At 70.4% G+C, this 45017-nt stretch carries 40 protein-coding genes and 1 pseudogene (1 of these 41 running past the window's edge); 19 read left to right on the top strand and 22 right to left on the bottom strand.

Features of this window, described 5'->3' with window-relative positions:
- Nucleotides 1-180: pseudogene (locus AKJ13_RS19615) on the top strand (AraC family transcriptional regulator); the annotation flags it as partial.
- A 59-nt stretch (nucleotides 181-239) separates the two neighbouring features.
- Here AKJ13_RS19615 and AKJ13_RS19610 read toward each other — a convergent pair.
- A complete protein-coding gene (locus tag AKJ13_RS19610) occupies nucleotides 240-776 on the bottom strand; it encodes a DUF2059 domain-containing protein (RefSeq protein ID WP_050734866.1) in 537 nt (178 codons plus the stop codon).
- 327 nt (nucleotides 777-1103) lie between these two features.
- Here AKJ13_RS19610 and AKJ13_RS19605 point away from each other — a divergent pair, with 327 nt between their 5' ends.
- Nucleotides 1104-1862: an SDR family oxidoreductase gene (locus AKJ13_RS19605; RefSeq protein ID WP_050734865.1), complete on the top strand. Its 759-nt coding sequence runs from the start codon at nucleotides 1104-1106 to the stop codon at nucleotides 1860-1862.
- Nucleotides 1863-2033: 171 nt separating this feature from the next.
- On the opposite strand, the gene AKJ13_RS19600 is transcribed toward AKJ13_RS19605, so the two are convergent.
- From AKJ13_RS19600 to AKJ13_RS19560, 9 genes are all read right to left on the bottom strand, one after another.
- Entirely contained in the window at nucleotides 2034-2933 is a 900-nt protein-coding gene (locus AKJ13_RS19600) for a sigma-70 family RNA polymerase sigma factor (protein ID WP_050734864.1), read from the bottom strand.
- On the bottom strand, nucleotides 2917-3294 hold the full coding sequence (locus tag AKJ13_RS19595) for a hypothetical protein (RefSeq protein WP_244471661.1): 378 nt from the start codon (nucleotides 3292-3294) through the stop codon (nucleotides 2917-2919). Before AKJ13_RS19595 ends, AKJ13_RS19600 begins: the two co-directional genes overlap by 17 nt.
- A gap of 144 nt (nucleotides 3295-3438) precedes the next feature.
- Complete coding sequence (locus AKJ13_RS19590) at nucleotides 3439-4542, bottom strand: microcin C ABC transporter permease YejB (protein WP_050734862.1); 1104 nt, start codon at nucleotides 4540-4542, stop codon at nucleotides 3439-3441.
- A 4-nt stretch (nucleotides 4543-4546) separates the two neighbouring features.
- Complete coding sequence (locus AKJ13_RS19585; protein ID WP_050734861.1) at nucleotides 4547-6400, bottom strand: extracellular solute-binding protein; 1854 nt, start codon at nucleotides 6398-6400, stop codon at nucleotides 4547-4549.
- Nucleotides 6397-8265, bottom strand: a complete 1869-nt coding sequence (locus tag AKJ13_RS19580) for an extracellular solute-binding protein (RefSeq protein WP_244471662.1) — start codon at nucleotides 8263-8265, stop codon at nucleotides 6397-6399. Before AKJ13_RS19580 ends, AKJ13_RS19585 begins: the two co-directional genes overlap by 4 nt.
- 247 nt (nucleotides 8266-8512) lie before the next feature.
- On the bottom strand, nucleotides 8513-10597 hold the full coding sequence (locus AKJ13_RS19575) for a hypothetical protein (protein WP_050734859.1): 2085 nt from the start codon (nucleotides 10595-10597) through the stop codon (nucleotides 8513-8515).
- Nucleotides 10598-10808: 211 nt separating this feature from the next.
- Nucleotides 10809-13628 (bottom strand): DUF4159 domain-containing protein, encoded by a 2820-nt coding sequence (locus AKJ13_RS19570; RefSeq protein WP_050734858.1) that lies wholly within the window; start codon nucleotides 13626-13628, stop codon nucleotides 10809-10811.
- Between the two features lie 7 nt (nucleotides 13629-13635).
- The gene (locus AKJ13_RS19565; protein ID WP_050734857.1) at nucleotides 13636-14547 is read right to left on the bottom strand and encodes a DUF58 domain-containing protein; all 912 of its coding nucleotides are present in this window, start codon (nucleotides 14545-14547) and stop codon (nucleotides 13636-13638) included.
- Nucleotides 14548-14549: 2 nt separating this feature from the next.
- Complete coding sequence (locus AKJ13_RS19560) at nucleotides 14550-15554, bottom strand: MoxR family ATPase (RefSeq protein WP_050734877.1); 1005 nt, start codon at nucleotides 15552-15554, stop codon at nucleotides 14550-14552.
- Between the two features lie 290 nt (nucleotides 15555-15844).
- On the opposite strand from AKJ13_RS19560, the gene AKJ13_RS19555 reads away from it, so the two are divergent.
- Together AKJ13_RS19555 and AKJ13_RS19550 are read left to right on the top strand one after the other, a co-directional pair.
- Nucleotides 15845-18952, top strand: coding sequence for a rhamnan synthesis F family protein (locus AKJ13_RS19555; protein ID WP_050734856.1), 3108 nt, complete (start codon nucleotides 15845-15847; stop codon nucleotides 18950-18952).
- A 17-nt stretch (nucleotides 18953-18969) separates the two neighbouring features.
- Complete coding sequence (locus AKJ13_RS19550) at nucleotides 18970-20496, top strand: glycosyltransferase (RefSeq protein ID WP_050734855.1); 1527 nt, start codon at nucleotides 18970-18972, stop codon at nucleotides 20494-20496.
- A gap of 1 nt (nucleotide 20497) precedes the next feature.
- Here the strand turns inward: AKJ13_RS19550 and AKJ13_RS19545 are convergent, their stop codons facing one another.
- Nucleotides 20498-21769, bottom strand: a complete 1272-nt coding sequence (locus AKJ13_RS19545) for an FAD-dependent monooxygenase (RefSeq protein WP_050734854.1) — start codon at nucleotides 21767-21769, stop codon at nucleotides 20498-20500.
- 95 nt (nucleotides 21770-21864) lie between these two features.
- On the opposite strand from AKJ13_RS19545, the gene tesB reads away from it, so the two are divergent.
- The 3 genes from tesB (at nucleotide 21865) to AKJ13_RS19530 (ending at nucleotide 25231) form a co-directional block, all read left to right on the top strand.
- Nucleotides 21865-22764, top strand: coding sequence for an acyl-CoA thioesterase II (tesB, locus tag AKJ13_RS19540; RefSeq protein WP_082317027.1), 900 nt, complete (start codon nucleotides 21865-21867; stop codon nucleotides 22762-22764).
- 550 nt (nucleotides 22765-23314) lie between these two features.
- A complete protein-coding gene (locus AKJ13_RS19535; RefSeq protein ID WP_007559495.1) occupies nucleotides 23315-23653 on the top strand; it encodes a P-II family nitrogen regulator in 339 nt (112 codons plus the stop codon).
- Nucleotides 23654-23719: 66 nt separating this feature from the next.
- Nucleotides 23720-25231: an ammonium transporter gene (locus AKJ13_RS19530; protein WP_050734853.1), complete on the top strand. Its 1512-nt coding sequence runs from the start codon at nucleotides 23720-23722 to the stop codon at nucleotides 25229-25231.
- Between the two features lie 322 nt (nucleotides 25232-25553).
- Here the strand turns inward: AKJ13_RS19530 and AKJ13_RS19525 are convergent, their stop codons facing one another.
- Entirely contained in the window at nucleotides 25554-26720 is a 1167-nt protein-coding gene (locus tag AKJ13_RS19525; RefSeq protein WP_050734875.1) for a phosphoserine transaminase, read from the bottom strand.
- A 212-nt stretch (nucleotides 26721-26932) separates the two neighbouring features.
- Here AKJ13_RS19525 and AKJ13_RS19520 point away from each other — a divergent pair, with 212 nt between their 5' ends.
- Nucleotides 26933-27112 carry a hypothetical protein gene (locus tag AKJ13_RS19520; protein ID WP_007559489.1) on the top strand — a complete coding sequence of 60 codons (180 nt, stop codon included), beginning with the start codon at nucleotides 26933-26935 and terminating at the stop codon, nucleotides 27110-27112.
- Here the strand turns inward: AKJ13_RS19520 and trmD are convergent.
- Nucleotides 27070-27798 carry a tRNA (guanosine(37)-N1)-methyltransferase TrmD gene (trmD, locus tag AKJ13_RS19515; protein WP_050734852.1) on the bottom strand — a complete coding sequence of 243 codons (729 nt, stop codon included), beginning with the start codon at nucleotides 27796-27798 and terminating at the stop codon, nucleotides 27070-27072. The two genes, AKJ13_RS19520 and trmD, sit on opposite strands and share 43 nt — an antisense overlap.
- Before the next feature lie 75 nt (nucleotides 27799-27873).
- On the opposite strand from trmD, the gene AKJ13_RS19510 reads away from it, so the two are divergent.
- A complete protein-coding gene (locus AKJ13_RS19510) occupies nucleotides 27874-28593 on the top strand; it encodes a methyltransferase domain-containing protein (RefSeq protein WP_050734874.1) in 720 nt (239 codons plus the stop codon).
- Between the two features lie 14 nt (nucleotides 28594-28607).
- Here the strand turns inward: AKJ13_RS19510 and AKJ13_RS19505 are convergent, their stop codons facing one another.
- A complete protein-coding gene (locus AKJ13_RS19505) occupies nucleotides 28608-29414 on the bottom strand; it encodes an NAD(P)H-dependent oxidoreductase (RefSeq protein WP_050734851.1) in 807 nt (268 codons plus the stop codon).
- 90 nt (nucleotides 29415-29504) lie between these two features.
- On the opposite strand from AKJ13_RS19505, the gene AKJ13_RS19500 reads away from it, so the two are divergent.
- Nucleotides 29505-30425: a LysR family transcriptional regulator gene (locus AKJ13_RS19500; RefSeq protein ID WP_050734850.1), complete on the top strand. Its 921-nt coding sequence runs from the start codon at nucleotides 29505-29507 to the stop codon at nucleotides 30423-30425.
- 34 nt (nucleotides 30426-30459) lie between these two features.
- Here the strand turns inward: AKJ13_RS19500 and rimM are convergent, their stop codons facing one another.
- From rimM to AKJ13_RS19475, 5 genes are read right to left on the bottom strand one after another with little or no spacing between them, the layout of a single operon-like run.
- Nucleotides 30460-31155, bottom strand: coding sequence for a ribosome maturation factor RimM (gene rimM, locus AKJ13_RS19495; RefSeq protein ID WP_050734849.1), 696 nt, complete (start codon nucleotides 31153-31155; stop codon nucleotides 30460-30462).
- A gap of 12 nt (nucleotides 31156-31167) precedes the next feature.
- Entirely contained in the window at nucleotides 31168-31530 is a 363-nt protein-coding gene (gene rpsP / locus AKJ13_RS19490; RefSeq protein WP_007559476.1) for a 30S ribosomal protein S16, read from the bottom strand.
- A 4-nt stretch (nucleotides 31531-31534) separates the two neighbouring features.
- Nucleotides 31535-31870, bottom strand: coding sequence for a chorismate mutase (locus AKJ13_RS19485; protein WP_007559474.1), 336 nt, complete (start codon nucleotides 31868-31870; stop codon nucleotides 31535-31537).
- A complete protein-coding gene (ffh, locus tag AKJ13_RS19480) occupies nucleotides 31867-33447 on the bottom strand; it encodes a signal recognition particle protein (RefSeq protein ID WP_050734848.1) in 1581 nt (526 codons plus the stop codon). Before ffh ends, AKJ13_RS19485 begins: the two co-directional genes overlap by 4 nt.
- Nucleotides 33448-33465: 18 nt before the next feature.
- Entirely contained in the window at nucleotides 33466-33693 is a 228-nt protein-coding gene (locus tag AKJ13_RS19475; RefSeq protein ID WP_007568778.1) for a hypothetical protein, read from the bottom strand.
- 295 nt (nucleotides 33694-33988) lie between these two features.
- Here AKJ13_RS19475 and AKJ13_RS19470 point away from each other — a divergent pair, with 295 nt between their 5' ends.
- The 8 genes from AKJ13_RS19470 (at nucleotide 33989) to AKJ13_RS19435 (ending at nucleotide 40865) form a co-directional block, all read left to right on the top strand.
- Nucleotides 33989-34618, top strand: coding sequence for a hypothetical protein (locus AKJ13_RS19470; protein ID WP_050734847.1), 630 nt, complete (start codon nucleotides 33989-33991; stop codon nucleotides 34616-34618).
- A 307-nt stretch (nucleotides 34619-34925) separates the two neighbouring features.
- Nucleotides 34926-36047: an aromatic ring-hydroxylating dioxygenase subunit alpha gene (locus AKJ13_RS19465; RefSeq protein WP_082317026.1), complete on the top strand. Its 1122-nt coding sequence runs from the start codon at nucleotides 34926-34928 to the stop codon at nucleotides 36045-36047.
- Between the two features lie 106 nt (nucleotides 36048-36153).
- Entirely contained in the window at nucleotides 36154-36390 is a 237-nt protein-coding gene (locus tag AKJ13_RS19460) for a hypothetical protein (RefSeq protein WP_007568781.1), read from the top strand.
- A 76-nt stretch (nucleotides 36391-36466) separates the two neighbouring features.
- The gene (locus tag AKJ13_RS19455; RefSeq protein ID WP_050734846.1) at nucleotides 36467-37528 is read left to right on the top strand and encodes an MBL fold metallo-hydrolase; all 1062 of its coding nucleotides are present in this window, start codon (nucleotides 36467-36469) and stop codon (nucleotides 37526-37528) included.
- 130 nt (nucleotides 37529-37658) lie between these two features.
- Nucleotides 37659-39278 (top strand): ABC transporter substrate-binding protein, encoded by a 1620-nt coding sequence (locus AKJ13_RS19450; protein ID WP_050734845.1) that lies wholly within the window; start codon nucleotides 37659-37661, stop codon nucleotides 39276-39278.
- Nucleotides 39279-39378: 100 nt separating this feature from the next.
- The gene (locus tag AKJ13_RS19445) at nucleotides 39379-39630 is read left to right on the top strand and encodes a hypothetical protein (protein ID WP_050734844.1); all 252 of its coding nucleotides are present in this window, start codon (nucleotides 39379-39381) and stop codon (nucleotides 39628-39630) included.
- A 178-nt stretch (nucleotides 39631-39808) separates the two neighbouring features.
- The gene (locus AKJ13_RS19440; RefSeq protein WP_050734843.1) at nucleotides 39809-40222 is read left to right on the top strand and encodes an EF-hand domain-containing protein; all 414 of its coding nucleotides are present in this window, start codon (nucleotides 39809-39811) and stop codon (nucleotides 40220-40222) included.
- 301 nt (nucleotides 40223-40523) lie between these two features.
- On the top strand, nucleotides 40524-40865 hold the full coding sequence (locus AKJ13_RS19435; RefSeq protein ID WP_064774646.1) for a hypothetical protein: 342 nt from the start codon (nucleotides 40524-40526) through the stop codon (nucleotides 40863-40865).
- 116 nt (nucleotides 40866-40981) lie between these two features.
- On the opposite strand, the gene pcaD is transcribed toward AKJ13_RS19435, so the two are convergent.
- Both pcaD and AKJ13_RS19425 read right to left on the bottom strand, forming a co-directional pair.
- Nucleotides 40982-41782, bottom strand: coding sequence for a 3-oxoadipate enol-lactonase (gene pcaD / locus AKJ13_RS19430; protein ID WP_050734841.1), 801 nt, complete (start codon nucleotides 41780-41782; stop codon nucleotides 40982-40984).
- Between the two features lie 61 nt (nucleotides 41783-41843).
- Entirely contained in the window at nucleotides 41844-42218 is a 375-nt protein-coding gene (locus tag AKJ13_RS19425; protein ID WP_050734840.1) for a hypothetical protein, read from the bottom strand.
- Nucleotides 42219-42308: 90 nt separating this feature from the next.
- Between AKJ13_RS19425 and AKJ13_RS19420 the strand changes: the two genes are divergently transcribed.
- Nucleotides 42309-42737: a DUF1810 domain-containing protein gene (locus tag AKJ13_RS19420; protein ID WP_050734839.1), complete on the top strand. Its 429-nt coding sequence runs from the start codon at nucleotides 42309-42311 to the stop codon at nucleotides 42735-42737.
- Nucleotides 42738-42741: 4 nt separating this feature from the next.
- Here the strand turns inward: AKJ13_RS19420 and AKJ13_RS19415 are convergent, their stop codons facing one another.
- Nucleotides 42742-45017: the 3' portion of a PBP1A family penicillin-binding protein gene (locus AKJ13_RS19415; protein ID WP_050734838.1), read on the bottom strand. Its footprint extends 172 nt past the window's final position; the window shows 2276 of its 2448 coding nt (coding positions 173-2448); its start codon lies beyond the right edge, outside the window; it ends in the stop codon at nucleotides 42742-42744.

Here is a 45017-nt window from a genome sequence, read left to right as displayed (position 1 = left end):
CGCACAGAGACCGGGCTCAGCTTCGGCGATTGGCGGGCGCGGGCCCGGGTGATCCGGGCGCTCGCGCTCGCCGCCGAGGGCCGCCCGCCCGGCGCCGTGGCGGTGGCGGTGGGCTACCGGAGCGCGCAGGCTTTGCGCAGCACGGTCGCGCGGGTGCTGGGCGGCGGGGGAACGGTTTAGGCCGCCCGCACAGACGGTGAAGGCCGCGGGGCGGCCGTCACCTGAACCGGATCAGCCGGTCACTTCGGCTTGGCTTGGCCGCCCGGGCCCCAGCCGTGGTCCTGGACCGCCTTGACGATCTTGGCCTGCATCTCGGGCGCCACGGCCTGCATCCATTGCTGCATGCCGGCCAGCTGGATCTGGGCGAGCTGCGGCTGGGCGGCTGCAAGGCGCTTGCCGGTGGGCGTGGCGTAGAACGCCGCGATCGCCTGCAGGTCGTCCTTGCCGAGGATCGTGGCGAAGCCGCGGGCCTGGATGTCAAGGAGCTCGTCGTAATGCGCGGACAGGGTCGGCATCACGACCTCCTGGACGAGCACCTGCGCCTTGTCGGGCTCTTTGATGCCGATCTGCTGCATCATGCCGACCATCGGGGCCGCCATGGAGCCGAGCGTGGCGGCGCGATCCCCTTGCATCTGCGCGACCGTCTCCCGGGCGACCTTCAGCAAGGCCGGATCCGGCGCTGCGGCCGGGGCGGGTTTCTGCGCCGTCTGCGCCAGCACCGCGCCGGGCAGCCCGGTTCCGAGACAGAGGCCGACAAGAAAGGTCGAGAGGCGCATGGGTGCTCCGGTGACGATCGCCGCACGATTTAGCGTTGCACGGCCCGGGCAGTGCTACCGTAATCGTGATCCGGATCAATGACGGTGGGGGACGAGCCGTGACAAATGACGGTGCGAGGCGTGCTTAGCGGGGCCGAGACGCACCAGATGACCGCCCACACTCGCATCCATCTTCGGTGAAAATCGGAGGCAACCGGTGCGTAGCCCTGCACCTCCCGCTCCCGTCCCACGCGGCGGTTTTTCCCGCACCGATGTCACACCGGGCGGGACGCGCCTCGTCCTGCCCGTGACCGTCCCGACGGGACCGGACATGAGATGGAGTGGCACATGAAGATCGTGGTCATCGGCGGCACCGGGCTGGTCGGCTCGCAGGTCGTCACGGCTCTGCGAGGCTCCGGCCACGCGGTTCTCGCGGCCTCTCCGAATACGGGTGTGAACGCCGTCACGGGGGAGGGTCTCGCGGACGCGCTGTCGGGTGCCAGCGTGGTGGTCGACGTCGCCAATTCGCCGTCCTTCGCCGACGCCGCCGCGATGGATTTCTTCGTCCGCGCCGGACGGAACCTGGCCCAGGCCGAGAAGGCCGCCGGCGTCTCGCATCACGTCGCGCTCTCGGTGGTCGGAACCGAGCTCCTGCTCGACAGCGGCTACTTTCGCGCCAGGCTCGCCCAGGAAGAACTGATCGCCTCGGCCGGCGTACCCTGGACCCTTGTCCGCGCCACGCAGTTCTTCGAGTTCGTCGGCACGATTGCCGGGGCCGCGATCGTCGACGGCGTCGCCCGTGTCACCTCCGCGTCGATCCAGCCGATCGCCTCGGCCGATGTGGCTGCAAAGGTCGCCACGGTCGCGCTGGCGGCCCCGCGAAACGGCATGATCGAGATCGCCGGCCCCGAGCGGCTGCCGATGGCCGAGCTGGTGAGGCGCCACTTCGACGGCATCGGCGACCCGCGCGCGGTGATCACGGACGACACGGCCCCGTATTTCGGGGTGGTCCTCGAAGACCGCTGGCTGACGCCCTCCGGAGACGCATGGCTCTCCGAGCACCGCTTCGGCGATTGGCTGAGCGGCCAGCCCAGGCACGCGACATGAATCGCCTGGCCTAGGGATGGAGCCTCCATCTCGACCCTTACGGGTGGTGGCCGTCGGCGCGATGGCCGCCCCTGCGACCCGTATGGCCGAGGCATACGATATCCGGGAGCGCGACGCGGCGCGTTCCCGATGGTCCGGTGCGGGAAACGGGCGATCGCCCGCCGTTGAGGTTCAGGGCGCCGGCGGCGCTCCCGTCGTCCCTCCGAACCGCTGTGCCATCCGGTGGAGCTTGTCGGGGTTTCGCGTGAAGTAGATGCCGACGATCAGCCCGCCTTCGATATCGAGGGCGACGGTCTGCAAGGTCCCACCCGGCTCCAGACTGAAATAGCCCGGCAGGCCGTCGATCCAGAGGTCCTGCAGCTTCCGAGCCTGCTGGATCCACGATTTGCGCGCGGCCCCCTCGAACATGCGTGTGACCTTGTCGATGCCGATGATCGGCCGCGGGAACGCATGCGCCTTACCACCGCCATCGGACCGCACGACGACGGCGTCGGCGAGCATGCTGCGCAGCGCCGCGACATCGCCTGTCGCCGACGCCTCGAAGAAGGCCTTCGCGATGCGTATCCCCTCTTCCCGCGCGACAGGGAAGCGCGGGCGCGCGGCCTGCACATGCTTCCTGGCCCTCGCGGCGAGCTGACGGACCGCCGGCGGCTCACGCCGGAGGGTTGTCGCGACCTCATCGAGCGGGACCGCGAAGACGTCGTGCAGGATGAACGCCGCCCGCTCCAGGGGCGAGAGCCGTTCCAGCGCGAGCATCAGCGTCAGCGTCAGGTCGTCGCCGGGGGCGTCGTCCGGAGCCATGGCAACGGGTTCGGGCAGCCAGGTTCCGACATAGGTCTCGCGCCGTGCCCGGGCGGACTTCATCACGTCCAGGCAAAGCCGGGTCACCGTGCGCGACAAGAAGGCACCGGCCGACGCCACGCCGGCATGGTCGACCTGCCGCCAGCGGAGCCAAGCGTCCTGGACGACATCCTCGGCCTCGCCCAGGGAACCGAGCATCCGGTAGGCGAGCCGGACGAGCCGGCTTCGCTCCTGCTCGAAGATGAGGGTGGGATCATCGATGGTCGGCATGGCGGAACGACCAGACGCTGAGGGCAACCGCCATAAGCGCAGGCAATGTCACCGCGGGGAAGTCGCGCGTCAGAGCCTCCGGCCCGCAGATGCCGGCCGCGACCTCCCAGACATGGAACAGCGCATGGCCGGCCAGCCAGATCGCACCCATGCTCCACAGCAGCGCGCGCCAGCCGGGTTTCACGGCCCCGAACGCGAACCCCGCCCCGATCAGCACGAAGATGAGGCCGATATCGCGCAGTAGATGCTGGTTGAACGGGCCTGTCGTGGTCACGCCCGGCACAGCGAAGTACCAGGCCTCGGGTGCGGCCAGCATGAAGAGACCGTTCCCGGTCAGCCCCGCGCCGAGCAGGCCGGCCACGATTAGAACAGCGTTGGTCATCGCACATGCGCCCCGTGATCGCTTCACGAGGGTGACGAGGCGGCGTGGTCCGATGTGACACGAGATCCGAATTTGCTCGTGTCCCACCGCTTGGCGCGGGCTTTCAGACTTCTGCCTGGCGCCTCACGTCGCCCGCGCGGAAAAGTCGATCCGCGGGTCGATCCAGACGTAGATCAGGTCCGAGAGCAGGTTCACTGCCAGCCCGAGCAGGGAGAAGATGTAGAGGGTCGCGAACACCACCGGGTAGTCGCGGCCGACGATCGCCCGGAACGACAACTCGCCGAGGCCGTCGAGGGAGAAGATCGTCTCGATCAGCAGCGAGCCGGTGAAGAAGGCCGAGATGAACGCGCCCGGGAAGCCGGCGATCACGATCAGCATGGCGTTGCGGAAGACGTGGCCGTAGAGCACGCGGCGCTCGGACAGGCCCTTCATCCGGGCGGTCAGCACGTATTGCTTGCGGATCTCGTCGAGGAACGAGTTCTTGGTGAGCAGGGTCGAGGTCGCGAAGGCGCCGATCACCAGGGCGGTGAGCGGCAGCGCCAGGTGCCAGGCGTAGTCGGTGAGCTTGTGCCAGGTGGAGAAGGTCTCCCAGCCCTCGCTGGTCAGGCCGCGCAGCGGGAACCACTGGTAGAACGAGCCGCCTGCGAACAGGATGATCAGCATCAGCCCGAACATGAAGCCCGGGATCGCGTAGCCGATGATCACCACGAAGGAGGTCCAGCGGTCGAAGCGCTCGCCGTCCTTGACGGCCTTGCGGATGCCGAGGGGGATCGAGATCGCGTAGGACAGGAGCGTCATCCACAGGCCGAGCGAGATCGAGACCGGCAGGCGCTCCTTGATCAGCTGGATGACCGTGACATCGCGGAAATAGCTCCGGCCGAAATCGAACCGCACGTAGTCCCAGAGCATCTTGGCGAAGCGCTCCGGGGCCGGCTTGTCGAAGCCGAACTGCTTCTCCAGCTTGGCGATGAAGTCGGGGCTGAGGCCCTGCGCGCCGCGGTAGCGGGAATTGCCCTCGCCGCCGCTTGCCGGCCGGCCGCCGCCGCCCAGGTCGCCGCCCCCGCCGGTGACCCGCGACAGGGTGCCGTCGCCCTGGCCCTTCATCTGCGACAACACCCGCTCCACCGGGCCGCCCGGGGCGAATTGCACGATGGTGAAGGTGATCAGCATGATGCCGAACAGGGTCGGGATCATCAGGCCGATGCGGCGCAGGATGTAGCCGAGCATCGTCTCAGTCCCGCCCGATCCGCCTGGCCTTGTCGGCCTCGTACCACCAGGTCCCGGGGGCGCCGAGGTCGTATTTCGGCGGGTTGGCGGGGCGACCGTAGATGTCCCACAGGGCGAGGCGGTGGGCGCCGGAATACCACATCGGCACCCAGAGGCGCCGGGCCCGCAGCACCCGGTCGAGGGCCTTGCACGCGGTGGTCAGCGCGGCGCGGGACTGGGCATCCGCGATGGCGGTGAGCAGGGCGTCGATGGCCGGGTCGGCCATGCCCGAGAGGTTGTTGGAGCCCTTGGTGGCGGCCGCCTTGGAGCCGTAGAGCTCGCGCAGCTCCGTGCCCGGGGTGACGCCGCCGGAGAAGCGGCGGGACGTGACGTCGAAGTCGAAATCGTTGACCCGGGCCTGGTACTGCGACGGGTCGACGGTGCGGTGGCTCGCCTTGATCCCGAGCAGGCCAAGATTGCGGATGAACGGCTGGGTCACCGCCTGGAAGACCGGGTCGTCGTCCAAGAACTCGATGGAAAGGGGCTTGCCCTCCGGCAGCAGGAGGCCGCCGCCCTGGCGGATGCAGCCGGCCTCGCGCAGCAGCGCGTCCGCACGCTTGAGCAGCGCCCGGTCCTGGCCGGAGCCGTCCGAGACCGGGGGCATCCAGGCCTCGCCGAACACCTCCGGCGGCAGGTCTTTGAACGGCTCCAGCAGAGCCAGCTCCTCGACCGAGGGCTTGCCGGTGGCCTTGAGGTCGGAATTCTCGAAGAACGAGGCGGTGCGCGTATAGGCGCCGTACATCAGGTTGCGGTTCGACCATTCGAAGTCGAAGCACAGGCCGATCGCCTCGCGGATGCGGGGGTCGCGGAACGGCTCGCGCCGGGTGTTGATCCACCAGCCCTGGGTGCCGCTCGGCCGCGCATCCGGCACGGTCTGGCGGATGACGCGCCCCTCGGTGGCGGCGGGGAAGTCGTAGCCGGTGGCCCAGACCCGGGCGGTGAATTCCTCGCGGAACGTGAAGGCGCCGCTCTTGAACGCCTCGAAGGCCACGGTGCGGTCGCGAAAGTATTCGTAGCGGATGGCGTCGAAATTGTTCTGCCCGACCGTCACGGCGAGGTCGGCCGCCCAGTAATCCGGCACCCGGTCGAGCCCGATCGAGCGGCCGGGATCGACCGCGCCGACCTGGTAGGGCCCGGAGCCAAGCGGCGCCTCGAGGCTCGCGGCCTCGAAGTCGCGGCTGCCGTAATAGGTCGCGGAGAAGATCGGCAGCTGGGCCACGAACAGCGGCAGGTCGCGGGCGCGGCCCTCCGCGAAGGTGACGACCAGGGTATCGTCGCCCTCGGCGCGGGCGTCGGTCATCGGCCGGATCACCTCGGAGATCGAGGGATGGCCCTTGTCGCGCAGGATCTTGAGGCTGAAGGCGGCGTCCCGGGCGGTCAGCCGCGAGCCGTCATGGAACCGGGCCTGCGGGCGCAGCGCGAAGGTGTAGGTCAGGCCGTCGGGGCTCACCGTCACGGCGCGCGCCACCAGCCCGTAGACCGAATCCGGCTCGTCCAGCGCCCGGACCATCAGGCTGTCGAAGGTCAGGTCCAGCCCGGCCGCGCCGTCCCCGCGCAGCACGTAGATGTTGAGGGTGTTGAAGGTGTTGAGCGCCTGGTTGCCGGTCGTGCTGGCGAGCTGGGTCGAGAACCGGCCGCCCTTCGGGGCGATCGGGTTCACGTAGTTGAAATGCTCGAAGCCAGGGCCGTATTTCAGCTCGCCGAAGCTTGATAGGCCGTGGCGCTCCTCGCCGGCGGCCCAGGCGGGACGGGTCGCCGCGAGGGCGCCGGCGCCGAGGACGAGGCCGCGCCGGCTCGGCCACCAGGGCCGGCCGGTCACCGCGGGGCTCCGGTCTTGGCGGCGCGCGTCGCGTCGTACCACCAGGTCGTCGGGAATCCGGAGCCGGCGTAGCGCGGCAGCACGGCGGGGTGGCCGAACCGGTTCCAGCGCAGGGTCCGCTGCTCGCTCGCGGACCATTGCGGAACGACGTATTCGTGGGCGAGCAGCACCCGGTCGAGGGCCTTCGTCGCGGCGATCACGCCGGCCCGGTCATGGGCATAGATGACCTTGTCGATCAGGGCGTCGATGCCGGGATCCTTGATCCCAATCAGGTTGCGCGAGCCCGGCTTGTCGGCCGCCGCCGAGCCCCAGAACTCCCGCTGCTCGTTGCCCGGCGACAGCGATTCGCCCCAGCCGTTGGTGGTGATGTCGAAGTCGAAGTCGCGGATCCGGTTCTGGTACTGCGCGGCGTCGATCACCCGCATCGAGGCGTCGATGCCGATGAGCTTGAGCTGCGCCGCGAAGGGCAGGATTACCCGTTCGAAGGCGTTCTGGAATTCCAGGAACTCGACGGTCAGCGGCTCACCTGTCGCCTTGTTGACCATCTTGCCGCCGCGCAGCTCGTAGCCGGCCTCGCGCAGCAGCCCTACGGCCTCGCGCAGGTTCTTCCGCACGGCGTCCGGGGTGTCGTTGACCGGGTTGGCGTAGGGCGTGGTGAAGACCGAGGCCGGGATCTTGTCTTTGACGCTCTCCAGGATCGCCTTCTCCTGGCCCTCCGGAAGGCCCGAGGAGGCCAGTTCCGAGCCGAAGAAGTAGGAGTCGATTCGCTTGTAGAGGCCGTAGAACAGGTTCTTGTTCATCTCCTCGAAGTTGAGCGCCAGGTTGAAGGCCCGGCGCACCCGCGGATCCTTGAACTTGTCCCGGCGGGTGTTGAACGCGAAGGCCTGCATGATGCCCATGCCGCGCTCAGGGAACGCCTCCTTGATCAGGCGCCCCTCCTTCACGGCCGGGAAGTCGTCGTAGGCGGTCGCCCAGTTGCGGGCGATGTTCTCGGACCGGAAGTCGTAGAGGTCGCCCTTCAGGGCCTCGACCAGCACGGTGCCATCGCGGAAGTACTCGTGGCGCTCGGTGTCGAAGTTGTAGCGCCCGACATTCGCCGGCAGGTCCTTGCCCCAATAGTCCGGCACGCGGGTGTAGGTGACGCTGCGGCCGGGCTCGAACTTGGCCAGCCGATAGGGGCCGGAGCCGAGCGGCGGCTCCAGGGTGGTCTCGGTCGGGTTGCGCGGCTTGCCGCTGGCGTCCTTGCCCTCCCACCAGTGCTTGGGCAGCACCCGCAGCTGGCCGATCACCTGCGGCAGCTCGCGGTTGCCCTTCTCGCTGAACGTGAAGGTCACCTCGTGCGGCCCGGTCGCCTCGGCCTTGGCGACGGTCTGGTAATAGGCGGCGTAGAACGGGCTGTTGGCCTTCAGCACGTCGTAGGACCAGACCACGTCCTCGGGGGTGATCGGCTGGCCGTCGTGCCAGCGGGCGTTGTCGCGCAGGCGGTACGACACCGAGCCGAGATCGGCGGCGACCCGCACCGCCTCGGCCAGCAGGCCGTAGGAGGTGAACGGCTCGTCCGAGGATTCGGTCATGAGCGTATCGTAGAGCTGCAGCACGCCGCCCTCGAGATCGCCCTTCAGGCCGGAGACGATCATGTTGAAGTTGTCGAACCCGCCCTGCATGCCCAGCCGGACAAGCCCGCCCTTCGGCGCGGCCGGGTCGGCATAGTCGAAATGCTTGAAGCCGGGGCCGTATTTCGGCTCGCCCATCAACGTGATGGCGTGGGTCCACTGGCCGGTGGCAGCCGGGATCGTCACCTCCGTGGCGGCCGCGCTCGCGGCCGGTTCCTGCGCGCGGGCGGGGGCGAACTGAAGGCAGGCGATGCAGAGCGTGGCGGCGAGGAGGCGTCCGGTCACAGGCAGGCTATCTCCATGTCATCGCACCCCAGGGGGCGGGGCGTTCGGGATTCAACGCGGTCGGTCTTAGGCCGGGAGCGCCCCGGGCGTCGAGGTTCGCTGTTCGCAGGCCGGCCCGTTGTTCGAAGGCGCGACGGTAGTCGGCCGGAGCGCGGGGCTGGTCGGGATACCAAGTGAGCCCGAGCCGCCGCGTTGCCCCCGACACGGAACACGATCACACCGCACGCCCGCGGCGTCCCTCGACCAGCCACATGGCGAGCACGGCCGCCGCGAGGGCCGCCAGGGCGGCGAGGCCCAGCGCCAGCGGGTAGACCTCGACGCCGCGGATGTTGGCGCTGTCGCTCGGGCGGAAGCCGATCCAGTCGCCGCCAGCCAGGCGGCCGCTGCGCACGGTGGCGAGCCGCGGCACCTGAGTGGTGCCGCCGGCATCCGCGACTCGGCGGATCGAGCCGCCGGAGCCTTCGGCCACCGCCCTCAGGCGCTCGGTGTCGCTGAACACGTCGGCGAGCTCGCGCGGATTTGCCGGGCCGACGCTGACGAAGGCCACGAGGTTGCCCGAGCGCAGGGTGTGGAGCCCGAGGGTGTCCGCGTCGAAGGTGGCGGTGAACAGGCCGGGCTCGCCGGGCTTGAGGGTGAGCGTCGTCACCTTGCCGGTCGGGCCGGTGACGGTGACTGGCTCGACCTGCTCGGCCATGGTCTGGCGTTCGACCCGGACCTCCCGGCCGCGGCCGGTGGTCTGCGCCCGCAGGGCCTCCTCCTCAAGGGCTGGCTCCTTCATCAGCCAGTGCGCGAGGCGGCGCAGCAGGTCGAGATAGGGGCCGCCCTCCTGGTAGCCCCGGGCCCAGAGCCAGGCATGGTCGGACAGGAGCAGCGCGACGCGGCCCTTGTCCTCCCGGGACAGGGCGAGGAGCGGCAGCCCCTCGGCGCCGGACAGGATCGGCTGGATGCCGGGGCGGGTGTGGGCCTGGACGATGCGCAGCCAGTCGCCCCAGGCGGGCGGGTTGGCGTCCGAGCCCGGCAGGTCGCGGGTCACGGGGTGGCGCTGACCGACCTGGGTCGGCGTCGCCTTGTACGGCCGCTCGACCACGCGCCCGTCCGGGTCGCCCGGCAGGATGCCAGCCAGCCGCGTGCGGGCGAGGCTTGCCGGCCCGGCATATTCGGGGCCGGCGGCGACGAGCAGCGCCCCGCCCTCGCGGACGTAGCGGACGATGTTGTCGAAATAGGCCTGCGGCAGCACGCTCTGGTTGGCGTAGCGGTCGAAGATGATCAGATCGAAATCCTTGATCTTCTGGACGAACAGCTCGCGGGTCGGAAACGCGATCAGCGACAATTCGGAGATCGGCGTGCCGTCCTGCTTCTCGGGCGGGCGCAGGATGGTGAAATGCACGAGGTCGACGTTGGCGTCGGACTTCAGGAGGTTGCGCCAGGTCCGCTCGCCCTGGTGCGGCTCGCCGGAGACCAGCAGCACCCGCAGCTTCTCGCGGATGCCCTCGATCGGCAGCACCGCGCGGTTGTTGACCGTGGTGAGCTCGCCCGGCAGCGGCTCGACCTCGATCTCGACGACGTTCGGGCCGCCATGCTCGATCCGGGTGGTCAGCGCGAACGGCTTGTCGGTGGCCACGTCGCGCCGGCCGATCTCCTCGCCGTCGCGGCGGATGGTGACGACCGCGTGGCCGGTGCCGCCGCGCTCCATCACCTCGGCACGGATCGTGAGATCCTTGCCGACGATGCCGAAGCGAGGCGCCTCCAAGAGCTTGATCTGCCGGTCGCGCTCGTCCGGATGGCCGGTGACCAGGACGTGGAGCGGCGCCTTGATGCCGAGCTGGGCCATCGCGGCCGGAATGTCATGGACCACGCCGTCGGTGAGCATCACGATGCCGGCGAGCCGCTCGGGTGGCACGTCGGCCAGCGCCTGGCCCAGCGCCGTGAACAGCTTGGTGCCGTCGTCGCCATCCTTGGCGTCGGGCACATCGATGAAGCGCGGCTCGATATTGGTGAGCGCGCCGAAGCGGCGCTGCAGCTCGGCTCGCACCGCGTCGGTCATCTGCGGCCGGTCGCCCAGCGCCTGCGAGCCGGAGCGATCGACCACGATCGCCGCGATGTCCTTCACCGGCTCGCGATCCTCCCGCACAAGAGCGGGGTTGGCGAGCGCGGCCAGAACCAGGGCGAGCACCAGCGCACGCAGCAGCGCCGTCCGGCCCCGGGCTACAAAGGCGAGCACGGCCAGGACGACGACGATGAGCCCGAGGGCGGCCAGGACCGGCCAGGGGAGGAGGGGGGTGAAGCTGAGGCTCAGCATGGCGTGCAAGCCTCCAAGATGCGTGTGAGGGTGGCCGTCAGCCCATCAAACCTCCTCATCCTGAGGTGCCGCGTCAGCGGCCTCGAAGGAGGGCTCCAGGGATCGCGCGGCCAGCTGGAGGACTCCTTCGAGGCGCCCGCTGCGCGGCCGCACCTCAGGATGAGGGGATCTGATGGGAGCAACCGTTGCCCGGGAAACGTGTCGATGCCTGTCACTGCCCCAGCCGCTCCAGCAGTGCGGGCACGTGGACTTGGTCCGCCTTGTAGTTTCCGGTCAGCGTGTAGATCACGATGTTCACGCCGCCCCGGAAGGCCATCTCGCGTTGGCGCTGGTCGCCGCCGACCACCGGGTAGAGCGGCTCGCCGCGGCGGCCCACCGCCCAGGCGGCGGCGAGGTCGTTGCCGGTGATGATGATCGGGCTGACGCCGTCGCCGGCCCGGGCCGGGCGGCGCTCAGTGCCCTCTGCGGCGGGGGGCAGGGCCTCGACCCAGGTCTGGCCCGTGGCATAGCGGCCGGGGAAGCTGTCGACCAAGTAGAACGCTTTGGTCAGGACGTGGTCGAGGGGCACCGGCTCCAGCTCCGGCACTTCGAGGGTCGCCAGCATCTTGCGCAGGTAGGCCGCCTCGGGGGAGGGCGGGCCGCCCGGGCGGGCGGTGAGCGCATCGCGGGTGTCGAACAGGACCGTGCCGCCGTTGCGCATGAACGCGTCGATCTTGCGGATCGCCGTCTCCGAGGGCTGCGGCCGGGACGGCGCGATCGGCCAGTAGATCAGCGGATAGAAGGCGAGTTCGTCCTTGGCCGGGTCGATCCCGGCGGGCTCGCCCGGTTCGAGGGCGGTGCGCGAGGCGAGCATTTGCGTCAGGCCGGTCAGCCCGGTCCGACTGGCCTCGTCGACGGCGGCGTCGCCGGTGATCACGTAGGCGAGCCGCGTGACCAGGGCCGATTCGATGCCGTTCGGCCGGTTGGGCGCGGGCTCCTCGGCGCGCAGGGGCTGCGCCGGCAGGGCGGCGAACAGCAGGAGGCCCGCGACGGCCAGCGCCGCCGGACGTCCGCGCAGGCGGCTCGCCCAGGCGGAGCGGCGCAGGAAGCCGCCGAGCCACAGGCCCGCCAGGGTGTCGAGGGCGAGCAGCAGCAGCGCCAGGGTGAACAGGGTCGGGCGTAAATCCAGGGTCTCGGCTCCGGCGAGGCTTCCGATCCGGGCGCTCTCGAGCGCCGCGGTGTCGAGGGGTTTCAGGCGGTCGTCGGGCTTAAGGGCGTTGACGCTGATGCCGCCATCGGCCGGCCCGTAGAAGCCCGGCGGGTGCTCGGCGTTTCCCCGGTCGGCATAATCGGCCGCCACCGCGGTGGCAGAGGCGGGGGGCGAGCCGAGGGCGCCGAACCCGTCCAGCGTCGCCCGCGGGGCGAGCACCACGGCAGACGCGCGGCCGGCTTCGCCCGCGGGAGGCGCCGAAGTGCCGGCGAGCCCGACGACGCGCCGGAGCATGTCGATGAACAGGCCCGAGAGCGGCAGGTTCGACCAGGTCGTGTCGGCGGTGACGTGGAACAGCACCAGCGTGCCCTGGCCGCGCTTCTGCGCGGTGACGATCGGCGTGCCGTCCTGGAGGGAGGCCCAGGTCCGGTTCGGCAGGTCGCCGTCCGGCTCGGCCAGGATCTGGCGACGCACGCCGATATCGGCCGGCGGGGTCAGGCCGGCGAAGGGACTCTCGGGCGGGAACGGCGCCAGGGTCTTGGGGCTGTCCCAGGACAGGGTGCCGCCCAGCGTCCGGTTGCCCCGGCGTAGGCGGACCGGAACCAGCGGGTCGTTGCCGGCGGCGAGCCGCGGCCCGGCGAAGCGCAGCAGCATGCCGCCGGCCTGCACAAAGCTCTCGACCCGGGCGGTGGTCCGCTCGTCGAGGGCGCCGACATCGGCCAGCACCAGCACCGAGACCTGGTTGTCGAGGAGTTGGTTGATCGACTCCGCCGTCCCCTTGGCGCCGCGCGCCTCCTGCACGTCCGCGAAGGGCTGGAGCGCCCGGGCGAGGTAGTAGGTCGGCGCCAGCAGGGGCTGGGCCTGGTCGAGGGTGCCGCCGAAGACGATGCCGACCCGGCGGCGCTTGCCGCGCTCGTCTTGGAGCACCACGGCCCCGGCCGAGCGCTCGCCTGCGATCTCCAGGCGGCTGATGCTGTTGCGCAGCTCCACGGGCATCTCGAAGGCGGCCGTGGCCTCGGTGGCGTCGCCCGCGAAGGCGAAGTCCCGCTCGGCCAGCGGCAGGCCCTTCTGGTCGAGGGCCCGGATCACGCCGGTGTCGCGCCCGTTCGGCGCCGCCCGCTGCGCCCGGGCCGTGAGGGTGCCGCCGGTCTCGGTGGCGGTGAGCGCCAGGGCCGGCGGCCTGTCCGCGCGCAGAACGGTCAGGGCGGCGCCGCTGCCGCCGACGAGATCGGCCAGGCCCTTGGCGAAGCGCTCGTCGCTAGCGCCGGCGACGCCATCGCTGATCCAGACGAGGCCGGCGCCGCGGTTCTTCTCCAGGAACGCGCCGATGCTGGCCAGATGCGCGTCGCGGCTCGGCAGGATCGGGCGCGGCGCCAGGGCGCGCAGGCGCTCCAGGGCGGAGGCCGGGGTCTTGGCCTCGAAAGCCGCGGCCGGCTCGGCGAGGCCGATCACCGCCACGGGCCGTCCGTCCCGGGCCGCGCCCTCGATCGCGTCGGTAGCAACCCGCAGCCGGTCGCGCCAATCGTGGGCAGCCGTAAAGCCGTTGTCGAGGAGGACGAGGAGCGCGCTGCGCCCGCCGCCGGCCCCGACGCCGCCGGGGTTCCAGACCGGGCCGGCCACCGCCAGGATCAGGGCGGCGGCGATCAGCAGGCGCAGGAACAGCAGCCAGGGCGGGGTACGTGCCGGCGTCTGCCGCTGCGGGATCAGGTCGGCGACGAGCTTGAGCGGTGGGAATTCGATCCGGCGCGGGCGCGGCGGGGTCACCCGCAGCAGGAACCACAGGGCCGGCAGGCCGATCAGGGCGGCGAGCGCCAGGGGCGCCGCGAAGGTCAGACCGAGCATGGCGGCCTCACTCCGGGCCGCGCGCGGCGATCAGCGTGGCGAGCCGCAGGGCCGCCTCGCTCGCCGGGCGGTCGGTGCGGTGGATGGTGAGCGTCCAGCCCTGCTGGCGGGCGATCGCCTGCAAGGCGGCGCGGTGCTCGGCGATGCGGGCGCGGTAGCGGTCGCCCCAGGCGCCGGCGTCGCCGATGTCGAGGCTGAGTTCGCCTTCGAGGTCGTGCAGCACCGCCTGACCGGTGAACGGGAAGGTCTCCTCGATCGGATCGACGACCATCAGCAGATGGCCGCGGCTGCCACGGCCGGCGAGGCTTTGCACGGCGGTCGCGATCCGGTCGGGATCGGTAAGGAAGTCGCCGATCAGCACCACCTCGTCGAACCGAGCCGGGCTCGCCCGCGGCGGCAGGTCCTGCGCCAACCCGGCCCTGTCGGCGACCAGCGCCTGGATCATCCGCTCGACGATGCCCCGCGAGGCGGTGGCGCGGGTGAGCCCGAGGAGCCCGACTCGCTCGCCGCCTTCGACGAACGCGTCAGCCAGGGCCAGCCCGAGGACCAGGGCCCGCTCGACCTTGGAGGCCGAGGCCAGGTCCGACGCAAACCCCATCGAGGCGGAGCGGTCGATCCAGAGCCAGATGTTGTGGGCCGCCTCCCATTCGCGCTCGCGCACGTAGAGCCGGTCGTCCCGGGCGGAGCGGCGCCAATCGACCCGCGCGGCGGCCTCGCCGGTGACGAAGGGGCGGAACTGCCAGAAACTCTCGCCCGGCCCGGCCCGGCGACGGCCGTGCAGGCCGTGGGCCAGCAGGCTCGACACCCGCCGCGCCTCCAGGACGAGGCGGGGCATTTTTTCGGATAGGGCGGTCGCGCCCTCGCTCTCGCGCCTGCCGGGGGTGCGCCGTTCGGAGCCGAGGGCGTGTGTCCCGACCAAGGTTAAAGCTTCTCGGCGAGCTTGCCGATCAGGCCCTCGATGGTCTCGCCGTCGGCGCGGGCGGTGTAGCTGAGCGCCATCCGGTGCTTGAGCACCGGCTCGGCCAGGGCCTTCACGTCGACCACGGAGGGGGCGACCCGGCCCTCGATCAGCGCCCGGGCGCGGGCGGCGAGCGTCAGCGCCTGGCTGGCGCGGGGGCCGGGACCCCAGAGCAGCTTGTCCTTGACCAGCGGATCGCCGCCGTCGGGCCGGGCGGCGCGCACCAGATCGAGGATCGCCTCGACCACGGCCTCGCCGACGGGCAGCCGGCGCACCAGGCGCTGGGCGGTGAGCAGCTGTTCGGTGGACATCACCGCGTGCGGGCGCACCTCGTCGACGCCGGTGGTCTCGATCAGGATCCGGCGCTCGGCGGCGCGGTCGGGATAGCCGACGTCGATCTCGAGCAGGAACCGGTCGAGCTGGGCCTCGGGCAGGGGATAGGTGCCCTCCTGCTCGATCGGGTTCTGAGTGGCGAGCACGTGGAACGGCCGCGGCAGGTCGTGGCGCGCGCCGGCCACCGAGACGTGGCCCTCCTGCATGGCCTGGAGCAGGGCCGATTGCGTGCGCGGGCTCGCCCGGTTGATCTCGTCGGCCATCAGCAGCTGGGTGAAGACCGGCCCCTGCACGAAGCGGAACGCCCGGCGGCGCTCGGCATCCTCCTCGAGGATCTCGGTGCCAAGGATGTCAGAGGGCATCAGGTCCGGGGTGAACTGCACGCGCCGCGCGTCGAGGCCGAGCACCGTGCCCAGGGTTTCCACGAGCTTAGTCTTGGCGAGCCCCGGCAGGCCGACGAGCAGGCCGTGGCCGCCCGCCAGGATCGTCACCAGGGCGAGGTCGACGACCTTCTCCTGCCCGAAGATCACCCCATGGATCGCGTCGCGCGCCTGACCCACCGCGGCGAGGCAGGTCTCCGCAGTCGCCACGATGCCGTCGTCGAGGCTGGTGGCCGGGCTGATCGCCTGCGTCATGCGGTTGTCCGTCTCCTGTCCGGGGCTCCGGAGAACCCCGTCGGTCATTCGGCCAATGTGGGGCCGTTCGCACCGGGCTGGCAAGGTCGGGATCGCCGCACGCGGTTTTGACGCCCGGAACCCGGTGTTTCACGCCGCCGCGCAGCGGCCCCGCGACACGGCCCTTGGCGCGGGCCGGCCGGACCATTAGGAAGGCGCGCGAGCCGGGGCGGCCGGCTGAACCTCCTGATGTCTCTCGCGGATTGCGGCGTAGGCAGCACAGCGGGCCTCCCGCGTATCCGGTACACACCATGCGCCTTCGAGATGTGTTCGTCGCCGGGCCCGCGCGGTCCCTCACGCGCCCGCTGGCCCGGCGCCTGAAGCGGCGGCGGACGAACGAGCCCCGCCAGGCGGATCTGGTGGCGGCCGTGAAGGCCTCGGGCCTGTTCGATCCGGCCTGGTACGCGCGGCGCTATCCCGACGTGGTCGGGGAGGGGATCGACCCGCTCGTCCACTACGCGGTCCATGGCGGGCGCGAGGGTCGCTGGCCGTCGCCCTTGTTCCACGGCGACCGCTATCTCGACGCTGTCCCGGGCCTGCGCGCCGAGGGCGTGAACCCGCTGATCCACTATGTCGAGCGCGGCGCCGATGCCGGCATCACCCCCAACCCGCTGTTCGATCCGGACTGGTACGCGGAGCGCTATCTCGGCGGCGCCGACGCCCGCGCCCGGGCGTTCTTCCACTTCATCAAGAGCTCCGACACCGACCCTTCGCCGCTGTTCGATTCCGCCTGGTACCGGTCGCGCTACCCGGATGCCCGGGAGGCCGGCGGCATCGCGCTGGCGCATTACTACGAGACCGGCCGGAAGCAGGGCTACCTGCGCAATCCGGAAGAGTTCGCCGGGCTATCGCGGCATGTCGATCTGATCCGCGGCTCTGGGATCTTCGACGCCGAGTTCTATCGCGGGCGCTGCCCTGAGGCCGAGACCAGCGGGCTTGAGCCTCTGGAGCATTACGTGATGGCCGGCGGCTATCGCCGCTACGCCCCGCATCCCCTGTTCGATCCCGATTGGTACGCCGCGCAATCCGCGGCGGTGCGCACCGACAGCCTCAACCCGCTGGTGCATTTTCTGGAGCACGGCGCCCGGGACGGGCTCGATCCCGGCCCCTGGTTTGACACGCGCTGGTACACGAAGACCTATCTCGCCGACGACGAGACGGAGGCGAACCCGCTCGCGCATTTCCTGGCCGACAATGGCCGGCGTACGAGCCCGTCGCCGCGCTTCGACGCGCCCTGGTACCTCGCCCGCTACCCGAAGGTTGCCGCGCTCGGCCTCAATCCCCTGGTCGACTACGTCACCACCGGGCTGGAGGCGGGCCGCCTGACCCGCCGGGTCGCCGGCGCCGCGGTGCCCGAGGCCGCCGACGCCCGCTTGTCCTGCCTGAAGCGGGAGCCGCGCCGGCACGGCCGCACGGCCCTGTTCATCACCCATGCGCCGGAGGGGCGCATCCGCGGCCATGTCGAGCCCTACCTGCGGGCGTTTGCCGAGAACGGCATCGACATCGTGCTGATCATCGCGGCCGACCAGCACAAGACCGCGGTGCCGGAAGCGATCCTGAACCTGTGCGCCTCGGCCTACCTGCGCGAGAACACCGGCTTCGACTTCGCCGCCTGGGCGCATGTCCTCCTGGAGGACGACGACCTGCTTGATTCCGCGACCCTGTATCTCGCCAACGACAGCCTGGTGGGGCCCCTCGACAGCGGCGACTTCGCCGGGCTGCTGACGAAGATCGATAGCTATCCGGAGGCGGTGATCGGGCTCGCCGACAACTTCTATTACAGTCACCACCTGCAGAGCTTCTTCCTGGCCCTGAAGAAGCGCTGCCTATCCTCCTACGCGTTCAACCACTTCATCCAGTCGGTGGCGAACTGGCCGGACAAGAACAGCGTCATCACCGAGTACGAGCTGACCTTCTCCGGGCGGATGCGGGCCGCCGGGCTCGGGATGCGCAGCCTGTTCTCGGCTCAGAACAAGCACATGACGCTGGTCAACGACCCGCGCAACAACCGCACCCTGTTCGACTGGGAGAACATGCTCAGCCAGGGCTTCCCGTTCGTGAAGCGCTCGCTCTTGGGCGAGCACGCCGCGATCGGCGGCGCGGCGGTGCGCGAGGCGATCGGCGCGCGCGGCTTCGACCTCGACCGGCTCGACCAGACCTTCACCTATCCCGGGCCCAAGATCTGGGCCGACCTGCGCAGGCCCCAGGCGCCGCAGCGGCCGCTGCGGGTCTCCTACGTCTCGCCGATGAACTACGCCAATGGGCTCGGCGTCGCGGCGCGCAGCTACGTGCGGGCGCTGCACCGGGCGTCCTTCGCCCTGAACGTCCATCCGATGGAGCGGTCGTTCCACGTCCATGCCCGGGTCGGGCCGGGCTGGCAGGCCCGGACCTTCTCGGGGGCGCCGGATGTCGCCCTGGTGCATTTCAACGGTGACAGCTGGCACTCCCTGATGAGCGCGCGGCAGCTCGACATTGCGGCGAGCGCCCGGCTCAAGATCGGGCTGTTCGTCTGGGAGACGTCGCACGTGCCCGGGGGCTGGCTGCCCACCGTGGACGGTCTCGACGCGATCTGGGCGCCCACCGAGTTCTGCGCCGCGATCTTCCGTCAGATCACCGACATCCCGGTCGATGTCGTGCCCTACGTCGTCGAGAACGAGCCCGGCGAGCCGGCGAGCGCCGCCGCCAAGGCCAACCTGCGCAAGGCGTTCTCCATCGACCCGGCCAAGAAGATCATTCTCTACGCCTTCGACGGGTCGAGCTACCTCGCCCGGAAGAACCCGCACGCGCTGATCCGCGCGTTCCGGGCCGCGGGGTTGGCGCAATCCGGCTGGCAGCTCGTGCTCAAGACCAAGCACGTGTTCGACCTGCCCGACGAGGGCAAGAAGCTGCTCGACCTCGTCGGCACGACCGGCGACGTGGTGGTGATCGACCAGCCGCTCTCCCAGAACGAGCTCGGCGCCCTGTTCGAGCTCTGCGCGGTCTACGCCTCGTCGCATTCCTCCGAAGGCTTCGGCCTGACGATCGCCGAGGCGATGGAGATGGGCAAGGTCGTGGTCGCCACCGATTACGGCGGCAGCCGCGACTTCCTCGACGCGACCTGCGGCTTCCCGGTGAAGGCCGAGATCGCCGCCCTGGAGCAGACCTACGGGCCGTATCTGCGCGGCGCCGAATGGGGCCAGGTGGACGAGGCAGACCTCGCCCGCGCGCTCACCGACGCCGCCCGGGCGGTAACCAGCGGCGACGCCGCGCGGATCGGCACCGCCGCCCGCGCCCGGATCCGCGAGCGCCTGTCGATCGGCGCGGTGGCCGCCGCCATGGAGGCGAGCCTGTCCCGCCTTCTCGCAGCCGAACGTAGCTGACGCCCGGGAGACGCTCCGTGCTGAACAAAAAACCGGTTCCGGCCCCGTCGGCCTCTTGGAGCGCGCGCGCCTGGCCGGACGCGCTCCTGTCGCTGCCCCTCGACGAGCGCTTCCACCCGATCGACGAGCGCAAGCTCGGTCAGGTCGCCGCCGGCGCGCTTCCCGCTTGCCGCGCGGTGTTCGTGGCCCCGGCGGCGTCCGAACTGCATCCGGATCTGTTCGAACCGATCCTCGCCGCCATGGCTGAGCGGCCGGATATCGGCATCTTCTACGGCGACGACGCCGTGGTGGACGGCGCGGGCCAGGTCCGCAGCATCCATTGCAAGCCGGCCTTCAACCCGGCGCTGCTCATGGCCGACGATTACATCGGCTTCCCGCTGGTGATCCGCGCCTCGGCCCTGGCGAGCCTCACCCCGGATTTCGGCCGGCGCACCGGCAACGCCGCCTGGTTCCGGCTGCTGCTCGACGCGATCGCGGCGGGCATCGGCATCGACCGGATCCCGCAGACGCTGATCGCCTCGCCGCTGGCGCGCCCGAAGGCGAAGCGGGCCGCCCGAGCCGACATGCTCGACCGCTGGTTCCAGAGCTCGGGCTCACCCCTGCGCACCGCCCCCGGCCTGACCCCGGACACGCTGGAGATCCGCCGCAGCCTCGATGCGCGCCCGCCCGTGACCCTGGTAGTACCCACCGCCCAGACCCGGCCCCGGGACGCGGACGGAAACCCGATCGCGGACGCCAAGCCCCACGTCATCAACCTGCTCGATAGCCTCGGCCGCAGCACCTACCCGGCCGACCGGATCCGGGTGCTGATCGGCGACGACAAGGCGGACGACGCGATCTACCGAGGCCGCTCCGACCGCTTCGCCGTGACCCGCCTGCTCACCACGCGGCCCGAGGGTACGCCGTTCAACTACGCGGCCAAGATGAACACCCTCTGGCGCGCCGCCGAAACCGACCTCGTCATCCTGATGAACGACGACCTCGTCGTGCGCCGCCCCGGCTGGATCGAGGCGCTCCTGACCTTCGCGCTCGACCGCGGCGTCGGCGGCGTCGGCGGGCGACTGCTGTTCCCGAGCGGCAAGATCCAGCATGCCGGCATGTTCGGCGGCATCTTCGATGTCTGCGCTCATCCCTGGTACAACCGTGACGCGGCCGAGCCGACCTACGGCGACTGGGCGCTGGCGCAGCGCGACTGCTCGTCGGTGACCGGCGCGCTGTTCGCCACCCGCAAGGCGGTGCTGGAGGCGGTGAACGGCTTCGACGAGAGCTTCGCCCTCGACTTCAACGACGTCGACCTGTGCTTCAAGCTGCGGATGCTCGGCTACCGCATCGTCTACACGCCGTTCGCCGAGATGGCGCACCACGAGAGCGCCTCCCGGCACACCAGCTTCGCCCCCGGCTCGCAGATCTCGCGCTTCCTGCGCCGCTGGCACGACGTGCTCACCGACGACCCCGCCTACAGCCCGCAGCTGCGCACCGACACCGATGTGGTCGCCCCTCGGGCCGATGCCGCCCGCTGGGTGACCGAGCGGCGGCCCGCCTGAGTCACAGCGCCTCGCCGCGCATCAGCCGGGGCCGGGTGCCCCGGGAGGCCGCGGCCTCTCCGATGAAGAAGCGCTTCAGGCTCGGCAGGCGGTCGACGATCCCGAGGCCGAGATCGCGGGCGAGCCGCAGTGGCAGGGCGTCGTTGGAGAACAGCCGGTTCAGCCCGTCGGTGGCCGCTGCCATGGCGAAGCTGTCGAACCGGCGGGCGCGCTCGTAGGCGCGCAGCACGTCCGGGCTGCCGGGATCGAGCCCGAGACGCAGGGCCCCGGTCACCGCCTCGGCCAGCGCCGCGGCGTCGGCCAAGCCGAGATTGAGGCCCTGCCCGGCAATCGGGTGGATGACGTGCGCCGAATCCCCCAGCAGCGCCAGCCGCTCCGCCCGGAACGCCCGTGCGATGCCGAAGGCCAGCGGATGCCGGCTCGGGCCGTGCTCCAGGGCAAGGTTGCCGAGATCCAGGGTGAACCGGCGCTCGATCTCGGCCAGCACCTCGTCGGGCTCGCCCGAGAGCAGCGCGTCGGCCTCGTCGGCCCGCTCGGTCCAGACGATCGAGGAGCGGTGGCCAAGCGACCCGCCGTCCCGCAGGGGCAGGATCGCGAAGGGGCCGGCGGGCAGGAAGTGCTCGAAGGCACGGCCCTGGTGCGGGCGGGCATGCCCGACCGTGGCGACGATCCCGACCTGCGGATAGGACCAGCCGACCCAGCCGATCCGCGCCGCCTCGCGCAGCCGCGAGCGCGCCCCGTCGGCGGCCACCAGCAGGTCGGCCTTGCGGGTCGCGCCCGTGGTCAGCTCCGCCCGGATCGCCGCGCCCTCCGGCACCGCCCGCACCACGCCCCCGGTGACGATCTCGACCCCTGCGTTCCGGCAGGCCTCGGACAGCGTCCGCGCCAGGGGCTCGGCCTCGACCATGTGGGCGAAGGGCTCGCCCACCGCCCGGTCGGGCTGGTCCTCCTCTTCCCGCCCGAAGGTCAGGAAGACCGGCCGCACCGGGTCGGCGATTCGGCTGTCGCTGATGACCATCTCGGCGATCGGCTCGGCGGCGGCCGCGATCCCGTCCCACAGCCCGAGCTGCGTCAGCATCCGCCGTCCGCCCGCCGCCAGCGCATAGGCGCGCCCGCGATGCCGGGCGGGATCGGCGCCGTGGGGATCGATCACGGTCACGGCGAGCGCCGGCCCGTGGGCCTGCTTGAGCGCGAAGGCCAGGGCGAGGCTGGCAAGGCCGCCGCCGGCGATCAGGAGGCTGCGGCTGCCGGGGCGGGGCGTCTGGGCCGTCATCGTCACGGATCTCCGATCTGGGGGCCGAGCGCGTGGATCGCTCCGCCCGAAAGGCCTATGTCGCGTTTGGACGACGAACGGAAACCCCGCGACTCATGACTGACGCCACCACCGACGCGATGACCGACGCGGTCGCCGAGCTCATCGCCATCCTCGACCTCGAACGCCTCGAGGTCGACCTGTTCCGCGGCCAGAACCCCAAGACCGGCTGGCGCCGGGTTTTCGGCGGCCAGGTGGTGGCCCAGGCCCTGGTGGCCGCCACCCGCACGGTGCCGGACGACCGGCCGGCCCATTCGCTCCACGCCTATTTCATGCTCCCGGGCGATCCCCGCGCGCCGATCGTCTACGAAGTCGAGCGCATCCGCGACGGCCGCAGCTTCACCACGCGGCGGGTCAAGGCGATCCAGCACGGCCGGGCGATCTTCGCCACCACGATCTCCTACCAGGTTTCCGAGGGCGGGTTCGAGCACCAGCCCGGCATGCCGGCCGTGGCCGGGCCGGACGGCCTCCTCGACGGCAAGGCGCTGGCGGCCTCCGGCGTTACCGGCATGCCCGAGGCGGTCGCCGCCTATTTCGGCCGCGAACGCCCGATCGAGCTGCGCCCGGTCGACCTCGACCGCTACATCGCCCGCCGCAAGGACGGGGCGCCGCCGGAGCCGATGTTCAATGTTTGGCTGCGGGCGGCCTCGGCCCTGCCGGACGATCCGGCCCTGCACCGCGCGGTACTGGCCTACGCGTCCGACATGACCCTGCTCGACGTATCGCTCATCCCGCATGCCAGCTCGGTCTTCGATCCGAACATCCAAGCGGCCAGCCTTGACCACGCCCTCTGGTTCCACCGCCCGGTCCGGGTCGACGACTGGCTGCTCTACGCCCAGGACAGCCCGGCCGCCGGCGGTGCCCGCGGCTTCGCCCGCGGCCAGATCTTCGACCGCGCCGGCAACCTCGTCGCCTCGGTGGCACAGGAGGGCCTGATTCGGCCGCACGGGGCCTGAAGTCACGGCGCTAAACGGCTCCTCCTCCGATCCGCGCGGCGCTGGCGGCAGGCTGACTCGCACCGTCATCCCGGGGCGCTGAAGGCGAGCCCTGGATCCAGAGCCGCCGACGATGCCGAGGCAAGCACCACCTGCGGTTCTGGATTCCGGGCTCCACTTCGCGGCCCCGCAATGACGGGGTGGGAACAGAATGCGATAGAATTCCCTCAGACTCCGCGGTCGACGATTTCCCAATCACACGCGGATTAGATTGCCTTCTCCGACGTGTGTTGCAGAATTGCACCGATGCGGAATGCCCATTTTCCAGACGTTTGCGCGCTTTCTGGGCGCCTACTCCGCGCGGCTTGCCCAAGGCTTCGCCCGATCCGGCTATTTCCTGGGCATAACGGGCCCTGCGCAAAAAGTTCCCGGTTCCGAAGGGGTGGCATAGTCCTTGAATAGCCCCGCTCAACCGCGGGCCAGCCCGGCTCGGCGCACGGCCCGGATGGGACCGCTGCGCGGACCAGGCGACGGCATCGGTTCCCAGGGACTCGGTAAGGGGGCGCCGCCCATGAAGATCGTGATGGCCATCATCAAGCCGTTCAAGCTGGAGGAGGTGCGCGACGCGCTCACCGGCATCGGCGTCCACGGGCTGACGGTGACGGAAGTGAAGGGCTATGGCCGCCAGAAGGGCCACACCGAGATCTACCGGGGCGCGGAATACGCGGTGAGCTTCCTGCCCAAGCTCAAGATCGAGGTCGCGGTCGCCTCCGACCTGACCGCCAGCGTCATCGACGCCATCGCGGGTGCGGCGCGCACCGGCCAGATCGGCGACGGCAAGATCTTCGTGCTGCCCCTCGAGAAGGCGGTGCGCATCCGGACCGGCGAGACTGACGCCGACGCCCTCTGAGCCGGCCCGCCGACAGCTTCAACCTTTACGCAACGCGCAACGAATCGTGACCGGAGCCACCTGTCCATGAAAGTCCGTAATGCCCTGATGCTCGGCTTGGGAGGCGCGGCGCTCGCCGCCCTCCTGATCGAGCCGTCCCTAGCGCAGACCCCGGCGCCGGAAGCCGCCTCTGCGGCGCCGGCCGCCACGGCCGTGCCGCTGCCCAACAAGGGCGATACCGCCTGGATGCTGATCTCCTCGGCGCTGGTGCTGATGATGAGCGTGCCGGGCCTAGCCCTGTTCTACGGCGGCCTCGTGCGCACCAAAAACATGCTCTCGGTCCTGACCCAGGTCTTCGCGATCGTCTCGATCGTCGGCCTGCTCTGGGTGTTCTACGGCTACAGCCTCGCCTTCACCAATGGCGGCGGCCTCAACGACTTCGTGGGCGGCTTCTCGAAGGCCTTCCTGAAGGGCATCGACGCCAACTCCACCGTGGCGACTTTTTCCAACGGCGTCGTGATCCCCGAATACGTCTATCTGTGCTTCCAGATGACCTTCGCGATGATCACCCCGGCCCTGATCGTCGGTGCCTTCGCCGAGCGGATGAAGTTCTCGGCGCTCGTGGTGTTCACGATCCTCTGGGTCACGCTGATCTATTTCCCGATGGCCCACATGGTCTGGTACTGGGGCGGCCCGGATGCGGTCGGCAACGCCGCCAAGGCGCTGGCTGCTGCCACCGACGACGCCTCGAAGGCGACCGCCCAGGCGGCCCTGGACGCCGTCAACAAGGATGCGGGCTTCCTCTTCCAGAAGGGCGCCCTCGACTTCGCCGGCGGCACCGTGGTGCACATCAACGCGGGCATCGCCGGCTTCGTCGGCTGCCTGATCATGGGCAAGCGCATCGGCTACGGCCGCGACCTGCTCGCCCCGCACTCGCTGACCATGACCATGATCGGCGCCTCGCTGCTGTGGGTCGGCTGGTTCGGCTTCAACGCCGGCTCGAACCTCGAGGCCAACGGCACCGCCGCGCTGGCGATGCTCAACACCTTCGTGGCGACCTGCGCCGCCGCGGTGGCCTGGCTGTTCGCCGAGTGGGCGCTTAAGGGCAAGCCGTCGCTGCTCGGCATGCTCTCCGGCGCGGTGGCCGGCCTCGTGGCCGTCACCCCGGCCTCCGGCTTCGCCGGCCCGATGGGCTCGATCGTGCTCGGCCTGGTGGCCGGCGTGGTCTGCTTCGTGATGTGCTCCTCCGTGAAGAATGCGCTCGGCTACGACGACTCGCTCGACGTGTTCGGCGTGCACTGCGTCGGCGGCATCCTGGGCGCCCTGGCGACCGGCATACTGGTCGACCCGAATCTCGGCGGCGTCGGCATCCCCGACTACACCTCCAAGCCGGGCGAGCTGGCCGTGGGCGCCTACGACATGATGAGCCAGCTCATCGTCCAGGCGGAAGCGGTCGGCCTGACCCTGCTGTGGTCGGGCATCGGCTCGGCAATCCTCTACAAGCTCGTCGACCTGACGATCGGTCTGCGGGTGACGCAGGAAGAGGAGCGCGAGGGCCTCGACATCGCCGATCACGGCGAACGCGCCTACAACTACTGAGAGCGACCGGCGCGGCCCCACGGGGCCGCGTCGCGGACATGGAAAACCCCGGCTCCGTGCGGGCCGGGGTTTTTTGTTTTTCCGTCACACCGTCATTGCGAGCGGAGCGGAGCAACCCAGGGACACGCCACATCCGGGGATCGTGCGCAGCACTGGGTTGCTTCGCTGCGCTCGCAACGACGGGAGCGCTGCGTTTATCCCGAGGGATCTTTCGATCGCTCCCGCTCATCCTGAAGCGATACAGCGCGGGCCTCGAAGAAGACCTCCTTCGAAGCGCGCCTGCGCCTCCACCTCAAAGTGCGGCGGTGGGGGCCGTGAAGCGCTACGCCGCCCGGACCAGCGCTGCCTTCTCCTCCGCGAACGCCCAGTCCAGCCACGGTGTCAGCGCCTCGAGATCGGCGGTCTCGACGGTGGCGCCGCACCAGATCCGCAGGCCCGCCGGGGCGTCGCGGTAGGCGCCGATGTCGAGGGCGACGCCCTCACGGTCGAGGCGCGCGACGATGCCCGAGGCCAGGTCCGCCACCGCCGCGTCGCCGCGGGCCAGCACGTCCGGGTCGGCAATCACGAGGCACACGCCGGTGTTCGAGTAGGTCGCGGGGTCGACCGCCAGCGGCGCGATCCACGGGGTCCGGGCGACCCAGTCGTAGATCACGCGGGCGTTAGCGTCGGCCCGGGCGTGGAGCGCCGGCAGGCCGCCGATCCGCACCGCCCAGTCCAGGGTGTCGAGGTAATCCTCCACGGCGAGCATCGAGGGCGTGTTGATCGTGTCGCCTTTGAAGATGCCCTCGATCAGCTTGCCGTCCTTGGTGAGCCGGAACACCTTCGGTAGCGGCCAGGCCGGGAGGTGGCTCTCCAGCCGCTCGACCGCCCGGGGCGAGAGCACCAGCATCCCGTGCGCCGCCTCGCCGCCCATTACCTTCTGCCAGGAGAAGGTGACGACATCGAGCTTGTCCCAGGGCAGCGGCTGCGCGAAGGCCGCCGAGGTGGCGTCGCAGATCGTCAGGCCGGCGCGGTCGGCGGCGATCCAGTCGCCGTCGGGCACCTTCACCCCGGCGGCGGTGCCGTTCCAGGTGAAGACCACGTCGCTGTTCCGGGTGTCGACCGCCGCGAGGTCCGGCAGCACGCCGTAGGGCGTCTGGTGGATCCTGGGCGCGATCTTGAGCTGCTTGAGCGCGTCGGTGACCCATTCCTTGCCGAACGCCTCCCAGGCGGCGACCTCCACGGGCCGCGGCCCGAGCAGGGTCCACATCGCCATCTCGACGGCGCCGGTGTCGGAGGCCGGCACGATGCCGATCCGGTACGCGTCGGGCACCTGCAGCACGGACCGCGTCAGGTCGATCGCCCGGCCGAGCTTGGCCTTGCCGATCGCGGAGCGGTGCGACCGGCCGAGCGCGGCGTCGGCCAGGGCCGACGGCGTCCAGCCCGGACGCTTGGCGCAGGGGCCGGACGAGAAATGGGGAACGCGCGGGCGCCTGTCGGGTCGGCTCATCGTCGGATCCATCCTTGCAGATGGGCGCTCCTCGACGGGGAGGAGTGTCCCGGGCCGGGGATGCGCCGAAACCCGCTGGCTGGCAAGACAATGCGAAGAGCCTGTGACGGGCCGCGCCCGGGGCGGGACAGATCCGCCGAAAGGACGGAACAGTCGATTAAGCCTACGCGGCTAGTTTCGACGGCGTGCCGAGTTGCGTTCGAGGTACGCCGATGTCTGTCGACAGCGCCGCATTCGTGGCGATCTGGTTCCTGTTGCTTGCCGTGATCCTGGCCGCGGCCTCCCGCACCCGCTTTCCCGGACGCCTCGACCGTCCGATCCCGCAGCCGCTGCGGCTCGATCCGGTGGATTACGATGTCGACGGGCCGGTGATCGACCTGGAGCCGGCCTGAAGGTCGGGCCGCCGCTCGGCGGTGATGCGCTCGGCCTCCGCCCGCCGCCACCGGGCGATCGCCCCGTGATTGCCGCCCGACAGCACCTCCGGGATCGCCCGCCCCTCCCAGTCCCGCGGCCTGGTGTAGTGCGGATATTCGAGGAGCCCGCCTTCGAAACTCTCCTCGATTCCCGATTCCGCCTTGCCCATCACCCCGGGCAGGAGCCGGATGCAGGCATCGAGCACCACCAGGGCGGCGATCTCGCCGCCGGAGAGCACGTAATCGCCGATCGAGACCTCTTCCAGGCCGCGGCCGGCGATGACCCGCTCGTCCACCCCCTCGAACCGGCCGCAGACGATCAGCGCCCCCGGCCCGGCGGCGAGTTCCCGCACCCGCGCCTGGCTCAGCGGCTTTCCGCGCGGCGACATCACCAGCCGCGGACGCGGGTCGTCCGGCCCGGCGGCGGCGTCGATGGCGGCGGCGAGCACGTCGCAGCGCAGCACCATCCCGGCCCCGCCGCCGGCCGGCGTGTCGTCCACCGCCCGGTGGCGGCCGAGCCCATGCTCGCGGATGTTGCGGGCCTGCAGGCTCCAGTCGCCCCGGGCGAGGGCGTCGCCCGACAGGGACACGCCGAGCGGCCCCGGGAACATCTCCGGGTAGAGGGTGAGAATCGTGGCCCGCCAGGGCGTTTCCGCGCGCGTCATGGCGCTTGATCGCGCGCGGGGTGCGGCACGGTCAACGGCCTGGGCACCGTTCGGCCCCGCGGCGGGTTGTCGGCGATGATCCGGCACATCCTCCTCCTCACCGCCCTGCTGGCGGGACCGGCCCTCGCGGCGGGGCCGCTGGCGCCTCCGGGCGCGCCCGCAAGCGCATTCCCGAAGCCCGACCGACCGGTGGCCGAGATCGTGGCGCCGCAATGGTCCTCGGAGGCCGAGCGGGACAAGGCCGGCGAGTTCGACGCGGTCGCCCGCGGGATGGGCATCGCTCCGGGCGAGACCGTGGCCGATATCGGCGCCGGCAGCGGCTACTACGTGACCCGTCTGAGCCCGCGGGTCGGGCCCGGCGGCAAGGTGCTGGCCGAGGACGTCACCCCTGCCTACTTGGCGAGCCTGGAGCGGCGGGTGAAGGGGCTCGACAACGTCACCGTGGTGCGCGGCGAGGCCCACGACCCGCGCCTGCCCGCGGCCTCCGTCGATGCCGCCATCCTCGTGCACATGTATCACGAGATCGCCCAGCCCTTCGGCCTGTTGCACAACCTCGCCCCGGCGATGCGGCCCGGCGGTCGGGTCGGCATCGTCGATGCCGACGACATCCCGTCGCGGCACGGCACCCCGCCGGCGCTCCTGCGCTGCGAGCTTGCCGCCGCGGGTTACCGCGAGACCGGCTTCCATCCGCTGAAGGGCGGTGCCTATCTGGCGGTGTTCGCGGCCCCCGCCCCGGAGGACCGCCCGCGCCCTGAGGCGATCCGCCCCTGCCGGGATACCGCGACGGCCCGCTGAACGGTTCGGCGCGCTCAGGGCGCGCCGCCGGTGCTCGGCTGCACCGTGTCCAGATGGGCCGCGAAACCGGTAAGGTGTGGAGCGAGATCCGGGCGCAACGCCATGGACGGGATCGCGTAATCGCCGCCGTTCTGCCGCCGGAACGGGATGGGGGCCGTGCTGAACAGGGTGCGCATCCGCGCCCGCAGGCCCTCCGCCGTGGCCGCGAATCCGCTCTCGGTCAGGCCGTCGGCCCGGTAGACGACAAACGGCGGCAGCACGGCGTAGCCCGGGTAGAACAGCACCCCGTGGTGGATCGGAAAGAGCAGGTCGTCGATCGGCCCGTTGATCCCCCGGGGGCCGTAATGCGTCTCCCAGCCGCCGGCCGTCACCACCAGCATCGCGCGCTTGCCGGCGAGCGTGCCCTCGCCGTAGCGGTCGCCCCAGCGGGTCTCGTTATGCGCGCCGACGCCGTAGGCGAACCCGTAGGCGTAGACCCGGTCGACCCAGCCTTTCAGGATCGCGGGCATGGAGAACCACCACAGGGGGAACGCCAGGATCAGCGCGTCCGCCCAGAGCAGCTTGGCCTGTTCGGCGGTGACGTCGTCGGTCAGGGTCCCGGTGGTGAAGGCCGCGCTGGACGCAGCCGGGACGCGCAGGCGCGCCGCTTCCGGCAGGTCCGGGAAATCGGTCCGATCGACGGCACTCTTCCAGCCTGCGGCGTAGAGGTCGGTGACGCGGATCTCGTGTCCGTCCGCTGCCAATTGCTCCACCGCCACGCCGCGCAACGCGTTCGTCAGCGAGGCCGGATCGGGATGGGCTGAGACGACAAGGATCTTCATGGTGCGGGCTCACGGGGGAGGGAGCCGCGAAGCTAGGCGACCGCCGATCCATCCGGTAGACGGCAGGGCGGGATAGGATTGTTCCGCGGTATGGATAGATTGGACGTCACGCTGGAGCGGATGCGCAGCTTCGTTCGCGTGGTCGAGCGCGGCAGCCTGTCCGCGGTGGCGCGGGAGGAGGGCGTCGGGCAATCGACCGTCAGCCGGCACGTGGCCGAACTCGAGGCCGCCCTCGGGGCGAGCCTGCTGAACCGGACCACGCGGCGCCTCACCCTGACCGACGAAGGACGGCGCTTCCACGCAGAGGCGCGCACCATCCTACGGCTGGTGGACGAGGCGACGGACGGAATCCGGAACGCCGGTGGTGGTCTCACCGGTACCGTGCGCGTGTCCTGCACGGCCGCGTTGGGCGTGCGCCATGTCTGCCGGGCGCTGTTCGCGTTCCAGGATCGCTATCCGGGGATCAGCATCGATCTCAGCCTGACCGATGAGCGGATCGACCTCGTGCGCGAGGCGACGGATGTCGCGATCCGATTGGGGCCGTTGGCGGAGAGCAGCCTGCAGCGCAAGGCCATCGGTCGCTCCCGCCGGATCCTCGTGGCGTCGCGGGGCTATCTCGCGGATCACGGCCGGCCGCAGCATCCGGCCGACCTGTCGCGGCATCGGGCGATCCGCATGAGCAACGTCGCCGGCAGCGATACGCTGTGCCTGCACGGGCCGGACGGCACCACGGCTCGCATTCCCGTAGGCGGCCGCCTGCTGGTCGATCACGGCCTGGCCGCGCGCGAAGCCCTGGCGGAGGGGCGCGGGATCGCGGCCGCCCATGTCTGGCTGGTCGACGATCTCTTGGCGGCGGGCGCGATCGAACAGGTCCTGGCGGACTACGCGCCCGAGCCCGTCCCGCTCTCGATCCTGGTCGTGCCCGGCCGCATCCGCATCAAGCGCGTCCGCCTGGTGGTCGACGCCCTGGCGGCCGCTTTGGCCGAGCTACCCGGCCTCGACAGACCGTGAGCCCGCGGGTCACGCCCGGATCGGAACGCGGATGTCAGTCCGGCTCGTCGGCGGGCTTCTCGCCCACCGGCGCGAAGAAGTCGTCCGGCAGCACCACGGTCACCCGCCGCTGCGGCAGATCCAGCACCGGCACGAACGCCTTGGTGAACGGCAGGAGCGCGGTGGCGCCACCCGCGGCGGGACGGAGTTCGAGCAGGTCGCCGCCGCCGTAATTCGGAACCGCGACGATTGTGCCGACGACGGTCCCGGCCTCGTCCAAAGCAGTGGCGCCGACCAAGTCGGCGGCGTAGACCTCGTCGTCATCCTCGGGCTCCGCCAAGCGGTCACGGGGGATGAACAGGGCGACCCGGTTGAGTGCCTCGGCGGCGTTGCGCCCGGTGATATCCGTCACCCGGGCGATCAGCATGTCGGGGGACGAGCCGGGGGCGGTGCGTACCCCGGACAAGGTCAGCGTACGCCCGTCCGAGGTTAGAAGCGGACCGTAGCCGGCGATCGCCAACGGATCCCCGGTGTAGGATTTGAGTCGAATCTCACCGTTAAGCCCGTGCGCGCGCCCGAATTCGCCCAGGAGGACGAGATTCGGGTCGGGTGGCACGGGCGGAGCCGCCGGCTTGGGAGCCGGCGCCTTGGGCGAGGTCGCGGCCTCGGGCGCGATGGCACCGACGGCCGTGCCGGCGCGGCCGCGGCGACCGCCGTCGCGGGAGAATGAACCTGCGGGGCGGCGCGCCATGGCCGAGCCGCCTTACGCGGCGGCGTCCTCGGCGGGCGCTGCGGCCTTCTCGGCGCGCTTGGTGGCGCGCTCCTTGGCCTTCTCGCCCGGCTCGGCCTTCTGCGGGTTGTTGCGCGTCGGGCGCTTGGCCAGGCCGGCCTGATCGAGGAAGCGCAGGACGCGGTCGGTCGGCTGCGCGCCCTTGGCGAGCCAGCCCTGGATCTTCTCGGCATCGAGCTGGATCCGGGCCGGATCGTCCTTGGCCTTCATCGGATCGTAGGCGCCGACCTTGTCGATGAAGCGGCCATCGCGGGGGGCGCGGGCGTCGGCGACGACGATGCGGTAGTACGGACGCTTCTTGGCGCCACCGCGCGTGAGACGGATCTTCAGGGCCATTGTCTTAGGACTTTCTCTCGTTGTCGATCGCCGACTCGTGCGTCGCCGCGATCGTCTGGTGGTGCCGGATGACTTCCTTGACCACGAAGGCCAGGAACTTCTCGGCGAAATCGGGGTCGAGCTTGGCCTCGACCGCGAGCTTGCGGAGCCGGGCGACCTGGCGGGCCTCCCGGTCCGGATCGGAAGGGGGAATCCCCTTTCGGGCCTTGAGCTCGCCGACCCGCTGCGTGCAGCGGAAGCGCTCGGCGAGCAGGTGGATCAGCGCCGCATCGAAATTGTCGATGCTGTCGCGCAGGCGGGCGAGTTCGGGATCGACCGCTTGGGCCGCCAGCACGCTCATTTCTTCTTCCCCGGCATGAAGCCACCGAGACCGGGCAGCTTCGGGCCGCCGAGGCCAGGAAGCCCCGGCATCTTCGGCATCCCGCCCAGTCCGCCCCCGCCGAGGCCCGGCGGCATCGGCGGCAGCTTGCCGCCGAACTGCTTCTCGATCTGCGCGATCTGCTCAGGTGTCGGCTCGGGCATGCCGGGCGGAAGGCCGGGCATGCCGCCGCCCATTCCACCACCCATGCCGCCGCCGAGCCCGAACATCGAGCCGAGCGCCTGGCCGATGCCGCGCTTGCCGGAGCCCATCGCCTTCATCATGTCGGCCATGGTCCGGTGCATCTTCAGGAGCTTGTTGATCTCCGAGACGTCGACCCCCGAGCCCGCCGCGATGCGCTTTTTGCGGGAATTCTTTAGCAGGTCCGGGTTCTTGCGCTCCTGCGGGGTCATCGACGAGATGATCGCCCGCTGACGCTTGAACATCTTCTCGTCGAGGTTGGCGCCCTCGACCTGCTTCTTGATGGCGCCCATGCCGGGCAGCATGCCCATCAGGCCGCCGATGCCGCCCATCTTCTCCATCTGGGCGAGCTGCATGGACAAGTCCTCCAGATCGAACTTGCCCTTGCGCATCTTCTCCGCGGTGCGGAGCGCCTGCTCATGGTCGATGGTCTCGGCGGCCTTCTCGACCAAGGAGACGATGTCGCCCATGCCGAGGATGCGGTTGGCGACGCGGGCCGGGTGGAACTCCTCCAGCGCGTCGACCTTCTCGCCAGTGCCGACGAGCTTGATCGGCTTGCCGGTGACGGCACGCATCGAGAGCGCCGCACCGCCACGGGAATCGCCGTCCATGCGGGTGAGCACGATGCCGGAGACGCCGAGCCGCTCGTCGAAGGCGCGGGCGGTGTTGACGGCGTCCTGGCCGGTCAACGCGTCGGCGACCAGCAGCACCTCGTGGGGCCGGGTCGCGGCCTTCACCTCGGCCGCCTCGACCATCAGCGCCTCGTCGACCGTGGTGCGGCCGGCGGTGTCGAGCATCACCACGTCGAAGCCGCCGAGCCGGGCCGCCTCCATGGCGCGCTTGGCGATCTGCACCGCCGACTGGCCGGCCACGATCGGCAGGCTTTCGACGCCGACCTGCTTAGCCAGCACCGCGAGCTGCTCCATGGCGGCCGGGCGGCGGGTGTCGAGCGAGGCGAGCAGCACCTTCCGCCTCTCACGCTCCGACAGACGCCGGGCGATCTTAGCGGTGGTGGTAGTCTTGCCCGAGCCCTGGAGGCCGACCATCAGGATCGGCACCGGGGCGGGCGCATTGAGGTCGATCACCTCGGCATCCGTGCCGAGCATCGCCACCAACTCGTCGTTGACGATCTTGACGACCATCTGGCCGGGGGTGACCGACTTGAGCACGACGGCGCCGACCGCCTTCTCCTTCACCCGGTCGGTGAAGCCGCGCACGACCTCCAGGGCGACGTCGGCTTCCAGCAGGGCGCGGCGGACCTCGCGCATCGCCGCAGTGACGTCGGCTTCCGTCAGGGCGCCCCGGCGGGTGAGCCCCGAGAGGATACCGGAGAGACGGTCGGACAGGCCTTCGAACATGGTTTTGCGGACCCGCGCTTACTGCTCGAGGCCGGCGCGCTCGACGCGGCGCGCCTGGAGGGCGGCCTCGAAGCTGCGCACGGCGCTCGCGAATTTGTCCCGGCATTCCGGATTGCAGAAGCCGACGACGGCGCCGTTATAGAGCGTCAGCGAGTCGGCCGATATCGGCTTGCCCGACCAGGGGCAGGTCTCGTTGATCGCGTCCGCAATGTTCAATGCGGCTGGAGTCACGGCGTCTTGGGGCATGCGGAAGCCTCGACCGGCGGATTCCGGCGAAGCGGATCGACCCAACACAGATCGCGCCCGAGGGCGCGGACGCGCTGTCGGGCGTTGACCTCCGGCCTCGAGGACCGGTCGGCTTCGTGTCGTCGCGATCTGCTACGGATCGGAAGCGCGGGGGGTAGCGGCAGCGGCCGAAAAAGTCAATTTTCGGTGTCCTCGTCCGCGAACCACCCCAGGGTTGAGGCCGCCCATTAAGTTTTACGGATCGTTAAGCATGTTTGGTCTCTGATCCGGCAGCACCCGTTCAGGACGACCGCCGATGTCGGAACCCGCCCGCACCCTTCCGCCGCACGAGGCCGGCAGCCGCGCCGCCCCCGGTCCGCTGCGGGACTGGCTCGCGACGATGAAGACCCATAGCCCGGCCGAGCCGCGCGGCGACGAGCGGCCGCAGGAGGCCCAGCCCGATGCCAGGACGCCCCGGAGTGCCGAGGCGACCTGGTCACCCCGGCTCGTCTCCCCGCCGGACGGTCCCCGAGCGGCCTCGGAGGACGCGGATGTGTCCGAGCTGATGGCCGAGAACCTCATGCTCAAGGCCAAGCTGCGCCTGGAGGCCGACCGCCAGGACGAGCTGCAGGCGATCCTGGCGGAGGAGATCCGGACCCTGCGCGAGCATATCCGCGAGGAGATCGGCTCGATCGAGGATCTGCGCGCCGAGCAGGAGGAGGTCCGCGCCGAGCGCGAGGAGTTCCGGAGCGAGCGCGAGCGGTTCCGCCAGGAGCGCGAGCATATGCGGATCGAGCGCGACCGGGCCGTCGCCGAGCGCGACGCGCTGCGGGCCGAGCGCCACGCCATCGCGGCCGAGCGCGATGCCCTGCGCGAGGAGCGCGATTTGTGGCGCGCGCGGACCGAAGCGCTGGCGCAGCCGCTGTTCCAGTCGCCGAAGCGCTAATAATTCGGGTCCCGAAAAGCCGAAGGGCCACCCGTGAGGGTGGCCCTTCCATTGCCGAACCGTCATGTCCGGCGGAACTGTCCCGAAATCGGGGCTCTGACGCGTCTTAGAGCGACGCGCCGGAGGCGACGGTCCAGGTCCGGTAAGCCGAGACTGACGGCTGATGACAATGAGACACTGGATCACCTCCTTTCGTTCGTTGCGGGTGAAGCGAAGGTAGGTGGCTCACGGCCGCTTGTGAAGCCCCGCGGCTGCGCCCGTTTGTCCTCCCCGGGAAGGCGGCTTCCGCCTCTGGGCTGCCGGGCGTATGACGGGCGCACCGAGGCCAGCCCGAAAACCCTTGACCGCTCCCGTCACGTCCCTGCCGCGTCCCGCCGAGGATGCCGCCCTCGATCCCGAGGCCATGCGCCAGCCACTCGGCAACGCGTGGTACTGCGTCGGCCAGTCCCGCAGCCTCGGGCGCACGGGGCTTCGGGCCGTCGAGCTGAACGGCGAGCAGATCGTGCTGGGCCGCGCTCCCGACGGAACGCCGTTCGCCCTGCGCGACCGCTGTCCCCATCGCGGCATGGCTTTGTCCAAGGGCCGGTTCGACGGCGATACGCTGATGTGCCCGTTCCATGGCTGGCGCTTCGGCACGGATGGGCGCTGCCGCGACGTTCCGACCCTCTCCGAGCACGACGCCGCCGATTTCTCCCGCATCCAGGTGCAGCGCTTCCCGGTCCGCGAGAGCGCGGGGTTCCTCTGGGTGAACCCGCATCTCGGCCCCGCTTCCGGCGCGGTGCCCGCGGTGCCGGAGCTGGATTTCGAACCGGCGGGGTCGCTCGTCGTCGAGCTCGTGGTCGAGGCCTCCTACGACCTCACGACGTTGAGCCTGGTCGATCCCGGCCACGTCGCCTTCGTGCATGACAGCTGGTGGTTCCGCCCCTCGAAGCAGCTGCGCGAGAAGGTGAAGACCTTCCAGCCGGTGCCGCACGGCTTCGTCATGACGAGCCACGCCACCACGACCAGCTCGCCGGTCTACCGCCTGCTCGGCGGCGTGCCGGAGGTCGAGATCGAGTTCCGCCTGCCCGGCGTGCGGCTGGAGCGCATCCGCGCCGGCGCGAAGCGCGTGGCCAATTACACCTTCGCGACCCCGCTCACGCCGGATCGCACCCTGCTGACCAATGCCCTCTACTGGAGCATGCCGGCGCTGAACCTGCTCAAGCCCGTCGCCCGGCCGCTGATGCGGCAGTTCCTCACCCAGGACCAGCAGGTGCTCCAGCACGCCCAGGACGGCCTCGACCGCAAGCCGACCATGGTGCTGTTCGGCCAGGGCGATCTGCCCTCGCAATGGTATTTCCGGCTCAAGCGCGAGGCCCTGGAATCGGCCCGCGCCGGACGCCCGTTCGTGAACCCGCTGGAACAGCGTGAACTGCGCTGGCGCTCGTGATCTGTAGAGCAGATATAGATAACTATTCGTAGCGGTTAACGCATCATTAACTATAATTTGCGTACGGATATCGGCGAATTAGTATTCCTCGAGACGCCGCGCGCCGATGCCCCGCTACTTCATCGACCTCCATGACGGTTCCCAGCCAGTCCGCGACGAGGTCGGTTTCGACCTGCCGGATCTGCCGGCCGCACGCGCCAAGGTCACCCGGATCATGTCGGCGATCGCCCGCGACATGCTGCCCGACGTGGAGCGCCAGGACTACGTCGCCTGCGTGCGCGACACGGTCGGCAAGGTGGTGTTTCGTGCGCGCCTGTCGCTCGCGGCGGAAGCCGTCGAGTGACGCCGAGACGACCCTGAGGCTCCCCGTCGCGGCCGGGAGAGCTTGACCACGGCGCCGGGCCGGCCATCTCCCCTCTATGAAAAGGCGCAGCCTGCTCACGGTCGCGAGTGCGGCCACGGTGATGACGCTCGGCGGCGTCGGCTATGCCGCCCACCGCCGGGGCAAGAACCCGTATTATCGCGGTCCGAAATCCGACCATTTCGACGGGCTGCGGTTCTTCCTGCCGGACCAAGCCACCGACAAGTCCCTGCCGGACGTGCTGCGCTGGCAGGCCAAGCGTCAGCGCGAGCCCTGGCCCAAGAGCTACCCGAGCCCGTTCCCCGCCGACCGGCCGCCCGAGCGCAGCGGATCGCTGCGCGTCGTGCTGATCGGCCACGCGAGCTATCTCGTTCAGGTCGCCGGCCGCAACATCCTGATTGATCCGGTCTTCGCCAAGCGGGCCAGCCCGGTCCGCTTCGCCGGCCCGAAGCGGGTCAATCCGCCGGGGATCGCGTTCGGCGACCTGCCGCCGATCGATGCGGTCCTGATCACCCACAACCACTACGACCATCTCGACGGGCCGAGCCTCGCCCGGATCTGGCAGGCCCACCAGCCGCTGATTGTCGCGCCGCTCGGCAACGACACGATCCTGCGCAACTACGACGACACGATGCATGTCGAGACCCGCGATTGGGGCGAGTCGGTGGATCTCGGCGACGGCCTGGCCGTCCACCTGACCCCTGCCAATCACTGGTCCGCCCGCGGCGTGCAGGATCGGCGCATGGCTCTGTGGTGCGCTTTCGTGCTCACTGCGGCCCAAGGCGTCCATTACCATGTTGGCGATACCGGCTTCGGCGATGGTGGCCTCTTCCGTGACATTCGCGCCCGGTTCGGGGCGCCCCGGCTCGCGACCCTGCCGATCGGCGCCTACGAGCCGCGCTGGTTCATGCAGGCGCAGCACGTGAACCCGGCCGAGGCGGTCGAGGCCTTCGCGCTGCTCGGGGCCGATCAGGCGCTCGGCCACCATTGGGGCACGTTCCAGCTCACCGACGAGGGCATCGAGCGACCCGTAGAGGCGCTGACGGTGGCGCTGGAGGCGCAAGGCATCGCTCCCGAGCGGTTCCTGGCTCTGAGGCCCGGACAGGTCTGGGCGGGCTGAAGTCGGAATACCGGCGGCCGCGGCGTTGGGCACGATGCATGCAAGATGCCGTATGCAGCCTACGCGCGGTGCCTCTCGACGAAGGGGGCGGCGCTGACCGGCAGCGCGTCCCCTTCTGCCGAGAGACACGATGGACTCGATCAAGCCGACACGCCGCGCGCTCATGGCCGGGGGCGCGGCCCTGGCGACCCTGGGCACGTTCGGCCGGGCCGGCGCCCAGGGCGGAAGTGCCGGCAGCCTGACCTACGGCATCTCGATGACCGACCTGCCGCTCACCACCGGTCAGCCGGACCGGGGCGCCGGCGGCTACCAGTTCACCGGCCTGACCCTCTACGATCCCCTGGTCGCCTGGGATCTCGGCATCGCCGACCGGCCCGGCACGATGATCCCCGGCCTCGCCACGTCCTGGGAGGTCGACAAGGCGGATCCGAAGGTCTGGATCTTCCACCTGCGCGAAGGCGTGACATTCCATGACGGCTCGGCCTTTGATGCCGATGCGGTGATCTGGAACTTCGACAAGGTCCTCAACAAGGAGGCGCCGCATTTCGACCAGCGGCAGGCCGCCCAGGTCCGCCCGCGGCTGCCGGGCGTTGCGAGCTATCGAAAGCTCGACGCCAAGACCGTCCAGGTGACCACGAAGAATCCCGACAGCCTGTTCCCCTACCAGATGCTGTGGTTCCTAATCTCCTCGCCGGCGCAGTACGAGGCGGTCGGGCGCGACTGGGCGAAATTCGCGTTCCAGCCCTCCGGCACCGGCCCGTTCAAGATGGGTCAGCTGGTTCCCCGGGTCCGCCTCGAGCTCCTGCCGAATGCCACATACTGGAATCCGAAACGGGTGCCGAAGCTCGCCAAGCTGACGCTGACCTGCGTGCCCGAGGATCTCGCCCGGGTGAACGCGCTGCTCTCCGGCAATGTCGACCTGATCGAGGCGCCGGCCCCGGACGCGGTGCCCCGCCTGAAGGCGTCCGGCATCCGCGTCGTCGGCAACGACACCCCGCACGTCTGGAACTACCACCTGTCGATGCTGGAGGGCTCCCCCTGGCGGGACCTGCGCCTGCGCAAGGCTGCCAACCTCGCCATCGATCGCGAGGGCGTCGTCCAGCTTCTGGGCGGTCTCGCCCAGCCGGCCGCCGGTCAGATGCAGGCGTCGAGCCCGTGGTTCGGCAAGCCCAGTTTCCAGATCAAGACCGACGTCGAACAGGCGCGCAAGCTCGTGCAGGAGGCCGGCTTCTCGGTGCAGAACCCGGTGAAGGCGACGATCATGATCCCCACCGGCGGGACCGGGCAGATGCTGTCGCTGCCGATCAACGAATTCGTCCAGCAGAGCTGGGCCGAGATCGGCATCCAGGTCGAGTTCAAGACCGTGGAACTTGAAGTGGCCTACACGGCGTGGCGCCAGGGCGCCGCGGATCCGAGCCTCAAGGGAATCACCGCCGGCAACATCGCCTACGTCACCTCGGACCCGTTCTACGCGATCCTGCGCTTTTACGATTCGAAGCAGATCGCCCCGGGCGGCGTGAACTGGAGCCATTACCGCAACCCGGAGGTCGATGCGCTCTGCGACAAGGTGAAGGCGAGCCTGGATCCAGATGAGCAGAACAAGCTGCTCGCCCGCATCCATGAAATCATCGTCGATGACGCAGTGCAGGTCTGGGTGGTCCACGACACCAATCCCCACGCCTTGTCGCCGCGGGTGAAGGACTACGTGCAGGCTCAGCACTGGTTTCAGGATCTGTCGACGCTGGCCTGAGACCGCCTCAATCCATGCGGAGGCTCGGGAAGAGCCTGAGCGAATCAGGAACGATCGTCGCGAGACTGTGTTGGGACCCCAACGCACGAAGGAGTGTCCCATGAAGACCCTGCTCGCCGGCGCCGTCCTGGCCGCCTCCCTCGCGACCGTCGTCCCGGCCTCGGCCCAGCGCATCGAAATCGGACCCGACGGTCCCAGCGTCGACCTGCGCTCGCGCGGTCAGCGGGAACGCGACTTCCGGCGCGAGGAATATCGCCGGGATCGCGACCGGGCCGATGACGAGGACCGGATGTATCGCCGGCAGCGTTTCGAGGACGATCGCCCCGTGGTCCGTCGCGGCTACGGCTACTGAGTTATCCGGCTGACAGCCTTGTAGGGCACGATGATTTTGGAAGGGGTCGGCATTTGCCGGCCCCTTTTCTCATCGCGTCTGGCGGTGGAAGCTGCGCTGCACCGTCAAACTTCGCACTTGCAGCAACGCTGGCGCGCGACTAGGAAGATCGCGCATCACGTTTCGGGAGAATTTGGCAATGACCCTTCGTTTCATCAGTGGTTTCGCGGCGGTTGCGTTTGCCGTGTCCGGCCTTTCGGTCCCCGCCGCCCTGGCCAAGCCGGTGAGCGGAGCCAGCGCCGTGAAGATGATCGACACCGACAACGACGGCACCGTCGATCTCAAGGAAGTCGAAGCCGTGGCCTCCGCCACCTTCGATCGCTTGGAGAAGGATGCCGACGGCACCCTCGATGCCAAGGAGCTGAAGGGCCGCCTCAGCAAGGCCGGCCTGAAGCAGGCCGATCCGGACAACGACGGCACCATCGACAAGAACGAGTACCTCGCTGCCGTCGCCGACCGTTTCAAGGTCGCCGATCCGGATGGCGACGGCACCCTCGATGCCAAGGAGCTGAACTCCAAGGCCGGCAAGGCGCTGCTCGCCCTGATCAAGTAACGTTTCGCGGGCACACCCTGCCCGTACCGACGAACGACAACGCCCCCGTGGATGTATCCACGGGGGCGTTCTTGCGTTTCGGCCGCGAATATGAGGCCGATACGCAGAACTTACAGGCGCGTGCTTATCACCCTTCGGTTGTGGGCCTCGAATTATGAATGTTGTATTCGTTTGCATTGCGAAGAGGTCGGCCGTGCGACGGATAGGCAATAATCTACAGATGCGCGGAAGATGTGCAGGTTGGCGGTTGACGGATCGCAACCTGTAGGTGCAGTTTGGGGCCGGTTGGGGGGCCGGCAGCATGCAAAACGACACGCCAGAAGACGCGACGAGTCTGGAACTGCTCGCGGAAATGCGGGCGATGATCGACGCGGCGCGCGAGGCTATCGAGGTGTCGCAAGCCACGCGCGACCAGCCGGCCGAGGGTCTTGCGCCGGCTTCGGAACCCGAGCCCGTGGCGTATACGATCGATTCGTCGGACCTGCTCGGGGATATCAGCGACAACCTGCTTGTGGCCTATCAGCTGGCCAAGCACGACGGCGATCCGCTCACCGTGGCGCTGATCGAGAAGGTGCTGTTCCATGTCGGGCGCCGGCTGGCGCGGGGCATGTCGCCGGCCGATGCCGGCATTCCCTGCCACTAGAGCGCTCGGCCCCGAAGCGGACGCTGGCTCGGCGTCGGCGAGCCCGATCGCAGCGCGATCGGGAGCGGCGTCTGGACGTCGCCCCGAACGGTGGCGGTCAGCAGCCTCTGAGCGGCTCAGCTGCGCGCTGTCTCGATGCGGTCGAGGAAGGCGCGCAGGTAGCCGCCGGCCGCGTCGGCACGCTCAACGGCGAGGAGATGCGCCGCCCGGGGGAGCACGACGAGTTCTGCTTGGGCGATGCCGGCGCAGATCTCCTCCGCCATGGCGGGCGGCGTCGAAGGGTCGTCACGCCCGGCCATCACCAGGGTCTGAGCCGTGATCGCCGACAGGGCCGGGCGCAGATCCATGCGCCCGATCGCCTCGCAGCACACCGCGTAGCCCGCCCGGTCACAGGCGATGAAGCCTTCGCGCACCGCCTGGACGGTGTCGGGCGCACGCTGCGCGAAGGCCGGGGTGAACCAGCGCGCCAGGGTGGCGTCCACCAGAGCGCCGGTGCCCTGGCTCCGCGCCGTCGCGGCGCGCGCGTTCCAGGTCTGCGCAGTCGGGAGATGGGCCGCCGTCGCCATCAGGGTCACGCTCACGGCACGCTCGGGCTCGGCGCTCGCCAGCGCCTGTACGGTCATGCCGCCCAGCGAGAGGCCGACCAGATGGGCGCGGCCGATCCCGAGGGCGTCGAGCAGTCCCGCGAGGTCGCCCGCCAGATCCGCGATCTCGGTCGGCCGGTCGCTCGTTTCCGAGCCGCCATGGCCGCGTGTGTCGTAGCGCAGGGTCCGGAAGCGGCCGGTCAGGGCCGGCAGCACGGAGTCCCACATCTCCAGGGTGGCGCCCAGCGAGTTCGAGAAGGCCACGACGGGCGCGCCGTCCGGGCCTTCGAGAACGTAGCGGAGCTCGAGCCCCCGGACGGCGATCTGCGGCATCAAACGTCTCCGTGTTCGGCTATGCGCGTCATCCGCCCAGATAGGTCGCGCGTGCGCCTGATCAGCGCCCCCGCACGTTCCGGAGGCCGGCCTGCGTCACCCGGCGACGCGCCAGAACCATCGCGGCCGCAACTGCCCAGGCGGCGCAAGTCGGCGCCAGCCATTGCTGGAGGTTCGGCAGGGACCAGCCGTACAGGAATTCGGCGCCCAGATGTGCTTGGACCGCGTCCCAGCCGGCATGCTTGATGTCGTGCTCGCGCTGCCCGGCCTCGCGGCCGAAATAGTACGTCGAGACCACCAGCGCCGCGGTCGCCTCGGGGCGGGGTGTGCGCAACCCGATCATCGCGGCGGCGACGCCGGCGGTCTCGGGCAGGGCCGCGAGGGCGTGGCTTGTCGCCGGGTTGGCGATCATGAAGCCGAGGAGCGCGTCGAGCATCGGGCGAGGTTACACGATCCGCCGCCCGGCGTCGGCCGCGCATCCGAACGGCGGCCGCCGGGTTGATCTCCTGCAGACCGGAGCGGGACCATGGCCGAACCGTACACTCTCGAGCGTTTCGTCGCCGCGCAGGAGGGCGTCTACGAGCGGGCGCTGACCGAACTGCGCGCCGGGGAGAAGCGCAGCCACTGGATGTGGTTCATCTTCCCGCAGGTCGCCGGTCTGGGCTCCAGCCCGATGGCCCAGCGCTACGCGATCGGCTCCCTCGACGAGGCCAAGGCTTACCTCGCCCATCCCGTGCTCGGCGACCGCCTGCGCGCCTGCACGGCGGCCGTGAACGGCGTCACCGACCGCTCGGCGCACGCGATTTTCGGTTCGCCCGACGACGTGAAGTTCCGCTCCAGCATGACGCTGTTCACGCGCGCCGCGCCGGAGGAGCCGCTCTTCGCCGAGGCGCTGGCGCGGTATTTCGACGGCAAGCCCGATCCGCTGACCCTCGCCAAGCTCGGCGCGGGCTAGAGGGTCACCGTCCCCATAGGCCGACGCGCTCGGCCCGGGCCTGCTCCTCGGCGCCCAGCAGGTCCGGCGGGGCGTCTTCCGCTGCGCGGGCGCCGCCGGCCGTGAGGATCAGGGCGGCAAGGTCGTCGCCCTCGATCCGGCAGCGGGCCGTGGCCCCATCGGCGAGGCTGCAGACGACCTCCCGGCGGCGCAGGTAGTTCGCGAGCTGGCGGGCGAGATGGCCGCGCTCGCCGACGACGCCGAGCAGGCGCACGGTCCGCCCGCGCAGCGACAGGGTCCCGGTATCGATCACCTCGGGCACGCCCCGGATCTCCGCGGACGCGACCGGGGCCGGCGGGGCCGACGCGGCGGCCGGCGCCGGCTCGGCCCGTTCGGCCGAAGGGCGGGGCTTGCCCTTGGCCAGCTGCGCGGAGGCGCGCTGGACGAAATCGTGGAAGATGCCGGCAGGCATCTCGCCGCCGAACATCCGGTTCATGGGGCTGTCGTCGTCGTTGCCGATCCAGACCCCGACCACGAGGTCCGGGGTCATGCCGACGAACCAGGCATCGCGGAAATCCTGGCTGGTGCCGGTCTTGCCGCCGATGATCTGGCCCGGCACCCGCGCCGCCCGGCCGGTGCCGGATTCGACCACCGCCTGAAGCGAATCGAGCATCATCTGCCGCGGCTCCTGCGCCAAGGGGGCGGTCGGCGCCGGATCGGCCCGCACGTAGAGCGGCTGCGGGGCGGCGCCGCGGATCGCGTGAATGCCGAAGGCCTGGAGCGGGGCACGGCCCGAGAGCACTGAGCCGTAGGCGCGGGTGATCTCCAGGAGGCTCACGGCGCCGGAGCCGAGGACGAGGCTCGGCACGTTCGGCAGCTCGGATTGGATCCCGAGCTTGCGGGCGGTGGCGATCACCGCCGGGATGCCGACATCCTGCCCCAGCTGGGCCGCCACCGTGTTGATCGAGAGCGCGAAGGCGGTCCGCAGCGGCACCGGCCCGCGATAGCGCCCGTCGTCGTTCTCGGGCTCCCAGTCGCCGATCCGCACCGGGCGATCGTCCATCACGGTCTCGGGCGTGAGGCCCTGCTCGTAGGCCGTCAGGTAGACGAGAAGCTTGAACAGCGAGCCCGGCTGCCGCTTGGCCTGCACGGCGCGGTTGAACTGGCTGTCCTCGTAATCCCGGCCGCCGACCATCGCGAGGATCGCGCCGGCCTTCGACAGCACCACCATGGCCGCCTGGCCGACCTTGCGCTTGGTGCCGTCCTTGTCGAGGCGGCGGGCGACGACACCCTCGGCGAGGCTCTGCAGGTCGAGATTGAGGGTCGAGCGCACGGTCATGTCGCCGTCGGTGCCGGCCAGACGCTTCACGTCGCCGGCGATCATGTCGAGGAAGTAGTTGGTGCCGGGGGGCGCCTCGGGGGGCGACTTCAGGCTCACGCTCTGCTTGCGCGCGGCGTCGGCCTCTCCCTGCGTGATCGCGCCGGTCTCGACCATGGCCTGAAGCACCACGTCGGCCCGTTCCTTGGCGCCGCCGAGGTTGCGGGTCGGGGCGAGCTGCGAGGGCGCCCGCACCAGCCCGGCCAGCATGGCCGCCTCGGGCAGGGTCAGGGCCTTGGCGGGCTTGCCGAAATAGCGCCGCGCCGCCGCATCCGCCCCGTAGGCGCCAGCACCGAAATAGGCCGCGTCGAGATAGCCGAGCAGGATCTCGTCCTTGCTCATGGTCGACTCGACCCGCAATGCCAGGAACGCTTCCTGGACCTTGCGCCAGAGCGTCTTCTCCTGGTTGAGCGAGGTCAGGCGGACATATTGCTGCGTGATCGTCGAGCCGCCCTCGCGCACGCCGCCGCCCGCGACATTGCGCCAGGCGGCACGGCCGAGGCCGCGCAGGTCGATGCCCCAATGGCTGTAGAAGCGGCGATCCTCGATCGCCACGATCGCCTTGGCGAGGTTCGGCGGCAGATCGGCGGCGGTCAGCTTCTGGCCGCGGAAGCTGCCCCGGGTGGCGAAGACCCGCCCGTCATCGGCCTCGACGGTGATCGCCCGCTGTCCGGTATCGACGACAGCGCCCCCGAGCGGCGGCAGCGTCAGGAGGGCGGCCAGCAGGTAGATCGCCAGCGCCAGGACCGGCAGCAGGATCGCCGCACCAACGGCGAGCAGCACCGGCTTGCGGTTCAGGCGTGCGAAACGCGCGGAGGCGGGGGCAGGCGAGGCGCCAACGGGCCGTTCCGTCGCTTCCGGCCGCACGCGATCGCGCCGACGAGCGAGGCTCGCGGCGAGCCGGGCGAAGGCCGAATGCCCGA

The organism is Methylobacterium sp. ARG-1 (genome assembly GCF_001262595.1).
Lineage (GTDB): Bacteria > Pseudomonadota > Alphaproteobacteria > Rhizobiales > Beijerinckiaceae > Methylobacterium > Methylobacterium brachiatum.
The sequence above is the reverse complement of the archived record's forward strand: the minus strand, read 5'-3'. Positions and strand labels throughout refer to the sequence as shown.

What these genes read in the sequence shown, in the direction of transcription:
- AKJ13_RS19610 (WP_050734866.1), bottom strand. Translation starts at nt 776, where the DNA reads ATGCGCCTCTCGACCTTTCTTGTCGGCCTCTGTCTCGGAACCGGGCTG.
- AKJ13_RS19605 (WP_050734865.1), top strand. Translation starts at nt 1,104, where the DNA reads ATGAAGATCGTGGTCATCGGCGGCACCGGGCTGGTCGGCTCGCAGGTC.
- AKJ13_RS19600 (WP_050734864.1), bottom strand. Translation starts at nt 2,933, where the DNA reads ATGCCGACCATCGATGATCCCACCCTCATCTTCGAGCAGGAGCGAAGC.
- AKJ13_RS19590 (WP_050734862.1), bottom strand. Translation starts at nt 4,542, where the DNA reads ATGCTCGGCTACATCCTGCGCCGCATCGGCCTGATGATCCCGACCCTG.
- AKJ13_RS19575 (WP_050734859.1), bottom strand. Translation starts at nt 10,597, where the DNA reads ATGCTGAGCCTCAGCTTCACCCCCCTCCTCCCCTGGCCGGTCCTGGCC.
- AKJ13_RS19570 (WP_050734858.1), bottom strand. Translation starts at nt 13,628, where the DNA reads ATGCTCGGTCTGACCTTCGCGGCGCCCCTGGCGCTCGCCGCCCTGATC.
- AKJ13_RS19560 (WP_050734877.1), bottom strand. Translation starts at nt 15,554, where the DNA reads ATGACGCAGGCGATCAGCCCGGCCACCAGCCTCGACGACGGCATCGTG.
- AKJ13_RS19555 (WP_050734856.1), top strand. Translation starts at nt 15,845, where the DNA reads ATGCGCCTTCGAGATGTGTTCGTCGCCGGGCCCGCGCGGTCCCTCACG.
- AKJ13_RS19545 (WP_050734854.1), bottom strand. Translation starts at nt 21,769, where the DNA reads ATGACGGCCCAGACGCCCCGCCCCGGCAGCCGCAGCCTCCTGATCGCC.
- tesB (WP_082317027.1), top strand. Translation starts at nt 21,865, where the DNA reads ATGACTGACGCCACCACCGACGCGATGACCGACGCGGTCGCCGAGCTC.
- AKJ13_RS19535 (WP_007559495.1), top strand. Translation starts at nt 23,315, where the DNA reads ATGAAGATCGTGATGGCCATCATCAAGCCGTTCAAGCTGGAGGAGGTG.
- AKJ13_RS19530 (WP_050734853.1), top strand. Translation starts at nt 23,720, where the DNA reads ATGAAAGTCCGTAATGCCCTGATGCTCGGCTTGGGAGGCGCGGCGCTC.
- AKJ13_RS19525 (WP_050734875.1), bottom strand. Translation starts at nt 26,720, where the DNA reads ATGAGCCGACCCGACAGGCGCCCGCGCGTTCCCCATTTCTCGTCCGGC.
- AKJ13_RS19520 (WP_007559489.1), top strand. Translation starts at nt 26,933, where the DNA reads ATGTCTGTCGACAGCGCCGCATTCGTGGCGATCTGGTTCCTGTTGCTT.
- trmD (WP_050734852.1), bottom strand. Translation starts at nt 27,798, where the DNA reads ATGACGCGCGCGGAAACGCCCTGGCGGGCCACGATTCTCACCCTCTAC.
- AKJ13_RS19510 (WP_050734874.1), top strand. Translation starts at nt 27,874, where the DNA reads ATGATCCGGCACATCCTCCTCCTCACCGCCCTGCTGGCGGGACCGGCC.
- AKJ13_RS19505 (WP_050734851.1), bottom strand. Translation starts at nt 29,414, where the DNA reads ATGAAGATCCTTGTCGTCTCAGCCCATCCCGATCCGGCCTCGCTGACG.
- AKJ13_RS19500 (WP_050734850.1), top strand. Translation starts at nt 29,505, where the DNA reads ATGGATAGATTGGACGTCACGCTGGAGCGGATGCGCAGCTTCGTTCGC.
- rimM (WP_050734849.1), bottom strand. Translation starts at nt 31,155, where the DNA reads ATGGCGCGCCGCCCCGCAGGTTCATTCTCCCGCGACGGCGGTCGCCGC.
- rpsP (WP_007559476.1), bottom strand. Translation starts at nt 31,530, where the DNA reads ATGGCCCTGAAGATCCGTCTCACGCGCGGTGGCGCCAAGAAGCGTCCG.
- AKJ13_RS19485 (WP_007559474.1), bottom strand. Translation starts at nt 31,870, where the DNA reads ATGAGCGTGCTGGCGGCCCAAGCGGTCGATCCCGAACTCGCCCGCCTG.
- ffh (WP_050734848.1), bottom strand. Translation starts at nt 33,447, where the DNA reads ATGTTCGAAGGCCTGTCCGACCGTCTCTCCGGTATCCTCTCGGGGCTC.
- AKJ13_RS19475 (WP_007568778.1), bottom strand. Translation starts at nt 33,693, where the DNA reads ATGCCCCAAGACGCCGTGACTCCAGCCGCATTGAACATTGCGGACGCG.
- AKJ13_RS19470 (WP_050734847.1), top strand. Translation starts at nt 33,989, where the DNA reads ATGTCGGAACCCGCCCGCACCCTTCCGCCGCACGAGGCCGGCAGCCGC.
- AKJ13_RS19465 (WP_082317026.1), top strand. Translation starts at nt 34,926, where the DNA reads ATGACGGGCGCACCGAGGCCAGCCCGAAAACCCTTGACCGCTCCCGTC.
- AKJ13_RS19460 (WP_007568781.1), top strand. Translation starts at nt 36,154, where the DNA reads ATGCCCCGCTACTTCATCGACCTCCATGACGGTTCCCAGCCAGTCCGC.
- AKJ13_RS19455 (WP_050734846.1), top strand. Translation starts at nt 36,467, where the DNA reads ATGAAAAGGCGCAGCCTGCTCACGGTCGCGAGTGCGGCCACGGTGATG.
- AKJ13_RS19450 (WP_050734845.1), top strand. Translation starts at nt 37,659, where the DNA reads ATGGACTCGATCAAGCCGACACGCCGCGCGCTCATGGCCGGGGGCGCG.
- AKJ13_RS19445 (WP_050734844.1), top strand. Translation starts at nt 39,379, where the DNA reads ATGAAGACCCTGCTCGCCGGCGCCGTCCTGGCCGCCTCCCTCGCGACC.
- AKJ13_RS19440 (WP_050734843.1), top strand. Translation starts at nt 39,809, where the DNA reads ATGACCCTTCGTTTCATCAGTGGTTTCGCGGCGGTTGCGTTTGCCGTG.
- AKJ13_RS19435 (WP_064774646.1), top strand. Translation starts at nt 40,524, where the DNA reads ATGCAAAACGACACGCCAGAAGACGCGACGAGTCTGGAACTGCTCGCG.
- pcaD (WP_050734841.1), bottom strand. Translation starts at nt 41,782, where the DNA reads ATGCCGCAGATCGCCGTCCGGGGGCTCGAGCTCCGCTACGTTCTCGAA.
- AKJ13_RS19425 (WP_050734840.1), bottom strand. Translation starts at nt 42,218, where the DNA reads ATGCTCGACGCGCTCCTCGGCTTCATGATCGCCAACCCGGCGACAAGC.
- AKJ13_RS19420 (WP_050734839.1), top strand. Translation starts at nt 42,309, where the DNA reads ATGGCCGAACCGTACACTCTCGAGCGTTTCGTCGCCGCGCAGGAGGGC.